A 56,514-nucleotide genomic window follows, 5' to 3' on the forward strand; every position below is an offset into this window, starting at 1 on the left:
CAACCCGAAAGCACTGGCGAAACCCGCCTGCTGCTGGACGTCGCCCTGCAAAAAGGCTGGAAAACCTACTGGCGCTCGCCGGGCGAAGGGGGCGTCGCACCCGCGATTAAATGGCATCAGCCCGTCGAGGCGAACTGGCGCTGGCCTGTGCCGCAGCGTTTCGACGTCGCGGGCATCACCACGCAGGGCTACCACGGCGATGTCAGCTTTCCCATCACTCTGCGGGGCGACGTCCCGAAGATCCTGAGCGGCGTACTGACGCTCTCCACCTGTAGCAACGTCTGTATTCTTACCGACTACCCGTTTTCGCTGAACATGACCGCATCCGCAGGCGCCGGTTTTGATTACGATTTTAGTCGGGCCATGGGCACCCTTCCGCTCAGCGGCGGGTTGACCTCAACGCTTAACGCCACCTATGCCCCAGGCAAGCTGACCGTAACGGCGCAGCGTGACGCAGGCTGGCAGGCGCCGTCCCTGTTTATCGACGGTATGGATGATGTTGATTTCGGCAAACCGGCCCTCACCGTGCGCGGTGATTCGCTGGTCGCCACCGTGCCCGTGACGGACAGCTGGGGCGAGGCAGCGCCCAACCTCAGCGGCAAAACCCTGTCGCTGGTTCTGGCCGATAGCGGGCAGGCGCAGGAGTCCAGCCTGAGCATTCAGCCGGGGAACGCCGCGCCGACGCTCTCGTTAGGCTGGGTGCTGCTGATGGCGCTGGCTGGCGGTCTGATCCTTAACGTCATGCCCTGCGTACTGCCCGTGCTGGCCATGAAGCTGGGCACGCTGATGCAAACCGAACGGCAGGCGCGGGGTCAGGTACGCCGACAGTTTCTTGCATCGGTAGCCGGGATCGTGATCTCGTTCCTCGCGCTGGCGCTGATGATGACGGTTTTACGCTTAGGCAATCAGGCACTCGGCTGGGGGATCCAGTTCCAGAACCCGTGGTTTATTGGTGCGATGGCGATGGTGATGGTGCTTTTCAGCGCCAGCCTGCTGGGGTTATTTGAAATCCGTCTCCCTTCCGTCGCCAGCACCTTCCTCGCCACGCGCGGCGGTAACGGGCTTGCGGGTCATTTCTGGCAAGGCGCGTTTGCCACGCTGCTTGCAACGCCCTGCACCGCGCCGTTCCTGGGTACGGCGGTCTCGGTCGCGCTGGCGGCGCCGCTTCCCCTGCTGTGGGGGATCTTCCTGGCGATGGGTATCGGCATGAGCCTGCCGTGGCTGCTGGTGGCGGTCTGGCCGGGGCTGGCCCAGCGCTTGCCGCGTCCGGGACGCTGGATGAACGTCGTACGCGTAGTGCTGGGGATGATGATGCTCGGCTCATCGCTGTGGCTGCTGAGCCTGCTGACGGTGCACATTGGCAGCCTGCCCGTCATCACGCTGGGCGTGCTCCTGATCCTTACGCTGCTGCTGGTCACCGCCTGGCGCTACCGCTGGCAAACGGCACTGCGCGCCGGGGTATTAGCTGTAGTGGTGGCCGGAGCAGTCGCGTTTGTATCCGGCTCCGGCGGCGAGGGTTCCCGCCGCGATCGTATCCACTGGCAACCGCTCAGCGAGCAGGCCATTGCCCGCGCGCTGGCGGAGAACAAACGGGTGTTCGTCGACGTGACCGCCGACTGGTGCGTGACCTGTAAAGCCAATAAATACAACGTGCTGCTGCGCGACGACGTGCAGGATGCACTCTCCGCCCCGGACGTTGTCGCCCTGCGCGGCGACTGGAGCCGCCCCTCAGATACCATCAGCCAGTTCTTAACCACGCGCGGCAGCGCCGCCGTGCCGTTTAACCAGATCTACGGACCGGGATTACCGCAGGGCCACGTGCTGCCTGCGTTGTTAAGCCGCGAAGCGGTGCTGAGCACCCTGTCCGATGCAAAAGGAAAATAACATGAGAGCCTTAATAGCCTTACTTCTGCTGTCGTTATCAACGTTCGGTTTCGCCGCACCGTCAGATGACGCTTCCAGCGACCAGCTGGCAAAACTGTTGTTTAACGACCCCAACAGCCCGCGAACCGGCGCGGCATCGCCGAAGCTCACCATCGTCTCCTTTACGGACTACAACTGCCCGTATTGCAAGCAGTTCGACCCAATGCTGGAGAAAATCGTGCAGGAAAATCCCGACGTGCAGCTCATCGTCAAACTGCTGCCGTTTAAGGGACAAAGCTCGGTAAATGCCGCGAAAGCGGCGCTCTCGACGTGGCAGCAGGCGCCGGATAAATTCTGGGCGCTGCATCAGCGGCTGATGATGAAAAAGGGCTATCACGATGACGCCAGCATCGCCGCCGCGAAGGTCAAGACCGGAACGGACGGCATTAAAACGGATGATAAAACCATGGACAGCCTAAAGATGAACCTCATCCTGGCGCAGGTGCTGAATATTCAGGGTACCCCGGCGACCATTATCGGCGACCAGATGGTGGCGGGCGCAATTCCGTATGACGACCTGGAGGGGCTGGTCAAAGAACAGCTGGCAAACGTCCGTGGCAAGTAAGCTTCCGCGCCTGCTGCGCGAGCTGGGCGTGTGGCTGCTGATTGGCGTAGCCGTGAGCCTGGCGGTGGACTATTTCCGCCAGCCCGCGCTGCCGCAGAATTTCTCCGCGACGGCACTGCACACCCTCGACGGTCAGCCCGTCGATCTTATCGCCATGAGTAAGGAGCGACCGCTGCTGGTCTACGTCTGGGCGACATGGTGCGGCGTTTGCCGCTACACCACGCCGTCGGTGGCGGCGCTTGCCGCGGACGGGGGTAACGTGATGTCGGTTGCGCTGCGCTCGGGCGATAACGCGACGCTCGAAACATGGATGAGGAAGAAGAAGGTGATGATGCCCACGGTCAACGACGCCAGCGGAGAACTGGCGCGTGAGTGGGACGTTAAGGTGACGCCAACGCTGGTGGTGATCTCTCACGGTGAGGTGAAGTCGATCACCACCGGCTGGACCAGCGGCTGGGGAATGCGCCTGCGGCTGTGGCTGGCGTCTTAGCGTTACTTCCCGCCAGCCAGCTCCAGGAAGCTACCGGTAACATAGGAGGCTTTGTCGCTCAGCAGCCAGGCAATGGCCTGGGCGACCTCCTCCGGCTGACCGCCACGCTGCATCGGTAACATCGACTTCACCCGATCCACACGCCCCGGCTCGCCGCCGGAGGCGTGAATATCGGTATAAATCAGGCCTGGCCGCACGCCGTTAACGCGAATGCCCTGTGCCGCCACCTCCAGCGCGAGGCCGGTAGTCAGGGAATCCACCGCCCCTTTGGAGGCGGCATAATCCACATATTCCCCCGGCGCTCCCAGCCGTGATGCCGCCGAGGAGACATTCACAATCGCGCCGCCCTTGCCGCCGTGTTTATGCGACATGCGCTTCACCGCTTCACGGCAGCAGAGAAAATAGCCGGTGACGTTGGTAGCCAGCACGCGGTTAATACGTTCAGCGGAGAGGTTTTCAATGGTGGATTGTTCAAACAAAATTCCGGCGTTGTTCACCAGTGCGGCGAGCGGCTCACCTTCGCGATCGAGGCTGGCGAACATCGCCATCACCTGCGCTTCATCGCTGATGTCCGCGCGCATGGCAAAGGCTTTACCGCCCGCGTCCACGATCTGATTAATGACCTCTGTCGCGGCTTTGATGTTGTGATGAAAATTCACCGCAACGGTGTAGCCTTCGCTTGCCAGCTGTAGCGCGGTGGCTTTACCAATACCCCGGCTGGCGCCGGTGACCAGTGCAATTGCCATTCTTTTCTCCCAATAAAAAAGCCGGGTAGCGGCTTCGCTTTACCCGGCCTACGTTACTACAGGAACAACGTTACTGGTATTCGCTCATCGGTACGCAGGAGCAGAACAGGTTACGGTCGCCGTAAACATCATCAAGACGTTTCACGGTTGGCCAGTATTTGTTTACCACACCTGCCGGGAAGACAGCCAGTTCGCGGGTATAACCGTGGTTCCACTCTGCCACCAGTTCGTTCTGGGTATGCGGCGCGTTAACCAGCGGGTTATCTTCCAGCGTCCACTCCCCGCCTTTCACGCGGTCGATTTCGCTGCGGATCGCCAGCATGGCGTTGATAAAGCGATCCAGTTCCACCTTGCTTTCAGACTCGGTCGGCTCAACCATCAGCGTTCCCGCAACCGGGAAGGACATGGTTGGCGCATGGAATCCGTAGTCGATCAGGCGCTTGGCAATATCCAGCTCGCTGATGCCCGTCTCTTCTTTCAGAGGACGAATATCGAGGATGCATTCGTGCGCCACGCGACCGTCGCGGCCGGTATAGAGCACCGGATAGGCGTCCTTCAGACGCGTTGCGATGTAGTTGGCGTTGAGGATCGCCACCTGGCTGGCCTGCTTCAGCCCTTCCGCGCCCATCATGCGGATATACATCCAGCTGATTGGCAGGATAGAGGCGCTGCCGAACGGTGCCGCGGAGACCGCGCCCTGACGGGTCAGCATGCCTTCAATCTGCACCACGCTGTGGCCCGGCACAAACGGTGCCAGGTGCGCTTTCACGCCGATTGGGCCCATCCCCGGGCCGCCACCGCCGTGCGGAATGCAGAAGGTTTTGTGCAGGTTCAGGTGCGACACATCCGCGCCAATAAAGCCCGGAGAGGTGATGCCCACCTGGGCGTTCATGTTTGCGCCGTCGAGGTAAACCTGGCCGCCGAACTGATGCACCACTTCACACACTTCACGGATAGTTTCTTCGTACACGCCATGGGTGGATGGGTAGGTCACCATGATGCAGGAGAGTTTATCGCCCGCCTGCTCGGCTTTGGCGCGCAGGTCGGCCAGATCGATGTTGCCGTTTTTGTCGCACGCCACAACCACCACTTCCATTCCTGCCATCTGGGCAGAAGCCGGGTTGGTACCGTGGGCAGAGCTTGGGATCAGGCAGATATCACGGTGGCCTTCGTTGCGGCTTTCGTGATAGTGACGGATTGCCAGCAGACCGGCGTATTCACCCTGCGCGCCGGAGTTCGGCTGCATGCAGAGCGCGTCATAACCGGTCAGCTTCACCAGCCAGTCGGAGAGCTGGTTGATCATCATGTGATACCCTTCCGCCTGCTCAGCCGGGCAGAACGGGTGCAGCTCAGAGAATTCAGGCCAGGTAATTGGGATCATCTCAGCCGCGGCGTTCAGCTTCATGGTGCAGGAGCCCAGCGGGATCATCGCCTGGTTCAGCGCCAGATCTTTACGTTCCAGCGAGTGCATGTAACGCATCATCTCGGTTTCGCTGTGATAGCGGTTGAACACCGGATGAGTCAGGATCGCGTCGTCGCGCAGCATGCTTTCCTGAATGGAGCGGCTGTCGAGCGCAACCTCTTTGTCGAGCGTATCAACGTCCAGACCGTGTGCGTCACCCAGCAATACGTTGAACAGGGTCAGGATATCGTCACGGGTGGTGCTTTCGTCCAGCGTAATGCCGACCGCATTGTGAATGTCGCTGCGCAGGTTGATTTGCGCTGCCTCGGCGCGCGCCAGCACGGCCGCTTTGTCTGTCACCTCGACGCACAGGGTGTCGAAATAGTGTTCATGACGCAGTCTGAGACCTTTCTGTTGCAGACCGCAGGCCAGGATATCGGCCAGACGGTGGATGCGGCTGGCAATGCGCTTCAGGCCAGCCGGACCGTGGAACACCGCGTACAGGCTGGCAATGTTAGCCAGCAGTACCTGCGAGGTACAGATGTTGGAGTTCGCTTTCTCGCGGCGGATATGCTGCTCGCGGGTCTGCATCGCCATGCGCAGCGCGGTGTTACCGGCGGCATCTTTCGATACGCCGATAATACGGCCTGGCATGGAGCGTTTAAATTCATCTTTCGCGCCAAAGAACGCCGCGTGCGGGCCGCCGTAGCCCATCGGCACGCCGAAACGCTGGGCTGAGCCGAAGACAATATCCGCGCCCTGTTTACCTGGCGCCGTCAGCAGCACCAGCGCCATAAAATCAGCGGCGACGCTAACAATAATCTTACGGGATTTCAGCTCGGCGATCAGTGCGCCGTAGTCGTGTACTTCCCCGGTGGTGCCCACCTGCTGCAACAGCACGCCGAAGACGTCCTGGTGATCCAGCACTTTTTCAGCGTCGTCGACAATCACCTCAAAGCCGAAGGTTTCCGCACGGGTGCGCACCACGTCCAGCGTCTGGGGATGCACGTCCGCCGCGACGAAGAAGCGGTTGGCGTTTTTCAGTTTGCTCACGCGCTTCGCCATCGCCATCGCTTCGGCGGCGGCGGTGGCTTCATCCAGCAGCGAGGCAGAGGCGATATCCATACCGGTCAGATCCAGCGTCACCTGCTGGAAGTTCAGCAGCGCTTCCAGACGGCCCTGGGAGACTTCTGGCTGATATGGGGTATAAGCGGTGTACCAGCCCGGGTTTTCCAGCATGTTACGCAGGATCACCGGCGGTAACTGCACGTTGGTGTAGCCCATGCCAATGTAAGACTTATAGCGCTTGTTAAGGCTGGCGATGGCCTTAAGCTCCGCCAGCGCGGCGAACTCCGTCGTGGACTCGCCTACCTGCGGCGGCGTGGCAAGCTGGATGTCCTTTGGCACGATCTGGCCGATCAGTGCGTTTAATGAATCCGCGCCAACTGTCTTCAGCATCTCCTGCTGTTGCTGAGCATCCGGCCCAATGTGACGTTCAATGAAGGCGCCACGGTTTTCAAGCTGGCTTAAAGTCTGTGTCATGAGCGATGGTTCCTGAAACGTGCAGTGAATGTGTTTTCTCCCTCTCCCTAAGGGAGAGGGCTGGGGTGAGGGTATCGTCTGTTCCCCTCACCCTACCCTCTCCCCAAGGGGAGAGGGAAATGGCTTATTCGTCTTCCAGTAGTGCTTCGTACGCGGTCGCATCCAGCAGCGCGGCAACCTGCGCTTCGTCGCTGGCTTTGATCTTGAAGATCCAGCCGCCTTCATACGGTTCGCTGTTCACCAGCTCCGGGGAGTCGCTGAGCGCGTCGTTCACGGCAACAATTTCACCGCTTACCGGGGCGTAGATGTCAGAGGCCGCTTTAACGGATTCCGCCACCGCACAGTCATCGCCTGCGCTCACGGTTGCGCCCACTTCCGGCAGGTCAACAAACACCATGTCGCCCAGCAGCTCCTGCGCGTGCTCGGTGATCCCAACGGTGTAAGTGCCGTCCGCCTCTTTGCGCAGCCACTCGTGTTCTTTGCTGTATTTCAGTTCTGCTGGCACATTGCTCATTGAAGTTCTCCTGATAAAAATAGTTAGGCGACCGGCTTACCGGCGCGAACAAAAATCGGTTTGGTCACGTTGACCGGCATTTCGCGGTTGCGGATCTGCACCACCGCCGTTTCGCCAATCCCCGCCGGCACGCGTGCCAGGGCAATACTGTAGCCGAGCGTCGGGGAGAACGTTCCGCTGGTAATCACGCCTTCGCGATGATTGCCATCGGCATCGGTGAAGCGCACCGGCAGCTCGCCGCGCAGCACGCCTTTTTCTTTCATCACCAGGCCTACCAGCTGTTCAGTGCCCTTCTCGCGCTGCATCTCCAGCGCTTCACGACCAATAAAATCACGGTCAGCCGGTTCCCATGCGATGGTCCAGCCCATGTTGGCGGCCAGCGGAGAGACGCCTTCGTCCATCTCCTGACCGTAGAGGTTCATCCCCGCTTCCAGACGCAGCGTATCGCGCGCGCCCAGGCCCGCAGGCTTCACACCTGCCTCCACCAGCGCACGCCAGAAATCAGCGGCCTTCTCGTTTGGCATGGCAATTTCATAGCCCGCTTCACCGGTGTAGCCGGTGGTGGCGATAAACAGATCCCCCGCCTGCACGCCGAAGAATGGCTTCATGCCTTCGGTGGCTTTGCGCTGCTCGTCGCTGAACAGAGACGCGGCTTTCGCCTGGGCGTTTGGCCCCTGTACGGCAATCAGCGACAGATCGTCACGGACAGTGATGTCAATGGCGTAAGGTTCAGCGTGTTGGGAAATCCAGGAGAGGTCTTTTTCGCGGGTGGCGGAGTTTACAACGAGGCGGAAGAAATCTTCGGTGAAGTAGTAGACGATGAGGTCGTCAATCACGCCGCCAGAGGCATTGAGCATACCGGTATAGAGCGCTTTGCCCGGCGTCTTCAGTTTGGCGACGTCGTTTGCCAGCAGATAACGCAAAAACTCCCGGGTGCGGCTACCGCGCAGGTCGACAATCGTCATATGAGACACGTCGAACATACCGGCATCGGTGCGCACCGCGTGGTGCTCATCAATCTGCGAGCCGTAGTGCAGCGGCATCATCCAGCCGTGGAAGTCCACCATGCGGGCACCGCATAACACGTGCTGTTCGTACAAAGGAGTCTGTTGAGCCATCTTTTCCTCGTTGAAAAATTCACCGTGAAACCCGGTGTCGGCCTCGCGATCGGGGGCCGACGCAAACGTTCTCTTTTACCTGAACTTACCACCTAAACCGGCGGTTAACCATAAGGTAAAACGGGTCATCACATTAGCTTATGACCAAAAATCGCTGAAAAGCCTACAGAGTTATTCACTGGGAAAATGCGATTAAACCCGCATAAAATTAACAATGATCTAACAGGATTTAGCAGATGCTGATATTTCATGCGGAAAAATGGGCCGAATTTCCGTAACATAAAAATAGTAAGATTAGATTTTCTAATGCGAAAAATGACGTGAAATTAGATTATTTCAAACGAGGGAATTTCCCCGGCGCGCAGGCCGGGAAAATAAAGTGTGACGGGGATCGAGATTAACGTAACCAGTCGGGAAGATCGTTGAGGCCCATTGCCTGACGAAGAAGCTGCGGTTTTACTCCGGGAAGGGTGTCGGCCAGTTTGAGGCCAATATCGCGCAGCAGTTTTTTCGCCGGGTTCGCTCCGGCAAACAGCTCGCGGAAGCCCTGCATACCCGCCAGCATCATCGCCGCACTGTGTTTGCGGCTGCGCTCGTAGCGACGCAGATACAGATGCTGACCAATATCTTTGCCTTCCCGATGCAGGCGACGCAGCTCTTCAACCAGCTCAGCCGCGTCCATAAAGCCGAGGTTCACTCCCTGCCCGGCCAGCGGATGAATGGTATGCGCCGCATCCCCCACCAGCGCCAGACGGTGCGCGGCAAACTGACGCGCGTAGCGACCGGTTAACGGAAACGTCTGGCGTTCGCTTTCAAGCCCGCACAGGCCCAGACGGTTATCAAACGCCACGCATAGCGCCTGACTGAAGGCATCCGGCGTCGTCTCCTGCATCTGCTGCGCTTTCTCCGGCTCTAAGGACCAGACGATGGAGCAGAGATGCGGATCGGCAAGCGGCAGGAAGGCCAGAATGCCGTCATTATGGAAAATCTGGCGCGCCACGCCGCCGTGCGGCTCTTCGGTGCGGATTGTGGCCACCAACGCGTGATGACGGTAATCCCAGAAAGTCAGCGGAATATCCGCTTTGTTACGGAGCCAGGAATTAGCGCCGTCGGCACCCACTACCAGACGCGCAGTCAGCATATCGCCACTTTCAAGAGTGATAAACGCGTCGTTTTCGCCCCACGCCACCTGATGAAGTTTCGCCGGTGCGATCAGCGTGACGTCGCTGCACTGCTGCGCTTTCTGCCACAGCGCGTGGTGGATCACCACGTTTTCAACGATATGTCCAAGGTGGCTGTAACCCATGCTTTCATCGTCAAACGCGATACGGCCAAAGCTGTCTTTGTCCCACACTTCCATCCCGTGATAGCAACTGGCACGGAGCGCCACGATTTCAGACCAGACGCCAAGGTGCGTCAGTAGCTTTTCGCTGGCGGCATTGATCGCCGAGACGCGAAGCTCTGGCGGTGCATCCTGCGCCACAGGCTGCGGCGCTTTTTGCTCAAGCACGGCCACGCGCAGGCCGCTGCCCTGTAAACCACAAGCCAGCGCCAGTCCTACCATTCCGCCGCCCACAATGGCGACATCAACATTTTGCACGGTCAATACTCCTTAACGCGCGACCCAACCCAGGGTCCGCTGCGCCAGCACGTCACGTGCCGGAATGAACAGTTCCATCGCCATAAGCCCAAGGTTGCGACCCGCAACCAGCGGTGCCCAGCGATTGGCAAACAGGTGGACTAAACCGTCGGTGACGCCAATGGTCGCCGCTTTGTCCGCCTGGCGTCGTTTCTGGTAATGGCTCAGCACTGAGTATGCGCCACAATCCTGTTGTTCGCTCCACGTTCGGGCCAGGAGCTCGGCCAGGCTCATCACGTCACGGAGGCCAAGGTTGAAGCCTTGCCCGGCGATGGGGTGTAGCGTCTGCGCGGCGTTGCCGACCAGGGCGACGCGATGGGAGACAGTCTGCGATGCGGTCGTCAGCGCAAGCGGATAGGCCACGCGTTTTCCGGCGTGGGTGATGCGCCCAAGCCGCCAGCCGAAGGCCTTTTGCAGCTCGGAACAAAAACGTTCGTCGGACCAGGAGAGAACCTCATCGGCCCGATCCTGCGCATGGCACCATACCAGCGAGCAGCGCCCGTTCGACATCGGCAGCATGGCCAGCGGGCCGTGCTCCGTGAAGCGCTCAAATGCCCTGCCGTTATGCGCGCCAGCCGTAGAGACATTAGCGATGACCGCCGCCTGTCCATAGGGTTCAGAGCGCCATTCGACGCCGCACTGCGTGGCGATCGCGGAGCGTGAACCATCTGCCGCCACCAGCAGTTGCCCCTCCAGCGTGGTGCCGTTGTCCAGCGTCACGCTGACGGCCTCGTCACGGCGGCTGAAGCTGGCGACGCGCGCCGGACAGTGCAGCGTGACGCCAGGGGCATCCTGTAACAGACGGAACAGCCGCAGCCCCACGTCATGCAGCTCGACGACCTGCCCCAGTGCCTCAATTCGGTAATCGTGGGCATCCAGCGTCACAAACCCGGCGTGGCCGCGATCGCTGACGTGAACGGTGCCGATTGCCGTCGCGCAGTCCGCTATCGCCTGCCAGATGCCAATGCGCGCAAGCTGCTGGCAGGTTCCCTGGGCCAGCGCGATGGCGCGGGCATCGAAGCCGGGATGATCGGCCGCCTGCGGCGCAACCGCCTCAACAAGATGCACCGGAAGCTGGCCTTTGGTTAACTGCGAAATGGCCAGCGCCAGAGTAGCGCCGGTCATGCCTCCGCCAACGATGATCACGCTCATACGCGTGCCGCCGCCATCAGCGCCTCGATGTCGTCGGCTTTTTTCACCACGGTCGCGGTCAGGTTTTCGTTACCGGTTTCGGTGATGACGATGTCATCTTCAATGCGAATGCCGATCCCGCGGTACTGTTCTGGCACGTCGGCATCCGGCGCGATGTACAGCCCAGGCTCAACGGTCAGCACCATGCCTGGCTCCAGCACGCGCGAACGTTCCGGACCGTATGCCCCGACGTCATGCACATCCAGCCCCAGCCAGTGGCTCAGGCCGTGCATAAAGTACGGACGATGGGCGTTTTCGGTAATAAGGGTGTCCACATCGCCTTTCAAAATGCCGAGCTTCACCAGCCCGGTAATCATGATGCGCACCACCTCGCCCGTAACCTCCTGGATGGAGGTGCCAGGGCGGAACAGCGTCAGCGCGGTCTCCAGAGACTCAAGCACGATGTCATAGATTTCACGCTGCGCGGTGGTGAATTTACCGTTCACCGGGAAGGTACGGGTGATGTCGCCCGCGTAACCCTGATATTCACAGCCCGCGTCAATCAGCACCAGATCGCCGTCGCGCAGTTCACTTTCGTTTTCGGTGTAGTGCAGAATGCAGCCGTTTTCACCGCCGCCTACGATGGTGTTATAGGACGGGAAGCGCGCGCCGTGACGGTTAAATTCATGGTGAATTTCGCCTTCAAGCTGGTACTCGAACATACCGGGACGGCACTTTTCCATGGCGCGGGTATGCGCCAGGGCGCTGATTTCGCCCGCGCGGCGCATCACATTCAGCTCTTCTTCAGACTTAAACAGGCGCATCTCATGCACCATCGGTCGCCAGTCCGTCAGGGTGGCGGGTGCAGACAAATTCTGACGTGAGCCTTTACGCAGCTTATCCAGCGCGGTGAAGACAATGTCATCCGCATACGCGTATTCGCCCTGCGCGTGATAGAGCACGTCCAGGCCGTTCAGCAGTTGGTAAAGCTGCTGGTTGATTTCGCTGTAGGCCAGCGCACGGTCCACGCCCAGTTTTTCCGGCGCCGCCTCCTGCCCTAAGCGGCGGCCAAACCAGATTTCCGCGGTCAGATCGCGCACGCGGTTAAAAATCACGCTGTGGTTGTGGGTGTCATTGCTTTTAATCAGCACCAGTACCGCTTCCGGCTCGTTAAACCCGGTGAAGTACCAGAAATCACTGCTCTGGCGATAGGGGTATTCGCTGTCGGCGCTGCGCGTCACTTCCGGCGCGGCGAAAATCAGGGCAGCGCTTCCCGGCTGCATTTTTGCCAGCAGCGCCTGACGACGGCGAGAATACTCTTGACTGGAGATAACCATGACACCCTCCTGTGCGTTATTTTTCTTAGTGTAATGTTGGCTTGCGAACTTCCGGCGCGGTCGGCTGCGAGCGCGTAAAGTTGTCGTGGCACAGCAGAGACGCCACGCGCACGTACTCGATAATCTCTTCGAGAGACATTTCCAGCTCTTCCTGGTCTTCGTCTTCATCGTAGCCGAGCTGGGCGATATTACGCAGATCGTCGATCGCTTCACCCGCTTCGCCGGTCACTTTATCCAGTTTAGGCTGGGTTACGCCCAGGCCAAGAAGATAGTGGTTTACCCAACCCGCGAGCGCATCGGCGCGATCGAAGACGCTGACATCGTCGCCTTCAGGCAGATAAAGCTGAAAAAGAAAGCCATCGTCTTCCAGGGAATCGCTGGTTGCGGCGTGCATTTTACGCAGCGCTTCCGCCAGTTCGTGGCCAAACGCCAGCCCTTCGTTGGTGAGGTCGTGGATCAGCGGCTGCCATGAGCTGTCGCTGTTTCCGCCGCACAGTATGCCGCTGATCAGACCGTGCATTTCGGCAGGGGTCAGACCGACTCCCTGCTGGTTCAGTAACTGGTTTAAATCCTTGTAACCAGGCATTTCGTTCTGTATAGACATACGCATTCGTCATCAAAGGGAGGATATTCATGATATGCTACCACTTTGGACCCTGGTGATACCAGAAAAGGGCTTGTATCTTCACATCAGGGTAGCTATAGTGTCGCCCCTTCGCAGCCCCCGGGGCAGTAAGCGAAGGCAGCGCAGTCAATCAGCAGGAAGGTGGCATGTCTGCACAACCCGTCGATCTCCAGATTTTTGGCCGTTCACTGCGAGTGAATTGTCCGCCTGAACAAAGGGATGCCTTGAATCAGGCTGCGGACGATTTGAATCAGCGGTTGCAAGATCTAAAAGAACGCACTAGAGTCACAAATACTGAGCAGCTGGTTTTCATCGCCGCGTTGAACATCAGCTATGAACTGACTCAGGAAAAAGCGAAGACCCGCGATTACGCGGCAAGCATGGAGCAGCGCATTAAAATGCTCCAGCAGACCATAGAACAGGCATTGCTTGATCAAGGTCGCAGTCCCGAAAGACCGGGACCAAAGTTTGAATAACACTTCTCAGTTGACTATGGTAGAGTAACTGTGAAGACAAAATTTCTCTGAGATGTTCGCAAGCGGGCCAGTCCCCTGAGCCGATATTTCATACCACAAGAATGTGGCGCTCCATGGTTGGTGAGCATGCTCGGTCCGTCCGAGAAGCCTTAAAACTATGACGACACATTCACCTTGAACCAAGGGTTCAAGGGTTACAGCCTGCGGCGGCATCTCGGAGATTCCCTCTCTTTTCTTCTACCGACTACCATGACTCAATTCCCTGAAGTTTCTGCTTCACGCCAGGACATCCGTCAGCTTATTCGCCAGCGTCGTCGCGCCTTAAGCGCCGAGCAACAGGCACATTTTGCCCAGCAGGCCGCCGCCCGCATGATGGCCTATCCGCCTGTGGTGATGGCAAACACCGTCGCCCTGTTTCTCTCGTTTGATGGTGAGCTGGATACCCAACCGCTTATCGACCAGCTCTGGCGCGCCGGGAAAAAAGTTTATCTGCCGGTGCTACATCCCTTTAGCCGAGGCAATCTGCTGTTTCTGCACTACCATCCGCACAGCGAGCTGGTGGTAAATCGTCTGAAAATCACCGAACCCAAACTCGACGTGCGCGACGTGCTGCCGCTATCTGAACTGGATGTGCTGATTACGCCGCTGGTGGCGTTTGACGAGCAGGGCCAGCGATTAGGCATGGGCGGGGGGTTCTATGACAGGACGCTGCAAAACTGGCAGCAGTACGGATTGCAGCCGGTGGGGTATGCGCATGATTGCCAGGGCGTGGAGGTATTACCCGTAGAGAAATGGGATGTGCCGTTGCCGGCGGTGGTGACGCCCAGTAAAACCTGGACCTGGTAGAATAAAGCCGGGTGGCGGCTACGCCTTACCCGGCCTGCATAAATCATCGAACATTGTAGGTCGGGTAAGCGTAAGCGCCACCCGACACCACAGACCGCACCATCAGTACAGCAGACGCGCGCGAATCGTCCCCGGAATGGCCTTCATGCTCTGCAATGCTTTCTCGGCGATGTCTTCATCCGCTTCAATATCAATAACCACATAACCCATCTGCGAGTTAGTTTGCAGATACTGCGCAGCAATGTTAACGCCCTGCTCGGCAAAGATCTGGTTGATGGCGGTCAGCACGCCAGGACGGTTTTCGTGGATGTGCAGCAGACGACGCCCACCGTGCAGCGGCAGAGACACCTCCGGGAAGTTCACCGCAGAGAGCGTTGAACCGTTATCGGAATATTTGCTCAGTTTACCCGCCACTTCCAGGCCGATATTCTCCTGCGCTTCCTGAGTAGAACCGCCGATGTGCGGCGTCAGGATCACGTTGTCGAACTCGCACAACGGAGAGGTGAACGGATCGCTGTTGGTGGCCGGTTCCGTCGGGAACACGTCAATCGCCGCACCCGCCAGATGTTTACGCTTCAGCGCGTCGCACAGTGCAGGAATGTCAACCACGGTGCCACGCGCGGCGTTGATCAGCAGAGAGCCCGGCTTCATCAGCGCCAGCTCTTCTGCGCCCATCATGTTTTTGGTGGACGCATTTTCCGGCACGTGCAGGCTTACCACGTCACTCATATTCAGCAGGTCAGACAGGTGTTGAACCTGGGTGGCATTGCCTAACGGCAGCTTGCTTTCGATATCGTAAAAATAGACATGCATACCGAGAGATTCCGCCAGAATCCCCAACTGGGTACCGATGTGGCCATAGCCGATGATACCCAGTTTTTTCCCACGGGCTTCGTAGGAGCCCGCAGCCAGCTTATTCCACACGCCGCGGTGCGCTTTGGCGTTAGCCTCCGGAATGCCGCGCAGGAGCAGCAGCAGCTCGCCAATTACCAGCTCCGCCACGGAACGGGTGTTAGAGAACGGCGCGTTAAAGACCGGGATACCGCGTTTTGCGGCGGCATTCAGATCAACCTGGTTGGTGCCAATGCAGAAACAGCCAATCGCCACCAGCTTTTCCGCCGCAGCAATAACGTCTTCAGTCAGTTGGGTACGGGATCGCAGGCCAATGAAATGGGCATCACGGATGGACGCTTTCAGCTCTTCAGTGTCCAGCGCGCCTTTGTGAAATTCGATGTTGGTGTAGCCTGCTGCGCGAAGGCTATCGAGCGCTTTCTGGTGCACGCCTTCAACCAGCAGGAATTTAATCTTGTCTTTCTCCAGTGATACCTTTGCCATTTACCCGACCCTGTTTTTATCTGAACTGATGTTGTGCTGGATATAAATCCCGTGCAGCCAACATATCAAAAAAAACTATTGCAGCAATATGAACGTTTGCGTCGGCACTCTGAAGAAAAGTCATACAGGGCAAAATGGCAGAGGAAAATGCTGCGGAAAATTACGAACGTGGCAGGATCGGCAAAAGAGGCGGAAAAACGTGACACAAGTCACCGAATTTAGCTTTTCAAAATTTTTTTAGCGGGGGGAGCGTTCCCCCCGTCAGATCATTTTACGATGGTTTTTACACCGTCAGCCGTGCCGATCAGCGCCACATCCGCGCCACGGTTGGCAAATAACCCTACGGTAACAACGCCTGGAATGCCGTTGATCGCATTTTCCAGCGCAATGGCATCGAGGATCTCAAGGCCGTGAACGTCGAGGATCACGTTGCCGTTGTCGGTCACCACACCCTGACGGTATTCCGGACGACCGCCCAGCTTCACAAGTTGACGGGCAACCGCGCTGCGCGCCATCGGGATCACTTCGACCGGCAGCGGGAAATTCCCCAGAATGTCGACCTGCTTGGAGGCGTCCGCGATGCAGATGAACTTATCCGCCACGGAAGCGATGATTTTTTCGCGGGTCAGCGCCGCGCCACCGCCTTTGATCATCTGCATGTGGCCGTTGATTTCATCCGCGCCATCAACGTAAATGCCCAGACGGTCCACTTCGTTGAGGTCGAAAACGGTGATGCCGAGGCTTTTCAGCTTTTCCGTGGAAGCATCGGAGCTGGAAACCGCGCCCTCGATCTGCCCCTTCATCGTGCCCAGCGCATCGATAAAGTGCGCCGCCGTCGACCCCGTACCAACACCGACAATGGTACCCGGCTGTACGTACTGGAGAGCGGCCCATCCTACTGCTTTTTTCAGTTCATCCTGCGTCATGATCGTTTTGCCTGTGGTGTGAAAACTCAGGGCGCATTATAGAACACGTCGAATGGATTTCGTCTGCCACGAAGGGAAAATTGTGTCATAGTGCAGATTAAGCAAAATTAAGGAGTCAGCCAGAGCAATGAAACGTCCGGACTACAGAACACTACAGGCACTTGATGCAGTTATTCGTGAACGCGGTTTTGAGCGCGCGGCGCAAAAGCTGTGCATCACCCAGTCCGCCGTATCACAGCGTATCAAACAGCTTGAAAACATGTTCGGGCAGCCGCTGCTGGTGCGTACCGTACCGCCGCGTCCGACAGAGCAAGGACAAAAGCTCCTCGCCCTGCTGCGTCAGGTTGAACTGCTGGAAGATGAATGGCTGGGCGATGAACAAACCGGCTCCACGCCGCTGCTGCTGTCGCTGGCGGTGAACGCCGACAGTCTGGCAACCTGGCTGCTGCCGGCCCTTGCGCCAGTGCTGGCCGACTCCCCAATCCGCCTGAACCTTCAGGTTGAAGACGAGACCCGCACTCAGGAACGCCTGCGCCGTGGCGAAGTGGTTGGGGCGGTCAGTATTCAGCCGCAGGCGCTGCCAAGCTGTCTGGTGGATCAGCTGGGCGCGCTGGATTACCTGTTTGTCGGTTCAAAAGCCTTTGCAGAGCGCTACTTCCCGAACGGCGTGACTCGCGCCGCGCTGCTGAAAGCCCCTGCCGTCGCGTTCGACCATCTGGACGATATGCATCAGGCCTTCCTGCAACAAAACTTCGATTTGCCGCCGGGCAGCGTGCCGTGTCATATCGTTAACTCGTCCGAAGCCTTCGTACAGCTCGCGCGTCAGGGCACGACCTGCTGCATGATCCCGCATTTGCAGATTGAGAAAGAGTTGAAAAGTGGTGAGCTGATTGATTTAACCCCGGGGCTGTATCAGCGCCGGATGCTCTACTGGCACCGTTTTGCCCCGGAAAGCCGCATGATGCGCAACGTCACCGACGCGCTACTGGCGTTTGGGCATAAGGTGTTGAGACAGGATTAATCGCTTGAATTCCCTCTCCCTGTGGGAGAGGGTTAGGGTGAGGGCAAACTACTGCGCCTTAGCCGCCTCAGTTTGCTGAGTTTGAGTTGGCTCCAGCTGGAACACCACATCAACCTGATCGTCGAACTGAATGGTTGGCTGCTCGTAGGTTTCCTGAGCAGAAACCGGCGCGGCGTCCGCCTTCATCATCCGCACCATCGGGCTTGGCTGGTAGTTTGAAACGTGGTATCGCACGCTGTAAACCGGACCGAGCTTGCTTTTAAAGCCGGATGCCAGCTGCTGCGCCTGATGAATGGCATCATCAATAGCCGCTTTACGCGCTTCGTCTTTATATTTCTCCGGTTGCGCAACGCCCAGCGAGACGGAACGAATTTCGTTCAGCCCTGCCTTCAGCGCACCATCCAGCAATCCGTTGAGCTTATCAAGCTGGCGCACGGTCACTTCTACAGTACGCACGGCGCGATAGCCTTTCAGGATGCTTTTGCCGTTCTGGTAGTCGTAATCCGGTTGGGTACGCAGGTTCGCAGAGCTGATGTCTTTTTTCGCGACACCGTTCTGTTCCAGGAAAGAGAGGTATTGCGCAACACGATCGTCTGCCTGTTTCTTAGCGGAAGCAGCATCTTTCGCCGCCACGTTCACTTCAATTGCCAGGGTTGCAACATCCGGTACCGCATCCACGCTTGCCGTACCTGAAGTGACAATGTGCGGGCCGTTTGGCAGTTCATTCGCCTGCACCGACACCGCACCTAAACTTACTAATGCCGCCAGGGCCATCACCTTAAACTTCACTGTCATTCCTCCATGTTGCGAAGAGTGCCCTGTTAACAGGGCTCATGCCAGCAAGCTTAGCGGGTCTTGTCCAGATGTCCATAAGACAACGCTTAGTTGAACAATCCCTGTACGTGATGAATGCCCTCTTTCGCCAGCTGGAAGGCAATAAACCACATCACCAGCCCCACCAGGGTATTGATAATGCGCTGTGCTTTGGCGGTACGCAGTCGTGGCGCCAGCCACGCCGCCAGGATCGCAAGACCGAAGAACCAGAGGAAGGAGGCGCTGACCGTACCGAGCGCAAACCAGCGTTTCGGCTCAACGTCCAGCTGTCCGCCCAGGCTGCCCAGCACCACAAAGGTATCAAGGTAGACGTGCGGGTTAAGCCACGTTACGGCGAGCATGGTGACGATAATCTTCCAGCGCCCCTGCTTCATCACTTCGGCGCTCGCCAGCTCAAGATTGCTGCTCATGGCCGTTTTCAGGGCACCAAACCCGTACCACAGCAGAAACGCTACGCCGCCCCAGGTAACCAGCGCCAGCAGCCACGGCGACTGCATCAACAGGGCGCTGCCGCCAAAAATCCCGGCGCAAATCAGCAGCAGATCGCTCACCGCACACAGCAGGGCAATCATCAGATGATACTGGCGGCGAATGCCCTGGTTCATCACGAACGCATTTTGTGGACCAAGGGGAAGGATCATGGCCGCACCTAACACAAGCCCCTGAAAATAATAAGATAACATGACGTAATTCTCGCAGAGTTGTCCTGGAGGCAGACTATACTGCGGGAACGTCATTAGAGGAAATGGATAATATTAATTGGGGATTAGCTGGGCTAATAAAAGAAAAGCCCGGTGTCGCTGACGCTTACCGGGCCTACGGGAGACGTTACTCTGCTTCTTTGACTTTTTTGACGTTTACGTCCATCTGCGGGTACGGGAAGCTGATGCCGTTGGCATCGAAATCACGCTTGATGCGCTCCAGCACATCCCAGTAAACGTTTTGAAGATCGCTGCTTTTGCTCCAGATGCGCACCACAAAATTAATAGATGACGCGCCCAGCTCATTCAGACGAACGGTCTGCTCGCGGTCCTTCAGAATACGGTCATCTGAAGCAATGATGTTGGTAATCAGAGACTTAACCTGATCGATATCGGAGTCGTACGCCACGCTGATGATCAGCTCGTTACGACGCACCGGCTCGCGGGAGAAGTTAATGATATTGCCCGCAATGATTTTCCCGTTCGGGACTACCACAATGCGACCATCCACGGTACGCAGGGTCGTGGAGAAAATCTGAACCTGCAACACGGTACCGGCAATACCGCCCAGATCCACATACTCACCGGAACGGAACGGACGGAAGGTCACCAGCAATACGCCCGCCGCCAGGTTAGACAGCGAACCCTGCAATGCCAGACCAATGGCCAGACCGGCAGCACCGAGCACAGCGATGACGGATGCCGTCTGCACGCCGACACGCCCCAGCGCCGCAATCAGCGTAAAGGCGATAATGCCGTAACGGACCAGCGCGGAGAGGAAATCGGCGACTGTGGCATCAATGTGTCGTGCGACCATCACCCGGTTGACAGCGTTCGAAACGATACGCGCCACGATCATCCCGACAATGATGATGGCAATAGCGGCAACAATATTCACGGCGTAGCTCAGCAGTAGCGCCTGGTTGCGCACCAGCCAGTTACCCGCGTTATTGATGCTGTCTACAACATCAAGTTGTTCCATTTATTCTTCCTTTTGTTAAACCAAAACACAAAATCCATCCCCCATGGAGACAGGCAGGTCAGTAAAGGGTAAACAAAAAGCACCGGCTTTGCCAAACAGATCACAAAATCAGGTATTGCAGGATATTGAAAAAGCATAAAAAAAGGCCCGCATATGCGGACCTTCTTGACGCTATGAACAGCTCAAATTACAGAACGTCAACCGCGTTCAGTTCTTTGAATGCCTGCTCCAGACGAGTAATCATAGAAGTCTGGGCAGCGCGCAGCCATACGCGTGGATCGTAGTATTTCTTGTTCGGCTGGTCTTCGCCTTTCGGGTTGCCCAGCTGACCTTGCAGGTAAGCTTCGTTGGTTTTGTAGTATTGCAGGATACCGTCCCAGGTTGCCCATTGGGTGTCGGTATCGATATTCATTTTCACTACGCCGTAGCTTACGGAATCTTTGATTTCCTGAGCAGAAGAACCGGAACCGCCGTGGAAGACGAAGTTCAGGCTGTTGTGCGGCAGGTTGTGTTTTTTGGACACGTATTCCTGAGAATCACGCAGGATGGTCGGGGTCAGAACCACGTTACCTGGTTTGTATACGCCGTGTACGTTACCGAAGGACGCTGCGATAGTGAAGCGTGGGCTGATTTTGCTCAGCTCGGTGTAAGCGTAATCAACGTCTTCTGGCTGAGTGTACAGTGCAGAAGCGTCCATGTGGCTGTTGTCCACACCGTCTTCTTCACCGCCGGTGCAACCCAGTTCGATTTCCAGGGTCATGCCCATTTTGGACATACGCGCCAGGTACTTAGAGCAGATCTCGATGTTTTCTTCCAGAGACTCTTCGGACAGGTCGATCATGTGAGAAGAGAACAGTGGCTTACCGGTTGCTGCGAAGTGTTTTTCACCTGCGTCCAGCAGACCGTCGATCCATGGCAGCAGTTTTTTCGCGCAGTGGTCAGTGTGCAGGATAACCGGAACACCGTAGTGCTCAGCCATCTGGTGAACGTGATGTGCGCCAGAGATAGCGCCCAGGATTGCAGCACCCTGAGGAATGTCAGTTTTCACGCCTTTACCTGCGATGAACGCAGCGCCGCCGTTAGAGAACTGAACGATAACTGGAGCTTTAACTTTAGCAGCAGTTTCCAGTACGGCGTTGATGGAGTCGGTACCCACGCAGTTAACTGCTGGCAGAGCGAAGTTGTTTTCTTTAGCTACCTGGAACACTTTCTGTACGTCATCACCAGTGATAACGCCAGGTTTTACGAAATCAAAAATTTTAGACATGTTGCTTAGTCCTGTATCTTCGGCCGTTAGAAATGGTGCGAGCTCTGATAAGCGCGCTGAAAATTGGGCAGGTTTCCCTGCCCCTGAATGGCTTACTTCTTAGCGCGCTCTTCGAGCATTGCTACTGCTGGCAGAACTTTGCCTTCCACGAATTCGAGGAATGCGCCGCCACCAGTGGAGATGTAGGAGATCTTGTCAGCGATACCGAACAGGTCGATTGCTGCCAGGGTGTCACCACCGCCTGCGATAGAGAACGCTTCGCTGTCTGCGATTGCGTTAGCCACGATCTCAGTCCCTTTGCGGAAGTTCGGGAATTCGAACACGCCGACAGGACCGTTCCACAGGATAGTTTTTGCGTTTTTCAGGATTTCAGCCAGTTTCTGTGCAGAAACGTCGCCCAGGTCCAGAATCTGCTCTTCATCTTTGATGTCGTTAACAGATTTCAGGGTTGCGGTAGCAGTTTCGGAGAACTCGGTTGCCACGCGAACGTCAGTTGGAACCGGGATATCACAGGTACCCAGCAGACGTTTGGCTTCGTCAACCAGATCCGCTTCGTACAGGGATTTACCCACGTTGTGGCCTTGCGCAGCAACGAAGGTGTTCGCGATACCACCGCCAACGATCAGCTGGTCAGCGATTTTGGACAGAGAATCCAGTACGGTCAGTTTGGTAGAAACTTTAGAACCACCAACGATAGCGACCATTGGACGAGCAGGTTCTTTCAGTGCTTTACCCAGCGCTTCCAGTTCGTCAGCCAGCAGCGGACCTGCACAGGCGACGTCTGCGAATTTACCGATACCGTGGGTAGATGCCTGCGCACGGTGAGCCGTACCGAATGCATCCATCACGAATACGTCGCACAGCGCAGCGTATTTTTTGGACAGGGTTTCGTCGTCTTTCTTTTCGCCTTTGTTGAAGCGAACGTTTTCCAGAACAACCAGCTCACCTTCGGCAACTTCCACGCCGTCCAGGTAATCTTTCACCAGGCGAACCGGGCTGGACAGTTTGTCTTTCAGGTAATTAACAACCGGCAGCAGAGAGAACTCTTCGTTGTACTCGCCTTCAGTTGGACGGCCCAGGTGGGAGGTGACCATCACTTTAGCGCCCTGCTTCAGAGCCAGTTCAATGGTTGGCAGAGATGCACGGATACGCGCGTCGCTGGTCACTTTGCCATCTTTAACCGGTACGTTCAGATCGGCACGGATGAAAACGCGTTTACCTGCCAGATCCAGATCGGTCATCTTAATTACAGACATGGTGAATCCTCTCGTTGATTCTTAAAGTTTTGCAAGCGCAAGGTGCGCTCTACCTGAAACCTTTCGCGGCCATGGCTAACGTGGTGTCGAGCATTCGGTTAGCAAAGCCCCATTCGTTATCACACCAGACCAGCGTCTTGATGAGGTGCGCACCACTGACTCGCGTCTGCGTGCCATCCACGATGGCGCTATGCGGGTCGTGGTTAAAATCTACTGAGACCAACGGTAATTCCGTATAGTCAACTATACCATGAAATGCTCCCTGTGCCGCTTTTTGCAGCAACAGGTTGACTTCACAGGCTTTTACCGGTTTTTTCACCGTCACGCTAAGATCGATTGCGGTGACGTTTATCGTCGGAACGCGCACGGCAATCGCTTCAAAACGGTCGTTAAACTGCGGGAAAATACGGGTGATCCCGGCAGCCAGTTTCGTATCCACCGGAATGATTGACTGGCTCGCCGCGCGAGTGCGTCGTAAATCCGGATGGTAGGCGTCGATTACCTGCTGATCGTGCATGGCGGAGTGAATCGTGGTCACGGTGCCGGATTCAATGCCATAAGCATCGTCTAACAGTTTAATGACCGGAATAATGCAGTTGGTGGTGCAGGAGGCGTTGGAGACAATGCGGTGTTCAGCGTGCAGCTCGTGCTGGTTAACACCAAACACGACGGTGGCGTCGAGGTCGTTACTGCCGGGATGGGAGAACAGCACTTTTTTCGCGCCAGCATTCAGATGCGCTTCGCCATGTTCACGGTTACCGTACACGCCGGTACAGTCCAGCACCACATCCACACCCAGTTCGCGCCAGGGCAGCCCTTCAATACTGTTCTCATGCAGCACGCGGATGGCATCGTCACCGACGAACAGCTGTTCCCTTTCCTGGCGAACATCCCAGGCAAAGCGACCGTGGCTGGTGTCATATTTCAACAAATGTGCCATGCCCGCAGCATCCGCCAGTTCATTGATTGCCACCACGGTGATTTCCGCACGACGCCCGGATTCATATAAAGCACGAACCACGTTGCGCCCGATGCGACCGAAGCCATTAATCGCTACGCGTACGGTCATAGATCTCCTGCAAAGCTATCCCTGAGTTTGAGGTGGCTGAAAGAGTAATCCAGCGACGCCCGAAGGGGAATCCTTGCTGTCACAAACTGCGATTGATTGGTCAATTGTCGAACATTTAATCGACTGAAACGCTTCAGCAAGAATAAGCGAATCGGGGAATAAAAGGAATGTCTGTCCAGATGAATAAGCGAGCTATATGACTTGCGTCACATTTTGGGTGGAATAATGCTTACAAAAAAGCCGGGTGGCGCGTTAGCGCTTACCCGGCCTACTTTATTCTCCCTCTCCCCGTGGGAGAGAGCCAGGGTGAGGGCATCAGCCCGCACCGGACAAACAATTACAGCAGTTCTTTCGCCTTAGCGACAACGTTTTCAACGGTGAAGCCGAACTCTTCAAACAGCTGTTCAGCTGGCGCAGACTCACCAAACGTGGTCATCCCGACGATAGCGCCGTTCAGACCCACGTATTTGAACCAGTAGTCTGCGATACCCGCTTCCACTGCCACGCGAGCGGAGACCGCTTTAGGCAGTACGGATTCGCGGTACGCGGCATCCTGCTTGTCGAACGCATCGGTAGACGGCATGGAAACCACACGCGCCTTCACGCCTTCGGCAGTCAGTTTTTCCCATGCTGCTACAGCCAGTTCAACTTCTGAACCGGTGGCGATGAAGATCAGCTCAGGCTGGCCCGCGCAATCTTTCAGCACGTAACCACCGCGTGCGATGTTCGCCAGCTGCTCTGGAGTACGCTCCTGCTGCGCCAGGTTCTGACGGGAGAGGATCAGCGCGGTTGGACCGTCCTGACGCTCAACGCCGTATTTCCACGCCACCGCAGATTCAACCTGGTCACATGGACGCCATGTGCTCATGTTCGGGGTCACGCGCAGGGAAGCCACCTGCTCTACTGGCTGGTGAGTTGGACCATCTTCGCCCAGACCGATGGAGTCGTGGGTGTAGACCATCACCTGACGCTGTTTCATCAGCGCAGCCATACGCACGGCGTTACGTGCATATTCCACAAACATCAGGAAGGTAGAAGTGTACGGCAGGAAACCACCGTGCAGAGCGATACCGTTGGCAATCGCAGTCATACCGAACTCACGTACACCGTAATGGATGTAGTTACCGGCAGTATCTTCGTTGATTGGCTTAGATCCGGACCACAGGGTCAGGTTTGATGGCGCCAGGTCAGCGGAGCCGCCGAGGAATTCTGGAAGCAGAGGGCCAAACGCTTCGATCGCATTCTGAGATGCTTTACGGCTGGCGATCTTGGCTGGGTTCGCCTGCAACTTCGCGATGAACTCGTTCGCTTTGGCGTCGAAGTCAGACGGCATGTCACCTTTCATACGACGGGTGAACTCAGCCGCTTCCTGTGGGAAGGCTTTCGCGTAAGCCGCGAACTTCTCGTTCCAGGCCGCTTCTTTCGCCTGACCCACTTCTTTCGCATCCCACTGAGCGTAGATTTCAGACGGGATTTCGAAGGCAGGGTGTTTCCAGCCCAGCGCTTCACGGGTCAGTGCAATTTCCGCGTCGCCCAGCGGTGCGCCGTGGGAGTCGTGAGTGCCCGCTTTGTTCGGAGAACCGAAGCCGATGATGGTTTTGCACATCAGCAGGGACGGTTTGTCGGTCACGGCGCGCGCTTCTTCTACGGCACGTTTAATCGAGTCAGCATCGTGGCCATCAACGCCGCGCACAACATGCCAGCCGTAGGCTTCGAAACGTGCGGCGGTGTCGTCAGTGAACCAGCCTTCAACGTGGCCGTCGATGGAAATGCCGTTGTCGTCGTAGAACGCAACCAGTTTACCCAGCTTCAGGGTGCCTGCCAGGGAGCACACTTCGTGAGAAATGCCTTCCATCATGCAGCCGTCGCCCAGGAAGGCGTAGGTGAAGTGGTCAACGATGTCGTGGCCAGGACGGTTAAACTGCGCCGCCAGGGTCTTCTCTGCAATCGCCATACCTACGGCGTTAGCGATGCCCTGACCCAGCGGACCGGTAGTGGTTTCAACGCCAGCGGTGTAGCCTACTTCCGGATGACCTGGAGTTTTGGAGTGCAGCTGACGGAAGTTTTTCAGCTCTTCGATTGGCAGATCGTAGCCAGTGAGGTGCAGCAGGCTGTAGATCAGCATAGAGCCGTGGCCGTTAGACAGCACGAAACGGTCGCGGTCTGCCCATGCCGGGTTCTGCGGGTTGTGGTTAAGGAAATCACGCCACAGGACTTCGGCGATGTCAGCCATGCCCATAGGGGCACCCGGGTGGCCGGATTTGGCTTTCTGTACTGCGTCCATGCTCAGCGCACGAATAGCATTAGCAAGCTCTTTACGTGAGGACATTTTAACTCCAGATCGGACTGTTAAAGGCCATGCCCTTGACGACAGCGCGTTTTGGGCTACGCCGGAAAAAAGTGCCAACAATGTAACCCAAGCCGCAGGGCATGTACATGGACCATTCTTTGGCAGCTTAAGAAATCTCTGGATCATGCTCGCATGTTGCGCAATCTGCTCGCCCGCCCCTGTAGATATTCCTTATACTTAGCCCGACACCGGCTTCGTTGACGGTGCATTTTTCGGAATTAATTCAGATTAACGAGTACGGAAGCAACATCATGAAAATGCGTGCAATCGGGCTGGCTGTGGGAACAACGCTCCTGCTAAGCGGCTGTCAGAATATGGATTCTAACGGCCTGATGACCTCAGGCGCAGAAGCTTTTCAGGCCTACTCACTGAGCGATGCGCAGGTGAAAGCGCTGAGCGACGAGGCCTGTAAGGATATGGATGGAAAAGCTACGCTTGCCCCGGCAAACAGCACCTACACGCAGCGTCTGAACAAGATTGCTTCCGCGCTGGGCGACAACATTAACGGTCAGCCGGTGAACTACAAGGTGTATATGGCGAAAGACGTCAACGCCTTCGCGATGGCTAACGGCTGTATCCGCGTATACAGCGGCCTGATGGACATGATGACCGACAACGAAGTGGAAGCGGTGATCGGCCATGAAATGGGTCACGTTGCTCTGGGTCACGTGAAGAAAGGGATGCAGGTTGCGCTGGGCACCAATGCCGTGCGTGCAGCGGCGGCCTCTGCGGGCGGCATTGTCGGCAGCCTGTCCCAGTCGCAGCTGGGCGACGTGGGTGAGAAACTGGTTAACTCCCAGTTCTCCCAGCGTCAGGAGTCGGAAGCGGATGACTATTCTTACGATCTGTTGCGCAAGCGCGGCATCAACCCATCAGGTTTAGCCACCAGCTTCGAAAAACTGGCGAAACTGGAGGAAGGCCGTCAAAGCTCCATGTTTGACGATCACCCGGCCTCCGTTGAACGCGCGCAGCATATCCGTGACCGCATGGCGGCAGACGGTATTAAATAATACTCCGGCCCGGTGCGCGCCGCGCTACCGGGCAACAAGACTCAATCAGTACAGCGTTTTCTGTGGAGGCCCGGCAAACTTAAGGGCGCCAATCTGCCCCATCCGCACCTCTACCACCGACGGCCCCGGCATCGCCAGCGCTTCCATCATCACCGCGTCAAAATCCTCGGCCTGCTCAACGCTCCAGGCCTGTAGACCAATCGCCTGCGCCAGCAGGGTAAAATCCGGCGTATGCAGCGCGTTATAATACTGACGCCCGCCAAAATATTTATCCTGAATACCACGCATTACGCCGTAGCCCCCGTCGTTCATGATCAGCAGCGTCACGTTGGCTTTCTCCTGCGCCAGCGTCGCCAGTTCGCCTAAATTAAGGCTCAGGCCGCCGTCGCCCACCAGCCCCACCACCTTGCGCTGTGGGTTGGCAATCGCGGTGCCGATAGCCATCGGCAGGCCCATGCCAATCGCCCCGGCGAGGGAGTGAATATTCATCAGCGGACCGTTAGCCCTGAACAGGCGGCTACCCCACAGGCTGCCGGACACGGTGATATCGCGCACCAGCAGGCCGTCTTTCGGCAGGGCTTTCTCAATGGCGTCGTTAAGCTTCGCATAGGCGCCGCACTGCTCGCGCAGCCCCTGCTCAGCTTGCCCGACAGCCTGCTGTACCTGCGTATCCCACTGGGCGTTGCCCCACTCGCGGCCCTGCACTTTTTCAGCCAGCGCGCCAAGCAGCGCTGAACAATCGGCTATCAACGTGCTATCCATCAGGTAGTTACGGCTTGCTGCCGCCGGGTCGATATCGAGCTGCACCCGCGGGGAAGGCAGCTCAAGCGTCCAGGATCGGGTTTCGTTGCTGCGCAGGCGAGAACCGGCCACCAACGTAAAATCACACTGCGCAATGAGCGCCTCCACCGACGGCGAGTTGTGGAACGCCCGCAGGCTGGCGCGGTGGTTGTCCGGCAGCACGCCGCGCGCGTGGGTGCTGGAAATCACGGTGATGCCCGCATCCGCCAGTTTTTTCACCGCCTCAGCGCTTCCCAGCGCCCCGCCGCCCAGCCAAAGCAGCGGCTGTTTCGCCTGTTTGAGCTGCGCCCACAGCGCGTCAACCATTCCGGTATCCACGGCCGGAGCCGATACCGGTTTGATCGGAGCGGTTACCAGCGACAGCGGAATTTTGGCGCTCTGAATATCAATCGGGATTTCCACCGAGACCGGTCCGCACGGCGGGGTCTGCGCGTCCTGGATGGCTTTATGCAGAATCGCTATCGCCTGATTCGCATTGCTGATGCGGTACGCCCGTTTTGAGCTGGCCTTCAGGAAGGTCAGCTGGTCACGGGTTTCATGGATAAACCCGGTGTCGGCGTCCAGCCAGGCTTTCTCAACCTGCCCGGTTAAATGCAGCAGCGGCGTGCAGGCATTCATGGCTTCCACCAGCGCGCCTACCGCGTTCCCGGCCCCCGCGCCGGTGCTGGTCAGCGCCACGCCGAGGCCGGAAAAGCGCCCGTGAGCATCGGCCATGGTGACGGAACCGGCTTCACCGCGCGCGGGCACAAAGCGGATATTGCCCCGCTGCCCAACCGCATCCGCGATCGGCAGGTTGTGAATGGAGATGACGCCGTAGATGGCCTCAACCTGATACTGCTCCAGCGTTCTGGCGATGGCGTCGCCGACGGTTATCATTTCGCTCATTGCTCACCCTTTCTCAGTCGCACCAGTGGTTGACGCTGTTACCCGTCGCCAGATAAATGCTCTTTTGTTGCATCCAGGCTTTCAGCCCCTGGATACCCTTCTCGCGGCCCAGACCGCTCTCTTTAAAGCCCCCGAACGGGGTCGAAATCGCAAAAACCTTGTAGGTGTTGATCCACACCGTGCCTGCCTCCAGCTGCTCGCTGAGACGCAGGGCGCGACCGGTATCGCGCGTCCAGATCCCCGCCGCCAGGCCGTACACCGAGTCGTTCGCCTCGTGGATAAGCGTGGCTTCATCGCCAAACGGCATCGCCACCAGCACCGGGCCGAAGATCTCTTCCTGACAGGCGCGGGCGCTGTTGCTCAGCCCTTCGATAATGGTTGGCAGAAAGAAGCTGCCGTTTACCAGAGCGGGATCGGCGGGGATCTCGCCGCCGCACAGCACGCGGCCCCCTTCACGCTTCGCCAGTTCGACGTACTGGATCACGCTCTGGCGATGTTTTTCGTTGATCAGCGGTCCTACATGGACGCCGTCGGTAAACGGATGTCCGACGCGCAGCCCGCGTGTTAATTCCAGCAGCCTCGCCATCAGCGGGGCGTAAATACTCTCGTGGATAAACAGCCGCGACCCGGCGATACACGCCTGCCCCGCCGAGCTGAAAATGCCGTAGCAGATCCCGCGCGCGGCCTGTTCAATATCGGCATCCTCCAGCACGATGGTCGGCGATTTGCCGCCCAGTTCCAGCGAGGCCGGGATCAGTTTTTCCGCCGCCACGTGCGCCAGATGACGGCCCGTGGTGGTGCCGCCGGTAAAGGAAATTTTCCGCACGCGAGGATGACGCGCCAGCGCATCGCCAATCACCGAGCCTTTGCCCGGCAGGACACTCAGCAGCCCGGCGGGCAGCCCGGCCTGTTTAAAAATCCGCGCCAGCTCCAGCGCCATCAGCGGCGTGGCTTCGGCGGGCTTGAGGATCACCGCGTTCCCGACGGCAATCGCCGGTGCGACCTTCTGCATTTCGCTGGCAATCGGCGAGTTCCACGGCGTGATGGCCGCCACCACGCCAAGGGGCTCGTAGCAGCTCAGCGTCAGCAGATCCGGCTGGCGCGGCGTCGGAAGTTCCCCTTCCAGCAGCTCGCAGGCGGCGGCAAAGTAGCGCGCCGTTCCCGCCGCGCTCATCACCAGCCCGCGCGCTTCCGCCAGCGGCTTGCCGTTATCACGGCTCTGCATCTGCGCCAGCGCATCGACGCGGGATTCAATAAGATCGGCAACTTTATGCAGGATCTTCGCGCGCATGTGCGGCAGACTGTTACGCCATGCGGGATCGCGCCAGGCGCGCTCTCCGGCGGCTACCGCCTCCTCCAGGTCATCCAGACTGGCGGCATTCAGCGTCGCGTTGAGCGACCCGTCTGCCGGAAAGTGGCTCTGCATCGGGTTGCCGCCGCCGCGTCGCCACTGGCCGCCGATAAAAATCTTCAGATCGTCCATCGTCACTCCTCAGCTCAGGGCCAGCTCGCGGCAGGCGCGCACCGCGCTCAGTGCCGCCAGGGTGGAGGTTTTAGGATTAGAAGCCAGCGGCAGTCCGCTCAGTTCCAGATGGAACTCGCCGAATAATCCTTCGACATGCAGCGTGTGGGTGTTACGTTTCGTTGCCGGGTCAACCATCAGTTGCACGCGGGTGTCGTCCATCCCGACGCCGCCGAGCGCCACGGTCGCCGCCACGTTGGCGTTCGCCGGGAACAGGCGCGCCGCCTCGCGGGCGCTGCCCTCGAAGAAAACCTTTGCCTCTGACACCGCATTCAGATCGATAAGCTGCTCGGCATAGCTGCCGCGCCAGCTGGCCGGGCTTTTGCGCGACTGATAGGTGACGCGCTCAAGCCCGCCCTCTTTCGCCGCCGCCAGCCCGTCGATACCGGCCACCGCACCGGAAAGCAGGGTCAGTTTTCCGCCCGCGGCGAGCAGACGCTGCTCCAGCGCGCTGTCCGCCAGCGCGCCGGTGGAAATGATGGCCAGATGCCAGCCGCGACGCAGGATCTCTTCCCCGTACTGGGCCACCGCCTCCTGGCTGGCGCATTCCAGCACCAGATCCGGCGTTTGTGCGCACGCCATCGGCGACGTCAGCGCCTCAACCGCATCGCCAAACTGGTCGTGAATGGCGGGATGGTGAGACGCGCGCGCCACGATCCAGCCGATAGCCACACCGGCGGGCAGGCGCTCAATCACCGCCTGCGCCATGGCGCCTAAACCAATCAACATTACCTTTTTCATGATGTGTCCTTACAGATGGCGGCAGAAGCCGCCGGAAACGTCCAGCGCCGCGCCGGTGGTAAACGAGGCCAGCGGCGAGGCGAGGAACAGCAGCGCCTGCGCGGGCTCCTGCGGCTTGCCGAGGCGCGCCATTGGAATGCCACGCTTGCGCGCGATATCCGCCGTCCACTCCGGCCAGCTTTGGCTTTTGTCCGCCCGGCGTTCAAAGCGGCGCTGCCACTGACCGGATTCCACCATGCCGAGCAGTATGGAATTGACGCGAATGCCCTTGCCCACCAGCTCTTTCGAGAGCGTCAGCGTCATGTTCAGCAGCGCGGCACGAGCGGCGGAGGTGGCGATCATGTGCTCCTCCGGCTGTAGCGCCAGCAGGGAGTTGACGCAGGTAACAGAGGCAATGTCCGATTGCTCCAGCAGAGGCTGAAACGCCTGCACCGGGTTAATCACCCCGAACAGTTTGAGTTCGGCTTCGTGCAGCCACGCCTCGCGCGGCGTGTCATGGAAGTGCGCCACGTAGCCCTGCCCGGCGTTGTTGATCAGCATATCCGCCGCGCCAAAACGCGCCTGCACCGCATCCGCGAAGGCCTGAACTTCGTCGGCATTCAGCACGTCGCAGCGGAAAGCGAAAATCTCCCCGTGGGGAAATTCGTTTTGCAGCGTCGCATGGGCGCTGGCGAGCCGGTCCTCGTCACGGCCGCAGAAGGCGACTTTCGCCCCTTCCCCCAGCAGCAGGCGCAGCGTTTCAAAGCCAATGCCGGAAGAACCGCCGGTGACTACCGCTACGCGCCCGTCAATTTGTGCATTCATCGCGCACCTCTTCGTTAATGCGTAAAAGCTGTTGGTTGAAAAACGCGTCGTTATCGAGATAGCTGGCGTGCCCGGCCTGCGGAATGGCGATAAACGGCATGCCGTAGCGCAGCGCCAGACCCTGAACCAGCTCCGGCTGGGTGATGGCATCCTGCTCGCCGCACCAGACTTCAAAACTGCCGGAATAACGCTTCAGCCAGCCGTGGATGTCGTCATGCGCCAGCATCCACGAGGCGGCAAGGTAGCCTTCCGGGCGCAGCACCCGCATGCCCGCCGCGACGGTGGCGATATCTTCCGCGCGCGCGCCGGGGCGCAGCAGCTTCGGGGCGCGGGTCTGGGCGAGGATTTCGCCCCCCAGCGCCATCTGCTGCTCTCGGTTGCGCCAGACCTGCTCCCGCTGCTCCGGCGCGGCATTGCCGTACCCCTGCGCCGCGTCGGCCAGCACCAGATGAATGACGCGATCCGGGAACTTTGCCGCAAAGGCGCTGGCCACCAGCGCCCCCAGGGAATGGCCGACCAGCACTGCCTGCCAGACACCGGCGCGATCCAGCATGGCCGCCAGCGCGTCGGCGTAATCCCCCGCGTTTGCCCGCGCTACGGCCAGCATCGGGCTTTCGCCATAGCCCGGCATGTCCCACGCCAGCACGCGAAAACCGTTCAGCGCCATCTGCTTGTGCCAGGAGGCGGCGCCGGAGCTGATCCCGTGCAGCAGCATCAGCGGAATGCCGCTTCCCTGTTCACGAAAACCCGTCATCATGCCCCCTTAGTTCCGCTTCACTTTGGAAAGCGGATGGTCGGACGGATAGGTGGGGATTTCCGGCTTATTGGTCCCCAGCATGACGCACATCAGCGCCTCTTCTTCACCGTGGTTAAACAGGCCGCGATAGATGCCCGGCGGAACGGAGATCAGGTCACGCTCGCGCAGCACGGTTTCGGTGTAGTTGTCGCCGTCCTGGATCATCAGCGTGATCTGCCCCTTGAGCATGAAGAACACCTCTTCCACGTCGTCGTGCAGGTGCAGCGGCCCTTCGCACTTCGACGGCAGCACCATGGTGGAGAAGGTAAAATGGTCCGCCTGCACGGTGTTGGTGTCGTTCGCCACGCCGGTTGCGCCGGTGCCGATGTAGCGCATCTGCGCCCGGCGATATTTCGGATCAAAATCGGCCTGGAACTTCAGCGCGTTCCAGTCGTATTTACGGCCTTCGAAGCGCGCGATGCGCGACTCGACCCACTCTTCCATCGTCAGATGGTCAGGTTTGATGCCTGTTTTGTTGGTTACGATTGAATCAGTCATGACACTCTCCTCAGTAACGTCTCAGCAGCGGCAGTAACAGGACGCAGCCCACCGCCGCCATCACCGCCAGAAAAATCAGCCCGGAATCCATGCTGTGGGTAAAGGCGATCAGCGCGCCCATCACCGCCGGCGACAGCGCGCCCGCAAAGTTTCCCAGCCCGTTGAAGATACCGCCCGCCGTGGCGCTCACCCGGGGATGGGTGGCCTTCGCCAGCAGGGCGAAAATGTTGGGTGCGCCGGTGCCCCACATAAAGGTGCTGAAGCTCATCGCCGCAATGATGGCAAGCGGGGTGTCGAGGTGCATCACCGCCGCCAGGCCTACCGCCGCCCCCGCCATCGAGATAAAGCAGGCCGCCGCGCGCTTATCGACCCGGTCAGAGAGCCACGCGCCAATCACTTCCCCTGCCAGCATGGCGATGAACGGCATCGACGACAGCCAGCCCGCATGCTCCAGGTGGATGCCTTTGCCCTTAATTAAGTAGCCAGGCAACCAGCCGTTGATGCCCCACAGGTAGGTCAGGAAAGCGATGTTAAAGATGCAGATGATCCAGAAGTGCGGGCTGACAAACAGCTCGCGCCGTGCGGCGCGCCGCTCGTCCTGTGATGCCTGCGAGGTACCGGGTTTTGCCTCCAGGCGGATACCGCGCAGACCAATGCGCACAAAGATAAGCACCGGCACGGTAAGCATGGCCATCACAAAGAAAGTGCTCTGCCAGCCAAAGGTGTTCAGCAGCCAGAGGGAGAGCGGGAAACCAATCGCCGCGCCCACCGGGGTGCCCAGCAGCCACAGCATGGTGGCGCGCGCCTGCAAATACTGCGGGAAGTTGTGGCGTACAATGGCGAAGGCCAGCGGGAACAGCGGTCCTTCCGCCACGCCCAGCAGAATACGCAGGACGATCATCAGCGTGTAGTTATGGGTAAAGCCCATCGCCACCATCAGCACGCACCACACTGCCATCATCCCGGTGAGCAGGCGCAGCGGCGCGATTTTGTCGCCTAAACCGCTTAAAAACACCGATGAGAAGCCATAGCTCAGCAGGAAAGCGCTCATCAGAATGCCGAGACGCGTGGTGTCGAAATCAATGCCCATCGCCTGCTGGAAATGGGTATCCGAAAAGAGCGCCGCGATGCTGATTTTGTCGAAAAAGGCCAGCAGCACGCAGGCCAGCAGCGACAGCGGGATGGCCCAGCGCACCGCTTTTTCGGGCGTGCGGGTCCCCTCACCGCTCGCCTCAACCGGCGCGGTGTTAGTCTCTAGTGTGGTCATTTCTCCCCCTACGGGTGCGGGTTAGCTATCGCAGTGACATCAGTGAAAATGTCGGGTCGGCAAGCGGTACGTCCGACAGATCCCGCCCTGCCGCCATCCAGCGCTTCGCCAGCTTGACGGTGCGCGCATCGTTGAACGCCACAAGCTGCGTTAGCCGCCCGTTGTCGTCCAGCGAGAAGTACAGCGCCTCTTCACGCAATATCGTTCGGCAGCCTGCCTGCGGAATGCCGAGGATCTGAATGTTGTGCTGGTATTGATCCGACCACAGCCACGGCGCGTCGTCGTAGCCTGGCGCATCGGGGTTGAGCATCGCTTTTGCCGTCGCCACCGCCTGATTCTGTGCAAAGGCCCAGGACTGGATGCACAGGCCGTAGTGATGGTGCTGGGCGACATCTCCTGCGGCAAAGATGAACGGATCCGAGGTGCGTCCCTGGGCATCCACCACGATCCCGCGCCCGGTTTTCAGCCCCGCATCAAGCGCCAGCTCCAGATTGAGATCGACGCCGATCCCGACCACGACCGTATCAAAGGTTTCACGCTGGCCGTCGCAGTGGACGACCGGCAGGCCGTTATCGTCCTCCAGCTCCAGCGCGCCGCAGCCGGTACGGATCTCCACCCCCTGCTCGCGGTGGATGGCCTCCAGGCGCTGGGACACCTCGCCGCTCACCGAGCGCATGCAGAGCGCAGGCTGCTGCTCGAACAGGGTGACCGCCACGCCGCTTTTCCGCGCGGAAGCGGCAATCTCAAGGCCAATCCAGCCGCCGCCGATAATCGCGAGTTTGTGACTTTCCATCAGGCGACTTTTCAGGCGCTGCGCGTCCTGCCAGTGGCGCAGGGTATAGACCTGCGGATGGCTGGCCCACGCCTGCGAAGGCAGGCGCGCCCGACCGCCGGTAGCGATTAAAAGGATGTTGTAACTAAGCTGCTCGCCGTTGCTAAGAAGGACTTTTTTTTCAACGCGATCGACAGATTCTGCGCGCAGCGGTCGGTACCAGGTCAGGTTCAGCGCCTGCTGCACCTCGTCGGTAAACAGCCTTGGGAGCGCCGCGTCCGGTTCCAGCAGAGACGCTTTTGACAGCGGCGGGCGCTCATAGAAATCCCATTCCTCTTCCGCTACCACGCAAATCTCGCCGTCGAAGCCCTCGTCACGCAGGGTTTTCGCCGCCCAGCCGCCCGCCTGGCCGCCGCCGATAATGACAATGCGCGATGTCATACCGCCTCCGGCTTTTTCTGCTGGCGGCGTGTGTCGTGGTCAATCCCGCCTTCCACCGCCCACTCGGTGAAGGAGACCAGGGAATGCTCCAGCTCACGCGGCTGCCAGTTTTCCGTCAGGTAATCATCGTTGGTGTAATACTCAAACGCGCCGCCGGTCGGGCTGTTGACGTACCAGAAGTACGCCGACGACACCGGATGACGGCCCGGCCCGATAAAGGTACTCCAGTCATGTTTATTCATCGCGATACCGCCGCCGATCACCTCGTGGATGTCGCGCACGGTGAAGGCCACGTGGTTAAGGCCGCGCTTGCGGTTCGGCAGTTGCAGCAGGAACAGGTTGTGATGGCCGCCACGCACGCCGCAGCGCAGGAACACGGCGCGGTTGATATAGCGATCCGAGACCTGGAAGCCGAGCACCTCGCGGTAGAATTTTTCCACCGCCGCCAGCTCCTCCACGAAGAACACCACATGCCCCACGTTGATCGGCTGGGCGCGATCGTAAACCGGGCTGGGGGTGTCGATACGGCGGGCATCGCCCCACTGGTTTATTGGCTCGACGTTAAGCTCCACGTCGGTCTGCTGGGTCACCTGCACGCGCAGCGTCATGCCGTTCGGATCGAGGCATTCCAGCACGTCGCCCACTTCGCGAAAGCCGGGCTGCTGCGCCAGCTTCGGGCGCAGCGCGTCGAGATCGGACTGTGCGGCAACCGCCCAGGTCATGCGGCGCAGGGTGTTGCCCGCTTCAAACGCGGGCGGCAGGTCGGGGCTGTCGATCGGGTTAAGCTCCACGCGCGCGCCGCTCAGGGTGGTGAAACGCTGGCCGCTGGCATCGCCCGTCAGGCCAAAATCACGCATAAATTTGGCGCAGTGCGTCAGGTCTTCCACACCAAATTCCAGCTTTTCAATTCCGGTTACACTCATCGTTCGTTGCCTCATCTGGCCCAGATTGGGCGTAAAACATGCCCGACGCAGTCAAGCGCCTGACGTTAACTCACTGATTTAACTGGCCTGTGATAGATACCCTAAGAAGCCAGAAATTTTATCCGCCGCAAGGCGAACCTCGTTTTGCAGGCGCTCGCGGTCGCTCTGCGGGATCTCCTCCGACGGCACCAGAATGCTGACTACCGCCGCCACGCGGCCGCTTCGGTCATACACCGGGTAGACGATGGAAGAGATGCCGTGGCGGAAGAAGGATTCGCCGATGACATACCCGCGGGCTTTGTCCTGCTGCACCATCTGCCACAGGGCTTCACGGTCGTGAAGCTGCCCCGGCGTGTTGCCCGGCAGACGCTCATGCGGGAACAGCTGTTCGAAATCAGCGCGGGAAATATCGGTCAACAGCATGCGGCCCAGCGAGGTACAGTGCACCGGCAGACGGGTACCAATGCTGACCTGGTTGATACGCGACCCGGCGGCGCTGACGCGGGCGATGTAGATAATGTCGCGCCCGTCGCGGATCGCCAGATGGCTGCTGCACTGGCTCACGTCGCGCAGTTGCTCGATCACCGGCTGGCCGACCTGCGCCACGTCCAGCGAGGCGATGTACTCAAAGCCAAGACGCAGCACGTTCATGCCCAGCGAAAAGGTATTGGTGCGCGTGTTGCGCTCCAGAAAGCCCATGTACTCCAGCGTCTGCACCACGCGATAGGCGGTCGCCTTCGGCATATCCACCAGCCGGTGCAACTCGGCAAAAGTCAGATCGCGATGCTGCTCGCCAAAGGCCAACAGCAGCTGTAAACCGCGCTCCAGCCCCGGCACCAGATACTTCACTTCCTGATCGTTTGCCATCATCGCCCTACCTTAGTTAAAGACAAAACCGCCGTTGACCGGGATCAGCTGTCCGGTGATGAACCGAGACAGATCGCTTAGCAGCCAGACCACGCTGCCGGTGACATCTTCCGGCTGCTGCGCGCCGGTTAACGCGCGTCCGTTTTCGTAGAGCTGATGCCGTTCGGCGGGGACATATTCCGTCGCCTCGACGCGGGTTAACCCCGGCGCGATGGCATTAATGCGTATACGCTTTTCACCCAGTTCGCGCGCCATTGATCGGGTCATGGCAATGACGGCCCCCTTGCTGGCGACGTAGGCCATCAGGCGCGGCGCGCCCCACAGCGCGGTGTCGGACGCCACGTTCACAATGCCCGCCCCTTCACGCAGCAGCGGCACGGCGGCGCGCGTCACCAGCCAGGTGCCTTTGACATTGACGCTCATCACCCGATCCCAGAGATCCGGATCGTAATCGAGCATGTTTTTGCCGCCGACGCCCGTCGCCATCGCCGCGTTGTTCACCAGGCCATCGATCTGACCCTGCTCGCCAATGGCGCTGAACACCTGCTCAATGGACTGTGGATCGGCCAGATCGATAACGTGCGGTTCGATCGCATAGCCCCGCTCGCTCAGGGCGTGGGCGCTTTCGGCCAGCTCGCCCTTCAGGATGTCGCACATCACCACCGCCGCGCCCTGCTCCGCGCAGGCTTTGGCAAAGTGAAAGCCCAGCCCGCGCGCGGCGCCGGTTATGACGATGCGCTTGCCGCTCAGCAGCCCGTTCATCAGGCGGCTCCCTGCTGTGCTTCACGCATCGCCAGCTGCTCTTTGGCGGCCTTTTGCATCATGCGGCGCAGGCGCGAAAGACCGACGTCGTGCTGATACAGGTACTCATGATCGCGCGCGTTTGGCGCCAGGCTTTCCAGCACCACGCGGTCCTGCTCCAGCACTTCCCAGTGCAGTTTTTCCAGACGGTTGCGGTACATGAAACGCCACATATCGCGCTGCCAGCCCTGCACCCGGCGAATGCGCCAGAAGAAGACGCGGCAGTTGTCGTTATCTTCCGGCACCACCATGCCGACGATAAAGAAGTGGCCGCCCGGCCCGAAGCGCTTCTTGTACGGAATGGAGAGGCGCATCCAGCAGGTGCCGCTGTTGCCCAGCTCCACCCAGTCAAAATTGACGCCGCTCTGCCCTTTCTTCTCGAAAATAAAACCGGTTTTGGTCGGCTGGAGCACCATGTCGGCCTTGCGATCCCCTTCCGCCATCGAGTGCGACGAGGAGTGCAGATAGGTGCCGTGCATCGGGTCCATCACGTTTTCCAGCGCGTACTGGTAATTGCATTTCCACGCGGCGGTGCAGAGGAAGTTGCTGAAGCTGTCCGTATCGGCGAGCTCGTCCGGGAAGGTCAGCTCGTCCGGCTGCTGGTCCGCGGTGACGCCAAACCAGAGGAAGATGGCGCCGTGCGCCTCCTGCACGTTATAGCTGCGTACGCACTGCTGGCCGACCAGCGGACATTTATCTACGGCGGGCACGTCTTTCACTTCGCCGTTGCCCGCCACCTCTACGCCGTGATACCAGCAGGCAATGCGGTCCCCGAGGTTCCAGCCCATCGACAGGCGCGCGCCGCGGTGCGGGCAGCGGTCCTCCAGCGCCTGCACCTGGCCATCTTTATTGCGCCAGACCACAATCTGCTCGCCCAGGCGGGTGATGCCCACCGGCGCAGACTGCACTTCCCAGCTCGCCAGCACCGGATACCAGAGGCCACGCAGGCCTTTATCCAGATAATGTTGTACGGTCGTCGTCATCGCGTTGCCCTCAGTAGCCGTTAACCTGTAAGAATGCCTGGAAGCTGGCGTCGCTCCACGGCTCGCCCTGCTGGTCGTGCATGCGCACCGCGTTCAGCCCGCTTACCAGCTCCGGCAAGGTTTCAACGCCCTGCTCGAAGAGATCTTCCAGCGTCGCAATCAGCTTCACTTCCCAGCTTTCCGGCTCGCGGCTGCGGGTTTGCCAGATCAGGTTGGTGTAATCACCCGGCTTATGAATGGCGCCATTACCGCCCTCTGCCGGTGGGGTAAACTGGCGGCTTTCCGGCAGCGCCGGGTTGAAGTTCAGGGTGTCGCTCATGCCACGGTCTCCTCGACGAAGGTAATCTGAATCTGGTTTTCAAAGACCCGAACCGGGTAGCGGTTGAGGTTGCGCCCGCCGGGGCCGTGCAGGCACTGACCGGTTTTGACGTCGAATACCGCCTCGTGCAGCGGGCATTCCACCTTGCCGTCTTCCACGAAGCCCTGACTCAGCAGGGCATAGGCGTGCGGGCATACGTCCTCCAGCGCGTAATATTCACCGTCAATCAAATACACGCCGATCTCTTTACCGTCGACGTTGCCGCTAAAAGGGAAATCTTCCTGTACTTGCTCTGCGTCACATACGCCTATCCAGCTCATCACGATCCTCCAGGCTTTTGTTTCATATATGAAACTCTGTTTCTTATTTAATACGGTCAATATAAAAGCGATGAATGTTTCGTCAAGCGACAATGTGACGAATTTGTTAATTGATCAGCAATTAATTAACTAAGTGTGCAAGGGATCACGAAAAAATGCAGCGATATGAAACTTTCATTATTGCAGCGTGAGAAATACGTTTTTTTAATGGCCTCTTATTTTGAATAAAAGATATTGACTTCCTTTCTTTTTACTCTTTAAAAATAAATGAACGTCACCTCTTTCGCGTTTCACCTGTGAAACTAATTTTTAATTTATCTTTACTAAACAAAGAGTTTCACAGGTGAACCATTTTAGATCCGTGACAATCACATTGATGAAAAATATAAGTTACAAAAAACGTAAGGCGGACATGATGACGGCAAGATGGCAAGGCACGATTGCGCTTTTATTACTCATTATTATTTCGTACGTCGATCGGGTAAATATCTCGGTAATGATTTTAAACCCGGAATTTGCCGAACATTTTCAGTTAAATGAAAACAGAATGTTACAGGGCCTGCTCATGACCTGCTTTCTTCTGGGTTATGGTTTTTCCGCTCTATTATTAACGCCGGTTATTGAAAGCAAACTTCATTATCGGCAGGGATTATTAAGCAGCATTGCGATTTGGGCCGCGGTCTGCGCGGCTTCACCTTTGCTCGGCTCGCTGACGGGAATGCTCATCGCCCGCGTGATTCTGGGGATCGCGGAGGGTCCGCTATTTTCGCTGAAAACGCGCTTTATCAGCGATAACTTTAGCGCGCAAGAGATCGGTAAACCCAACGCCGTGACCGCGCTGGGCGTCTCGCTCGGGCTGGCCGTGGGCTTTCCGCTGGTGACCTGGCTGATGTCGCATCTGGGCTGGGCCGGATCGTTTTATGCACTGGCGGCAATCAACCTTCTCCTCGGGGGCAGCTTAATCTGGCGTTTTCTGCCCGCGCCGCGCAAGCTCCCGACCGCGAAAAAACCGGGGTTTGTCCACACCTTCACGCTGGCCTGGCAGACGCCGCTGCTGGGCTGGATTATGGTGGTTGAAATCGCCACCCTGAGCTATCTCTGGGGAAGCAGCGCCTGGCTGCCCGCGTGGCTGCGCGACGAGCATCATTTCTCGCTGCATGCCACGGGCTGGCTTGCGGCGATCCCCTTCCTGCTCAGCCTGGGGTCAAAGTTTCTGGGCGGCGTGCTGCTCGACAAAATGCGTCCGGAACAGGCACCGATGCTGTTTGTGGTGGGCGGGGCGATGACGGCGCTGTCCGTGGTCGCGCTGATGCTCAGCCATCAGCCTGCCTGGCTGGCGCTGTTTATGCTTTCGGCTAATGTCTTCTGGGGGCTACAGGGGGCGGCTATTCCGGCGGTGATCCAGCATCACGCCGCGCGGGAAGCGGTGGGCAGCGCTTACGGCATAATCAATGGGATCGGCAATATCTGCGCGGCGTTTATTCCGCTGCTGATGGGGATGGTGATGAGATCGGTGGGGTCGGTCAGTTCAGGCTTTTCGGTGCTGGTCGTCTCGCAGGTTGTCACCCTGCTTGCCGGGGGAATGTTGCTGCTGCGCATGCGGCGCGCAGCAGCAATCAGCGCGTAAGGCTTATTCGCCTTTTTTCGCCGCCTGGATGTAGAGCATTTCCAGCGCCAGGGTCGCCGCGGCCAGCGCGGTGATCTCGGACTGGTCATAGGCCGGAGCCACTTCCACCACGTCCATCCCGACGATGTTCAGATCCTTCAGGCCGCGCACCAGCTTGATGGCGCGATCTGACGTCAGGCCGCCGATCACCGGCGTACCGGTCCCCGGTGCGAATGCCGGATCAAGGCAGTCAATGTCGAAGGTCAGGTAGACAGGCATATCGCCGACGATCTGCTTAACCTGAGACAGAATATCGTCCACGCCGCGATCGTTCACCTGGCCCGCGTCGAGTACGGTGAAGCCGTTGTCTTTGTCGAACTCGGTGCGGATGCCGATCTGCACGGAGTGGTTTGGATCGATCAGGCCTTCCTTCGGCGCGGTGTAGAACATGGTGCCGTGGTCGAACTCGCAGCCGTTCGCGTAGGTGTCGGTGTGCGCATCGAAGTGCACCAGCGCCATTTTACCGAAGTGCTTCGCGTGGGCGCGCAGCAGCGGCAGGGTCACGAAGTGGTCACCGCCGAAGGAGAGCATGCGTTTACCGGCCGCCAGCAGCTTCTCGGCGTGCGCCTGCAATTTTTCGCTCATTTCACGCGCGTCGCCGAAGGCGTACACCAGATCGCCGCAGTCCACCACGTTCAGGCGCTCGCGCATGTCGAAGTTCCACGGGAAGCGGTTGTGCTCCCAGGCCAGGTTAGTGGAAACCTGACGGATCGCCGCCGGACCATGACGACCACCCGCGCGACCGGACGTTGCCATGTCGAACGGTACGCCGGTGATCACCCAGTCCGCATCGCTGTCGTACGGCTGGAAGTTCATCGGAAGGCGTAAAAAACCAAACGCGTTAGATACCAGAGAGTTATCGTACTGATGACCTAAAGTGCTCATGTCCTGACCTCTTATAAAGTCGATACATTAAAAACAGATGAAAAAAAATCCCCTCCGCGTCGTTAAACCCGACGAGGAAGGGATTGATTCGTAAATCGCTAATTGGGGCGAATTATCGCCGTTAATTCATACGGGTTCAAGTGAGTATAGGGCATTGTGCGGTCTGTTGCCCTCACTCCGCCCCTCTCCCACCGGGAGAGGGAGTTTACCTACTCATCTTCCAGGTAGGTGTACCCGTACAGACCCGCTTCAAACTCTTCCAGGAACTGCTGCTGTAACGCGTCGTCCAGACCGGTGTTTTTCACCTGATCGCGGAACTGGGTGAGCAGTTTTTTCGGATCCAGCTGAACGTATTCGAGCATGTCCGCCACGGTGTCCCCTTCGTCGGACAGCTCAACCTCCACGCTGCCGTCAGGGAAGACAAACACGTCAACCGCTTCGGTATCACCGAACAGGTTGTGCATGTTGCCGAGGATCTCCTGATACGCCCCCACCATAAAGAAGCCCAGCATTGGCGGGTTCTCCGGATCGTACTCCGGCATTGGCATCGTCGTTGCGATACCGTCACCGTCAACGTAATGGTCAATCGCGCCGTCAGAGTCACAGGTGATGTCCAGCAGCACGGCGCGGCGTTCCGGGGCGTGGTTCAGCCCTTCCAGCGGCAGAACCGGGAACAGCTGGTCGATACCCCAGGCATCCGGCATCGACTGGAACAGGGAGAAGTTGACGTACATTTTGTCCGCCATACGCTCCTGCAACTCGTCGATAATCGGACGGTGCGCGCGGTTGCTCGGGTCGAGCTGTTTCTGCACTTCGTGGCACATATTCAGGTAGAGCTGCTCGGCCCACGCGCGCTCTTGCAGGCTGAATGTGCCTGACGAGTAGCCGACGTGAATATCGTGCAGGTCCATCTGGCTGTCGTGCAGCCATTCGCGCAGGGAACGACGCGTGCCCGGCTCGTGCATCTCCTGCCAGGTTTCCCACATGCTTTGCAGGGAACGTGGGGCATCGTCTGCCGGAGGCGTGGCTTCGGTGATTTCGCTACGCTCAACGCCAATGATGTTAGAGACCAGTACCGTATGGTGCGCCGTGACCGCGCGGCCGGATTCGGTGATCACCGTCGGGTGCGGCAGGCCGTGCTCTTCGCAGGCATCGCCAATCGCCCAGATGATGTTGTTGGCATATTCGTTCAGGCCATAGTTTACCGAACAGTCAGACTGCGAGCGGGTCCCTTCGTAGTCCACGCCCAGGCCGCCGCCCACGTCAAAGCACTGAATATTCACGCCGAGCTTATGCAGCTCAACGTAGAAACGTGCCGATTCACGCACGCCGGTGGCGATGTCGCGAATGTTGGCCATCTGCGAGCCGAGGTGGAAGTGCAGCAGCTGAATGCTGTCCAGACGACCGCGCTCGCGCAGAATTTCCACCAGCTGAAGCACCTGGTTCGCCGCGAGGCCGAACTTGGATTTTTCACCGCCGGAAGACTGCCATTTACCGGAACCCTGCGACGCCAGTCGCGCACGCACGCCAAGGCGCGGGATCACGTTCAGACGCTCGGCCTCTTCCAGCACGATCGCGATTTCGGTCATCTTCTCGATCACCAGATAGACCTTGTGGCCCATCTTCTCGCCAATCAGCGCCAGACGAATGTATTCGCGATCTTTATAGCCGTTACAGACGATCACCGACCGGGTCATGCCCGCGTGCGCCAGAACCGCCATCAGCTCCGCTTTAGAGCCTGCTTCCAGGCCCAGCGGCTCGCCGGAGTGGATCAGGGACTCAATCACGCGACGGTGCTGGTTGACCTTGATCGGGTAAACGAGGAAATAGTCGCCGTTATAACCATACGATTCCCGCGCGCGTTTGAACGCGGCGTTAATAGAACGCAGGCGATGTTGCAGGATCTGCGGGAAGCAGAACAGTGCAGGCAAGCGCTGACCCTGCGCTTCACGGGTTTTCACCAGTTTAGCGAGATCCACGCGCGCTTCCGGGACGTCCGGATCCGGGCAGACACTGATGTGGCCCAGCTCGTTAACGTCGTAGTAGTTATTGCCCCACCAGGCAATATTGTAAGTGCGCAGCATCTTGCTGGCTTCCTCGGAGCTCATCGCAACCTCCTGCATAGAACGTAGTACACCCTGTTCGCCCGCTGACGAAGGCGAAAAAGAAGACATGTCGTCAGACATAGCGAACCTCAACTCTTTGTATTAAGTGTAAAACAGTTGACTACTATCGCAGCGTTATACGGCGATAACAACCCATTAACGGCTCCATTTCCCAGCAGAGTATGCTGAAATCCAGACCGTGCGACCGGTTTCTTATTCATATCATTGTAAAACACGTATCCGAACTCTGTATGACAAGGTTCGGCGAAACCACGAGAAAACTCCTGTATTAACAAGAGCGCCCTTGTTCAGTTTTCACAAAGCGTGACCGGCTCTGGAATCCTGAGAAGCACCGAGATGGGTATAACATCGGCAGGTGTTTAGACCAGAAGTGCGGGTGGGAATCAAATGCGCGCCAGAACGGCTGCGCTGAATGAGCGGAAAACGATGGTTCATTATCTGGTATCACCTCCACGGCCGCCTCTGCTGAAACGGACCACAAGCCAAAGCTAAAAGTTCACTGCTTAACCCGGCTGGAAGTGGCGACACGATGTGTTCATCGAGCGCTTATTTTATATGAGCCGCGCGCCGCGTTTTATACCGAGAAGGTCGCTAAAAAGCAAAACAAAAATGCGCAGGTTGCCAGCGTCGTCAGGAAAAATTTCCAGCCGTGTTTTCAACGCAATGAGAGGTGAGTCAAAAAAAACTGGAAATCGGGTGAAGAAGTGACCTAAAATAGACGTCCAGATGTTAATCCATCCATACCGATTAACACTCAGACTGCCAGTGTCAAAATCCTGTAGGCCTTGGTAGAATTATCTCCTATGGCTATTCCACACAGCAGCTTGAGCTAACCAAATTCCTCTTAGGTGAAATAAAACATGGCAAAACACCTGTTTACGTCCGAGTCCGTATCAGAAGGACATCCTGATAAAATTGCTGACCAAATCTCCGATGCGGTGCTGGATGCGATCCTCGCGCAGGATCCAAAGGCGCGCGTAGCGTGTGAAACCTATGTCAAAACCGGCATGGTTCTGGTTGGCGGTGAGATCACCACCAGCGCATGGGTTGATATCGAAGAGATCACCCGTAACACGGTGCGTGAGATCGGCTATGTACATTCTGATATGGGCTTTGATGCCAACTCCTGCGCCGTACTGAGCGCGATTGGCAAACAGTCTCCGGACATCAACCAGGGCGTTGACCGTGCCGATCCGCTGGAACAGGGCGCGGGCGACCAGGGCCTGATGTTCGGCTACGCAACCAACGAAACCGACGTACTGATGCCAGCGCCGGTGACCTACGCACACCGTCTGGTGCAGCGTCAGGCTGAAGTGCGTAAAAACGGCACTCTGCCGTGGCTGCGTCCGGATGCAAAAAGCCAGGTGACCTTCCAGTATGACGACGGGAAAATCGTCGGTATTGATGCCGTGGTTCTTTCCACGCAGCATGCTGAAGAGATTGACCAGAAATCCCTGCAAGAAGCGGTGATGGAAGAGATCATCAAGCCGGTTCTGCCAACTGAATGGCTGAGCTCTGCGACCAAATTCTTCATCAACCCAACCGGACGCTTTGTTATCGGCGGCCCAATGGGTGACTGCGGTCTGACCGGTCGTAAAATCATCGTAGATACCTACGGCGGCATGGCACGTCACGGCGGCGGCGCATTCTCCGGTAAAGATCCGTCTAAAGTTGACCGTTCTGCCGCGTACGCTGCACGTTATGTGGCGAAAAACATCGTTGCTGCCGGTCTGGCTGACCGCTGTGAAATTCAGGTTTCCTACGCCATCGGCGTGGCTGAGCCAACCTCCATCATGGTGGAAACCTTCGGTACTGAAAAAGTGCCTTCTGAACAGCTGACCCTGCTGGTGCGTGAGTTCTTCGACCTGCGTCCATACGGTCTGATTCAGATGCTGGATCTGCTGCACCCAATCTACCAGGAAACTGCAGCGTACGGTCACTTTGGTCGCGAACATTTCCCATGGGAAAAAACCGACAAAGCCGCCCTGCTGCGTGATGCTGCCGGTCTGAAATAATCGACTGCCAGCAGCTTAAACAGGCCAGCCTTTGTGCTGGCCTTTTTTATGTCGGGTGGCGGCTATGCCTTACCCGACCTACGGGTAGTGAGTTTTTGTAGGCCGGGTAAGGCGCAGCAGCCACCCGACAATGTTTGGAACCGTTTACACCTCACTCTCTATACCCCGCTTTCAGAATATTCTCTTTGCATGATCGCATTTCTTCTGCTGTTACATTCCCTTTCAGTTAAGTCTGAAATTTGTGCAAACGCGATGCACATCAATTAATTTACCTCTATATTTTCAAAGCTTTAATTATTTTTACGGTTACAAGCCAGTGTAACCGATTACACCGTTGTGATTTGACTCACATATTTTTATGAGCCGCTCACCTACTCTTAATATCGTAAAAACTGATAACCCAACTGGAGGGCATAATGCCTGACAATAATAAACAGGGGCGTACGTCCAATAAGGCAATGACGTTCTTCGTCTGCTTCCTCGCCGCTCTGGCAGGATTACTCTTTGGCCTGGATATTGGCGTAATTGCCGGTGCATTACCTTTCATCACCGATGAGTTCCAGATTAGCGCACATACTCAGGAATGGGTGGTTAGCTCCATGATGTTCGGTGCCGCCGTCGGCGCGGTCGGCAGCGGCTGGCTCTCCTTTAAGCTCGGGCGTAAAAAGAGCCTGATGATTGGCGCGATCCTGTTCGTTGCCGGCTCACTGTTCTCTGCCGCTGCGCCTAATGTTGAAGTGCTGATCATCTCCCGCGTGCTGCTCGGTCTGGCAGTGGGCGTGGCGTCTTATACTGCCCCGCTGTACCTGTCTGAAATCGCTCCGGAAAAAATCCGCGGCAGCATGATTTCCATGTATCAGCTGATGATCACCATCGGTATTCTGGGGGCTTATCTCTCCGATACCGCCTTCAGCTACAGCGGCGCATGGCGCTGGATGCTGGGCGTCATCATCATTCCTGCCATCCTGCTGCTGATTGGCGTCTTCTTCCTGCCGGACAGTCCGCGCTGGTTTGCCGCCAAACGCCGCTTCCATGATGCCGAACGCGTGCTCTTACGCCTGCGTGATACCAGCGCCGAAGCCAAAAACGAGCTGGAAGAGATCCGCGAAAGCCTGAAGGTCAAACAGTCCGGCTGGGCGCTGTTCAAAGAGAACAGCAACTTCCGCCGCGCGGTGTTCCTCGGCGTGCTGTTACAGATCATGCAACAGTTCACCGGGATGAACGTCATCATGTATTACGCGCCGAAAATCTTCGAACTGGCGGGCTACACCAACACCACCGAGCAGATGTGGGGCACCGTGATCGTCGGCCTGACCAACGTGCTGGCGACCTTTATCGCTATCGGCCTGGTGGACCGCTGGGGACGTAAGCCAACCCTGACGCTGGGCTTCCTGGTGATGGCCGTCGGGATGGGCGTGCTGGGTACCATGATGCACATGGGCATTCACTCCCCAACGGCACAGTACTTCGCCGTGGCGATGCTGCTGATGTTTATCATTGGGTTTGCGATGAGCGCCGGTCCGCTGATTTGGGTGCTGTGCTCTGAGATCCAGCCGCTGAAAGGACGTGATTTTGGCATCACCTGCTCTACCGCGACCAACTGGATTGCCAACATGATCGTCGGCGCAACGTTCCTGACCATGCTTAATACTCTGGGTAATGCCAACACCTTCTGGGTCTACGCCGGTCTGAACCTGTTCTTTATTGTTCTCACTATCTGGCTGGTTCCTGAAACCAAACATGTTTCACTGGAACACATTGAACGTAACCTGATGAAAGGTCGTCCTCTGCGCGAAATCGGCGCACACGACTGATCCTCCTGCGGGAGGCGCCTCTTGCGCCTCCCCGCTTCCCGCTTTATGCTCTGCCCCTATGAAAGCACCCCGTCTCCCCATCGCCATTCAGCAAGCCGTTATGCGCAGCCTGCGGGAAAAACTCGCCCAGGCCAACCTGAAGCTCGGCCGCAATTATCCTGAACCGAAGCTGGTCTATCAGCAGCGTGGCACCGCGGCAGGTACCGCCTGGCTGGAATCGTATGAGATCCGCCTCAACCCGGTGTTGATGATGGAAAATCAGCAGGCGTTTATCGAAGAAGTGGTGCCGCACGAGCTGGCGCATCTGCTGGTGTGGAAGCACTTTGGCCGCGTCGCGCCGCACGGCAAAGAGTGGAAGTGGATGATGGAGGCGGTGCTCGGCGTTCCGGCCCGTCGCACCCATCAGTTCGAGCTGGAATCGGTACGCCGCAATACCTTCCCCTACCGCTGCCAGTGCCAGCAGCACCAGCTTACCGTCCGCCGCCATAACCGCGTAGTGCGGGGCGAGGCGACCTACCGCTGCGTTAAATGCGGCGAACCGCTGGTTGCGGAATAATCACGCGAACTTTCAGGAACTTTCCTGATCTGACTGATTGCATACGGGAACAACATTCGTTACGTTGCGGGCTCGTTTTGACACGGAGTGTAAGATGTCCCGTAATGTTTCTCTCGCGGTCGCTTTTCTGGCGACAGCGCTCTCCGGCCATGCTCTGGCCGACGGTATTCACAGTTTCTCTCAGGCAAAAACCGCAGGCGTAAAGATTAACGCCGACGTACCGGGTGATTTCTACTGCGGCTGTAAAATTAACTGGCAGGGTAAGAAAGGGGTCGTGGATCTGGGATCCTGCGGCTATAAGGTGCGCAAGAACGAGAACCGCGCCAGCCGAATCGAATGGGAACACGTCGTTCCGGCCTGGCAGTTTGGCCACCAGCGCCAGTGCTGGCAGGACGGTGGACGTAAAAATTGCGCAAAAGATCCGGTCTACCGCCAGATGGAAAGCGATATGCACAACCTGCAACCCGCCGTGGGTGAGGTCAATGGCGACCGCGGAAACTTCATGTACAGCCAGTGGAACGGTGGCGAAGGCCAGTACGGTCAGTGCGCCATGAAGGTCGATTTCAAAGAGAAAGTCGCCGAACCGCCTGCCCGCGCGCGCGGTAGCATCGCCCGCACTTATTTCTATATGCGCGACCGCTACGATCTCAATCTTTCCCGCCAGCAGACGCAGCTCTTCAATGCCTGGGACAAGCTCTACCCGGTGACGGACTGGGAATGCCAGCGCGACGAACGTATCGCCAAAGTCCAGGGGAATCACAACCCTTACGTCCAGCGGGCTTGCCAGGCGCAAAAGAGCTAACCTACACTACGGCAATTCGCTTATATCACATGACACATGGAATTTCTGACTATGCGCATCCCTCGCATCTATCACCCTGAACTGATTACCCCAGGCGGCGAAATCGCCCTGTCTGATGATGCCGCAAACCATGTAGGCCGCGTGCTGCGCATGGGTGCAGGCCAGGCGATTCAGCTCTTTGACGGCTCTAATCAGATTTTCGACGCTGAAATTACGCGCGCCGATAAAAAAAGCGTGCACGTGAAGGTGCTGCGTGGCGACGTGGATGACCGGGAATCGCCGCTGCACATTCACCTGGGCCAGGTGATGTCGCGTGGGGAAAAGATGGAGTTCACCATTCAGAAATCCATTGAACTGGGTGTAAGCCTCATTACGCCACTTTTTTCTGAGCGCTGCGGCGTTAAACTGGATGCGGAACGTCTGAACAAAAAGATCCAGCAGTGGCAAAAAATTGCCATTGCGGCCTGCGAACAGAGCGGCCGCAACCGTATCCCGGAGATCCGCCCGGCGATGGATCTGGAGGACTGGTGTGCAGAAGAGGAAAGCGGGCTTAAGCTCAATCTTCATCCGCGCGCCAGCGCCAGCATCAATACGCTGCCGCTGCCCGTTGAGCGTGTACGCCTGCTGATTGGCCCGGAAGGCGGCCTGTCGGCTGACGAAATTGCCATGACGGCGCGTTACCAGTTTACTGATATTCTGTTGGGACCTCGCGTTCTGCGCACTGAGACAACGGCACTCACCGCCATTACCGCGCTACAGGTGCGATTTGGCGATCTGGGTTGAAGCAAAGCCTGACCCATAACCGGAGAAGAAGATGATTAAGCTCGGCATCGTGATGGACCCCATCGCAAACATTAACATCAAGAAAGACTCCAGCTTCGCTATGCTGCTGGAAGCGCAGCGTCGCGGCTATGAACTCCACTACATGGAGATGAACGATCTTTACCTGATCAACGGTGAAGCCCGCGCACGCACCCGCATCGTTAACGTCGAGCAGAACTACGAAAAATGGTACGAATTCGGTACCGAGCAGGATATTGCCCTGGCCGACCTCAACGTCATCCTGATGCGTAAAGATCCGCCGTTCGACACCGAATACATTTATTCCACCTATATCCTTGAGCGTGCCGAAGAGAAAGGCACGCTGATCGTCAACAAGCCGCAGAGCCTGCGCGACTGCAACGAGAAGCTCTATACCGCATGGTTCTCTGACCTGACGCCGGAAACGCTCGTCACCCGCAGCAAAACGCAGCTGAAAGAATTCTGGCAGAAGCACGGCGACATCATCATGAAACCGCTGGACGGCATGGGCGGCGCGTCGATCTTCCGGGTGAAAGAGGGCGATCCGAACATTGGCGTGATTGCCGAAACGCTGACCGAGCTGGGAACCCGCTACTGTATGGCACAGAACTATCTGCCGGCCATTAAAGACGGCGACAAGCGTGTGCTGGTCGTAGACGGCGAGCCGGTGCCTTACTGCCTGGCGCGTATTCCGCAGGGAGGGGAAACCCGTGGCAACCTGGCGGCTGGCGGCCGTGGCGAACCGCGTCCGTTAAGCGAAAGCGACTGGGAAATTGCCCGCCGCGTCGGCCCTACGCTTAAAGCCAAAGGCCTGATCTTCGTTGGCCTCGATATCATCGGCGATCGTCTGACCGAAGTGAACGTCACCAGCCCAACCTGCATTCGTGAAATCGAAGCGGAATTCCCGATCTCGGTCACCGGAATGCTGATGGACGCTATCGAAAAACGTTTACAGAAATAACCTGTGACAGCGCCTGTGTTTATCCCCATACTGGGCGCTGTCGCTTTTTAAACCAGGAAACAGTACCTCTGACAATGAATTTACAGCATCACTTTCTTATTGCCATGCCTGCTCTCCAGGATCCGATTTTCCGCCGCGCCGTGGTCTATATTTGTGAATACAACGAAGACGGCGCGATGGGGATTATCATCAATAAGCCGCTGGAAAACCTTCAGGTTGAAGGGATTCTGGACAAGCTGAAAATCCCTGCTGAAGCGCGGCTGCCGGAAATCCGTCTCGATAAACCGGTGATGCTCGGCGGCCCGCTTGCAGAAGATCGTGGTTTTATCCTGCATACCCCGCCGGTTTTCTCGTCCAGCATTCGTATCTCCGATAACACCGTCGTCACCACCTCTCGCGATGTGCTTGAAACGCTGGGCACTGCCAGTCAGCCTTCTGAGGTGCTGGTTGCGCTCGGTTACGCCTCCTGGGAAAAAGGGCAGCTGGAACAAGAAATTCTGGATAACGCCTGGCTGACGGCCCCTGCGGATATGAATATCCTGTTTAAAACCCCTATCGCCGATCGCTGGCGTGACGCGGCAAAACTGATTGGCATTGATATTCTGACCATGCCTGGCGTTGCGGGGCACGCGTAATGAGCGGCACCCTTCTCGCCTTCGACTTCGGCACCAAAAGCATCGGCGTCGCTGTGGGTCAACGGATCACCGGCACCGCCCGCCCGCTCACGGCGCTGAAAGCTAACGACGGCACGCCGGACTGGAACCTTATTGAGCGCTTGCTCAAAGAGTGGCAGCCGGACGACGTGATTGTCGGCCTGCCGCTGAACATGGACGGCACCGAGCAGCCGCTTACCGCCCGCGCGCGCAAGTTCGCGAACAAAATCCATGGCCGCTTTGGTGTCTCCGTTAAGCTGCACGATGAACGTTTGAGCACCGTCGAGGCACGCGCTGGCCTGTTCGAGCACGGTGGCTTCCGGGCGTTGAACAAAGGCAGCGTGGATTCAGCTTCAGCCGTCATTATCCTCGAAAGCTATTTCGACCAGGGTTACTGAGCGCCGGGGTCTACAGCCGCCCCTGCGCCCGTCGCTCCGCCAGACTCTGCTCAAAGTTCTGCATCCCCGCCTGCTGCCCCGTTTGAATAATGCCCGGCAGTTGCCAGGTTTTGCCTTCGCGGATCAGGTTTGCCGCCGCCGAGGTATTCACCAGCAGCTCATACAGCGCCACGCGCCCGCCCTGGACATCCTGACGCAGCTTCTGCGCCAGAACCGCACGCAGGCTTCCCGCCAGCTGATTACGCACCGGATCTTTCTCCTGCGCCGGAAAGGTGTCGACCAGGCGCTCGATCGCCTGCGCCGCACCGCGCGTGTGCAGCGTGGCCAACACCAGATGGCCGGTTTCCGCCGCCGTCAGCGCCAGGCGTATCGTCTCGCTGTCGCGCAGCTCACCAAGCAGAATCACATCCGGATCTTCACGCAGAGCGCTGCGCAGGGCCTCGGCAAAGGACGGGCTGTGCAGGCCTATCTCCCGCTGCTGGATCAGGCAACGTTCACTCTGGTACATAAACTCCACCGGATCTTCCAGGGTCAGAATATGCCCGTCCGTCTGGTGATTGAGGAAATCGACCATCGCGGCCAGGGTGGTCGATTTCCCACTGCCGGTGGCGCCGGTGACCAGAATCAGGCCATTGTCATTGGACAAAAGCTCCGGGATCGCTCGCGGCACACCTAACGCAGAGAGCTGCGGGCACGTCAGCGGCAACAGGCGCAGCGCGATCGAAACGCCGTGCATATGCTTAAACGCACTGCCGCGCAGCCGCTGACGGTCTGCGAGGGTAACGGCAAAATCAACCTGCCCATTTGCCCACCAGGCGCCCTGCTGTTCATCGTTGAGCCACGCTTTTAATAACGCCTCCACATCCGGGGGCGGAAACGGCGCAGGTTCAAGACGGCCTGACCTGCGCCAGCGCGGAGGTGAATCACTGCACAGGTGTAGATCGGAGACGTTATGCTTTACACTAAGGGCCACAATTTCTTCCACATCCATAGACTACTCCTCGGAAAATGAACGACATTGCGCATAACCTGGCACAGGTCCGGGACAAAATCTCAGCCGCGGCAACACGTTGCGGCCGTGCTCCAGAAGAAATTACGTTGCTTGCAGTCAGCAAAACCAAGCCTGCGAGCGCCATCGCAGAAGCGATAGCCGCCGGTCATCGTGCCTTTGGTGAAAACTATGTGCAGGAAGGCGTAGATAAGATTCTCGCTTTCCGGGACCGGGGAAATGCAGACCTGCAATGGCACTTTATCGGTCCGCTACAGTCGAACAAAAGCCGTCTGGTAGCAGAGCACTTCGACTGGTGTCACACCATCGATCGTCTGCGTATCGCTACCCGTTTGAGCGACCAGCGCCCTATTGAGATGCCAGCGCTTAACGTGCTAATTCAAATCAACATCAGCGATGAAAACAGCAAGTCCGGCATTACGCTGAGCGAACTGGATGCGCTGGCGGCGGACGTGGCGGCGCTGCCGCGCTTAACCCTGCGCGGGCTGATGGCTATCCCGGCGCCAGAGTCAAGTTATGAAAGGCAGTTTGCCGTAGCACAGCAAATGGCTGTAGCATTTGAGGCGCTTAAAGCGCGCTATGACACGGTAGACACGCTTTCTCTGGGCATGTCGGATGATATGGAAGCCGCCATCGCGGCAGGCAGCACCATGGTGCGCATCGGCACAGCAATTTTCGGTGCGCGCGATTACCCCCAATAATAAGGAAACCTGAGGAACGCCATGAAGACGTTGACTTTCCTGCTTTCAACGGTCATTGAACTGTATACGATGGCGCTGCTGTTGCGCGTCTGGATGCAGTGGGCCCGTTGTGATTTTTACAATCCATTCTCACAATTTATCGTGAAAATCACGCAGCCCATTGTGGGGCCGCTTCGCCGCATCATTCCGGCAATGGGGCCGATTGACAGTTCATCTCTGCTGATGGCGTTTATTCTGAGCGTTATCAAAGCGATCGTGCTGTTTATGGTCATCACTTTCCAGCCGATTATCTGGATTTCAGCCGTTCTGATCCTGGTTAAAACCGTCGGCTCGCTGATCTTCTGGGTCCTGCTGGTGATGGCGATCATGAGCTGGGTAAGCCGGGGCCGTAGCCCGGTGGAGTACGCGTTGATTCAGCTGACAGAACCGTTGCTGCGTCCAATTCGTAGCCTGCTGCCTGCGATGGGCGGAATCGACTTCTCACCGATGCTTCTCGTTCTGCTGCTGTACGTGCTGAATATGGGTATCGCGGAACTGTTACAGGCGACGGGTAATATGCTGCTGCCGGGGCTGTGGATGGCGTTATGAGTGCAGTTAGCCCCTGCGCCGACGGGCTGGTTTTACGGCTGTACATTCAGCCGAAAGCCAGCCGCGACAGTATTGTTGGGCTGCATGGCGACGAGCTAAAAGTCGCCATCACGGCCCCGCCGGTTGACGGCCAGGCGAATGCGCATCTGACCAAATATCTGGCTAAACAGTTTCGCGTCGCTAAAAGCCAGGTCATCATTGAGAAAGGTGAACTTGGCCGGCATAAACAGGTAAAAATCCTTAACCCGCAATCTATCCCGACGGAAGTCGCGGCTCTGACAGAACAGGACTAAACCATGCAGAAAGTTGTTCTCGCCACCGGTAACGCCGGTAAAGTGCGCGAGCTGGCCTCGCTATTAAATGATTTTGGGCTGGACGTGGTGGCTCAGACCGAGCTGGGCGTGGACTCCGCCGAAGAGACCGGCCTGACGTTTATCGAAAACGCCATTCTGAAAGCGCGCCATGCGGCGCAGGTAACCGGACTGCCCGCGATTGCCGATGATTCCGGTCTGGCCGTGGATTTTCTGGGCGGTGCGCCGGGGATTTACTCCGCCCGCTATTCCGGGCCGGACGCCACCGACCAGCAGAACCTGGAAAAGCTGCTTGTGGCCCTGAAAGACGTTCCTGACGAACAGCGTACCGCGCAGTTCCACTGCGTGTTGGTCTACATGCGTCACGCGGAAGATCCCACGCCGATTGTCTGTCACGGCAGCTGGCCGGGCGTGATCACCCGTGAAGCGGCGGGCAACGGCGGCTTTGGTTACGACCCGATTTTCTTTGTCCCGACCGAGGGCAAAACCGCTGCGGAACTCACCCGCGAAGAGAAAAGCGCGATCTCCCACCGTGGACGCGCCCTGAAACTGTTACTGGAAGCACTGCGTAATGGCTAATTTGCCGCCTCTGAGTCTTTATATTCACATCCCATGGTGCGTGCAGAAATGTCCGTACTGTGATTTCAACTCGCACGCGCTGAAGGGTGAAGTGCCGCACGATGATTACGTCGCGCATCTGCTGGCCGATCTGGATGCCGATGTACCGTACGCACAGGGACGTGAAGTGAAGACCATTTTTATTGGTGGCGGTACGCCGAGCCTGCTTTCAGGCCCGGCGATGCAGACGCTGCTGGACGGTGTGCGCGCACGCCTGAACCTGGCAGCGGATGCTGAAATTACGATGGAAGCCAACCCCGGCACCGTTGAGGCCGACCGTTTTGTCGAGTACCAGCGTGCGGGCGTGAACCGTATCTCTATCGGCGTGCAGAGCTTTAGCGAGCCAAAGCTGAAGCGTCTGGGGCGCATTCACGGCCCGGAAGAGGCAAAGCGCGCGGCAAACCTGGCAACGGGGCTTGGGCTGCGCAGCTTTAACCTCGACCTGATGCACGGCCTGCCGGATCAGTCGCTCGAAGAAGCGCTTGACGATTTGCGTCAGGCGATTGAACTGAACCCGCCGCATCTGTCGTGGTATCAGTTGACCATTGAACCGAACACCCTGTTTGGTTCGCGCCCGCCGGTGCTGCCGGACGACGACGCGCTGTGGGATATCTTCGAGCAGGGCCACCAGCTTTTGACCGCGGCGGGATATCAGCAATACGAAACGTCGGCGTATGCGAAGCCGGGCTATCAGTGTCAGCACAATCTGAACTACTGGCGTTTTGGCGACTATCTCGGAATTGGCTGCGGTGCGCACGGCAAGGT

Annotated in this window: 56 protein-coding genes and 1 other RNA gene (2 of these 57 cut by a window edge); 22 read left to right on the plus strand and 35 right to left on the minus strand. The window is 58.1% G+C overall.

What is annotated here, in order from left to right; all coding sequences use genetic code 11:
* The 3 genes in view from SK53_RS13015 to SK53_RS13025 are tightly spaced (at most 1 nt apart) and all read left to right on the plus strand, a layout consistent with a single transcriptional unit that may run on beyond the window.
* Positions 1-1,884: the 3' portion of a protein-disulfide reductase DsbD family protein gene (locus SK53_RS13015; RefSeq protein ID WP_003863425.1), read on the plus strand. The gene continues 126 nt to the left of window position 1, outside the view; only the last 1,884 of its 2,010 coding nucleotides appear in the window; the start codon falls outside the window, past its left edge; its stop codon occupies positions 1,882-1,884.
* Between the two features lies 1 nt (position 1,885).
* Positions 1,886-2,488 carry a DsbA family protein gene (locus tag SK53_RS13020; protein ID WP_032610083.1) on the plus strand — a complete coding sequence of 201 codons (603 nt, stop codon included), beginning with the start codon at positions 1,886-1,888 and terminating at the stop codon, positions 2,486-2,488.
* Positions 2,478-2,978 carry a protein disulfide oxidoreductase gene (locus SK53_RS13025; RefSeq protein ID WP_032610084.1) on the plus strand — a complete coding sequence of 167 codons (501 nt, stop codon included), beginning with the start codon at positions 2,478-2,480 and terminating at the stop codon, positions 2,976-2,978. The genes SK53_RS13020 and SK53_RS13025 overlap by 11 nt, the downstream gene beginning before the upstream one ends.
* A gap of 2 nt (positions 2,979-2,980) precedes the next feature.
* Here the strand turns inward: SK53_RS13025 and SK53_RS13030 are convergent, their stop codons facing one another.
* The 8 genes from SK53_RS13030 to SK53_RS13065 form a co-directional block, all read right to left on the minus strand.
* Complete coding sequence (locus SK53_RS13030) at positions 2,981-3,724, minus strand: SDR family oxidoreductase (protein ID WP_032610085.1); 744 nt, start codon at positions 3,722-3,724, stop codon at positions 2,981-2,983.
* Between the two features lie 70 nt (positions 3,725-3,794).
* Positions 3,795-6,668: an aminomethyl-transferring glycine dehydrogenase gene (gene gcvP, locus SK53_RS13035; protein WP_048209577.1), complete on the minus strand. Its 2,874-nt coding sequence runs from the start codon at positions 6,666-6,668 to the stop codon at positions 3,795-3,797.
* A 124-nt stretch (positions 6,669-6,792) separates the two neighbouring features.
* Positions 6,793-7,182, minus strand: coding sequence for a glycine cleavage system protein GcvH (gene gcvH, locus SK53_RS13040; protein ID WP_006811885.1), 390 nt, complete (start codon positions 7,180-7,182; stop codon positions 6,793-6,795).
* Between the two features lie 23 nt (positions 7,183-7,205).
* A complete protein-coding gene (gene gcvT / locus SK53_RS13045; RefSeq protein WP_003860107.1) occupies positions 7,206-8,300 on the minus strand; it encodes a glycine cleavage system aminomethyltransferase GcvT in 1,095 nt (364 codons plus the stop codon).
* Between the two features lie 397 nt (positions 8,301-8,697).
* Positions 8,698-9,900 (minus strand): FAD-dependent 2-octaprenylphenol hydroxylase, encoded by a 1,203-nt coding sequence (gene ubiI / locus SK53_RS13050; protein ID WP_048209578.1) that lies wholly within the window; start codon positions 9,898-9,900, stop codon positions 8,698-8,700.
* Between the two features lie 12 nt (positions 9,901-9,912).
* Entirely contained in the window at positions 9,913-11,091 is a 1,179-nt protein-coding gene (gene ubiH / locus SK53_RS13055) for a 2-octaprenyl-6-methoxyphenyl hydroxylase (protein WP_003860103.1), read from the minus strand.
* Positions 11,088-12,401, minus strand: a complete 1,314-nt coding sequence (gene pepP, locus SK53_RS13060) for a Xaa-Pro aminopeptidase (RefSeq protein ID WP_086527952.1) — start codon at positions 12,399-12,401, stop codon at positions 11,088-11,090. Before pepP ends, ubiH begins: the two co-directional genes overlap by 4 nt.
* A gap of 31 nt (positions 12,402-12,432) precedes the next feature.
* Positions 12,433-13,011 (minus strand): YecA/YgfB family protein, encoded by a 579-nt coding sequence (locus SK53_RS13065; RefSeq protein ID WP_003860099.1) that lies wholly within the window; start codon positions 13,009-13,011, stop codon positions 12,433-12,435.
* A gap of 167 nt (positions 13,012-13,178) precedes the next feature.
* On the opposite strand from SK53_RS13065, the gene zapA reads away from it, so the two are divergent.
* The 3 genes from zapA to SK53_RS13075 all read left to right on the plus strand — a co-directional run bounded on the left by zapA (position 13,179) and on the right by SK53_RS13075 (position 14,354).
* Positions 13,179-13,508, plus strand: coding sequence for a cell division protein ZapA (gene zapA / locus SK53_RS13070; protein ID WP_003860096.1), 330 nt, complete (start codon positions 13,179-13,181; stop codon positions 13,506-13,508).
* Positions 13,509-13,549: 41 nt separating this feature from the next.
* Positions 13,550-13,733: non-coding RNA, 6S RNA (gene ssrS / locus SK53_RS22815), on the plus strand.
* Between the two features lie 24 nt (positions 13,734-13,757).
* Complete coding sequence (locus SK53_RS13075; protein ID WP_003860095.1) at positions 13,758-14,354, plus strand: 5-formyltetrahydrofolate cyclo-ligase; 597 nt, start codon at positions 13,758-13,760, stop codon at positions 14,352-14,354.
* Positions 14,355-14,456: 102 nt separating this feature from the next.
* Here the strand turns inward: SK53_RS13075 and serA are convergent, their stop codons facing one another.
* Both serA and rpiA read right to left on the minus strand, forming a co-directional pair.
* Positions 14,457-15,689, minus strand: a complete 1,233-nt coding sequence (gene serA / locus SK53_RS13080; protein WP_023314806.1) for a phosphoglycerate dehydrogenase — start codon at positions 15,687-15,689, stop codon at positions 14,457-14,459.
* 266 nt (positions 15,690-15,955) lie between these two features.
* Positions 15,956-16,615, minus strand: a complete 660-nt coding sequence (gene rpiA / locus SK53_RS13085) for a ribose-5-phosphate isomerase RpiA (RefSeq protein ID WP_003860091.1) — start codon at positions 16,613-16,615, stop codon at positions 15,956-15,958.
* A gap of 127 nt (positions 16,616-16,742) precedes the next feature.
* Between rpiA and argP the strand changes: the two genes are divergently transcribed.
* The gene (argP, locus tag SK53_RS13090) at positions 16,743-17,636 is read left to right on the plus strand and encodes a DNA-binding transcriptional regulator ArgP (RefSeq protein WP_003860089.1); all 894 of its coding nucleotides are present in this window, start codon (positions 16,743-16,745) and stop codon (positions 17,634-17,636) included.
* A 48-nt stretch (positions 17,637-17,684) separates the two neighbouring features.
* On the opposite strand, the gene SK53_RS13095 is transcribed toward argP, so the two are convergent.
* The 7 genes from SK53_RS13095 to tkt form a co-directional block, all read right to left on the minus strand.
* Positions 17,685-18,425 carry an oxidative stress defense protein gene (locus SK53_RS13095; protein WP_003860087.1) on the minus strand — a complete coding sequence of 247 codons (741 nt, stop codon included), beginning with the start codon at positions 18,423-18,425 and terminating at the stop codon, positions 17,685-17,687.
* A gap of 92 nt (positions 18,426-18,517) precedes the next feature.
* Positions 18,518-19,153, minus strand: coding sequence for an arginine exporter ArgO (gene argO / locus SK53_RS13100; protein ID WP_039269094.1), 636 nt, complete (start codon positions 19,151-19,153; stop codon positions 18,518-18,520).
* Between the two features lie 145 nt (positions 19,154-19,298).
* Complete coding sequence (locus SK53_RS13105) at positions 19,299-20,153, minus strand: small-conductance mechanosensitive channel MscS (RefSeq protein ID WP_022651818.1); 855 nt, start codon at positions 20,151-20,153, stop codon at positions 19,299-19,301.
* 187 nt (positions 20,154-20,340) lie between these two features.
* A complete protein-coding gene (fbaA, locus tag SK53_RS13110; RefSeq protein ID WP_003860079.1) occupies positions 20,341-21,420 on the minus strand; it encodes a class II fructose-bisphosphate aldolase in 1,080 nt (359 codons plus the stop codon).
* Between the two features lie 92 nt (positions 21,421-21,512).
* Entirely contained in the window at positions 21,513-22,676 is a 1,164-nt protein-coding gene (gene pgk, locus SK53_RS13115; protein WP_003860077.1) for a phosphoglycerate kinase, read from the minus strand.
* 49 nt (positions 22,677-22,725) lie between these two features.
* Entirely contained in the window at positions 22,726-23,745 is a 1,020-nt protein-coding gene (epd, locus tag SK53_RS13120) for an erythrose-4-phosphate dehydrogenase (protein ID WP_003860076.1), read from the minus strand.
* A gap of 337 nt (positions 23,746-24,082) precedes the next feature.
* Positions 24,083-26,074: a transketolase gene (gene tkt / locus SK53_RS13125; protein WP_003860074.1), complete on the minus strand. Its 1,992-nt coding sequence runs from the start codon at positions 26,072-26,074 to the stop codon at positions 24,083-24,085.
* Between the two features lie 272 nt (positions 26,075-26,346).
* On the opposite strand from tkt, the gene SK53_RS13130 reads away from it, so the two are divergent.
* The gene (locus SK53_RS13130; RefSeq protein WP_003860073.1) at positions 26,347-27,105 is read left to right on the plus strand and encodes a metalloprotease LoiP; all 759 of its coding nucleotides are present in this window, start codon (positions 26,347-26,349) and stop codon (positions 27,103-27,105) included.
* 45 nt (positions 27,106-27,150) lie between these two features.
* Here the strand turns inward: SK53_RS13130 and SK53_RS13135 are convergent, their stop codons facing one another.
* The 14 genes from SK53_RS13135 to SK53_RS13200 all read right to left on the minus strand — a co-directional run bounded on the left by SK53_RS13135 (position 27,151) and on the right by SK53_RS13200 (position 39,845).
* On the minus strand, positions 27,151-28,791 hold the full coding sequence (locus SK53_RS13135) for a thiamine pyrophosphate-binding protein (RefSeq protein ID WP_022651819.1): 1,641 nt from the start codon (positions 28,789-28,791) through the stop codon (positions 27,151-27,153).
* Positions 28,792-28,804: 13 nt separating this feature from the next.
* Positions 28,805-30,274, minus strand: coding sequence for an aldehyde dehydrogenase (locus SK53_RS13140; RefSeq protein WP_048209580.1), 1,470 nt, complete (start codon positions 30,272-30,274; stop codon positions 28,805-28,807).
* A gap of 9 nt (positions 30,275-30,283) precedes the next feature.
* The gene (locus tag SK53_RS13145; protein WP_003860067.1) at positions 30,284-31,054 is read right to left on the minus strand and encodes an aspartate dehydrogenase; all 771 of its coding nucleotides are present in this window, start codon (positions 31,052-31,054) and stop codon (positions 30,284-30,286) included.
* Between the two features lie 9 nt (positions 31,055-31,063).
* Entirely contained in the window at positions 31,064-31,858 is a 795-nt protein-coding gene (locus SK53_RS13150; RefSeq protein WP_022651822.1) for an SDR family oxidoreductase, read from the minus strand.
* Complete coding sequence (locus tag SK53_RS13155; RefSeq protein ID WP_022651823.1) at positions 31,842-32,612, minus strand: alpha/beta fold hydrolase; 771 nt, start codon at positions 32,610-32,612, stop codon at positions 31,842-31,844. Before SK53_RS13155 ends, SK53_RS13150 begins: the two co-directional genes overlap by 17 nt.
* Positions 32,613-32,621: 9 nt before the next feature.
* Positions 32,622-33,152: a cupin domain-containing protein gene (locus SK53_RS13160; RefSeq protein ID WP_003860061.1), complete on the minus strand. Its 531-nt coding sequence runs from the start codon at positions 33,150-33,152 to the stop codon at positions 32,622-32,624.
* Between the two features lie 10 nt (positions 33,153-33,162).
* Positions 33,163-34,419: an MFS transporter gene (locus SK53_RS13165; RefSeq protein WP_048209582.1), complete on the minus strand. Its 1,257-nt coding sequence runs from the start codon at positions 34,417-34,419 to the stop codon at positions 33,163-33,165.
* A gap of 25 nt (positions 34,420-34,444) precedes the next feature.
* Complete coding sequence (locus SK53_RS13170; RefSeq protein WP_048209583.1) at positions 34,445-35,632, minus strand: NAD(P)/FAD-dependent oxidoreductase; 1,188 nt, start codon at positions 35,630-35,632, stop codon at positions 34,445-34,447.
* Entirely contained in the window at positions 35,629-36,555 is a 927-nt protein-coding gene (locus SK53_RS13175) for a VOC family protein (RefSeq protein ID WP_048209585.1), read from the minus strand. Before SK53_RS13175 ends, SK53_RS13170 begins: the two co-directional genes overlap by 4 nt.
* A 78-nt stretch (positions 36,556-36,633) precedes the next feature.
* The gene (locus SK53_RS13180) at positions 36,634-37,422 is read right to left on the minus strand and encodes an IclR family transcriptional regulator (RefSeq protein WP_003860053.1); all 789 of its coding nucleotides are present in this window, start codon (positions 37,420-37,422) and stop codon (positions 36,634-36,636) included.
* A gap of 12 nt (positions 37,423-37,434) precedes the next feature.
* Positions 37,435-38,184 (minus strand): SDR family oxidoreductase, encoded by a 750-nt coding sequence (locus tag SK53_RS13185; RefSeq protein WP_003860050.1) that lies wholly within the window; start codon positions 38,182-38,184, stop codon positions 37,435-37,437.
* A complete protein-coding gene (locus SK53_RS13190) occupies positions 38,184-39,206 on the minus strand; it encodes an aromatic ring-hydroxylating oxygenase subunit alpha (RefSeq protein WP_003860047.1) in 1,023 nt (340 codons plus the stop codon). Before SK53_RS13190 ends, SK53_RS13185 begins: the two co-directional genes overlap by 1 nt.
* Positions 39,207-39,216: 10 nt before the next feature.
* Positions 39,217-39,525, minus strand: coding sequence for a recombinase-like helix-turn-helix domain-containing protein (locus SK53_RS13195; RefSeq protein WP_022651826.1), 309 nt, complete (start codon positions 39,523-39,525; stop codon positions 39,217-39,219).
* Positions 39,522-39,845: a Rieske (2Fe-2S) protein gene (locus SK53_RS13200; protein ID WP_003860044.1), complete on the minus strand. Its 324-nt coding sequence runs from the start codon at positions 39,843-39,845 to the stop codon at positions 39,522-39,524. Before SK53_RS13200 ends, SK53_RS13195 begins: the two co-directional genes overlap by 4 nt.
* Before the next feature lie 415 nt (positions 39,846-40,260).
* Here SK53_RS13200 and SK53_RS13205 point away from each other — a divergent pair, with 415 nt between their 5' ends.
* Complete coding sequence (locus SK53_RS13205) at positions 40,261-41,472, plus strand: MFS transporter (RefSeq protein WP_048209713.1); 1,212 nt, start codon at positions 40,261-40,263, stop codon at positions 41,470-41,472.
* Between the two features lie 3 nt (positions 41,473-41,475).
* Here SK53_RS13205 and speB read toward each other — a convergent pair whose 3' ends face one another.
* The 3 genes from speB to yqgB form a co-directional block, all read right to left on the minus strand.
* Positions 41,476-42,396: an agmatinase gene (speB, locus tag SK53_RS13210; RefSeq protein WP_003860040.1), complete on the minus strand. Its 921-nt coding sequence runs from the start codon at positions 42,394-42,396 to the stop codon at positions 41,476-41,478.
* Positions 42,397-42,605: 209 nt separating this feature from the next.
* Positions 42,606-44,582, minus strand: a complete 1,977-nt coding sequence (speA, locus tag SK53_RS13215) for a biosynthetic arginine decarboxylase (protein ID WP_003860039.1) — start codon at positions 44,580-44,582, stop codon at positions 42,606-42,608.
* A gap of 8 nt (positions 44,583-44,590) precedes the next feature.
* Positions 44,591-44,722 (minus strand): acid stress response protein YqgB, encoded by a 132-nt coding sequence (gene yqgB, locus SK53_RS22825; RefSeq protein WP_057979949.1) that lies wholly within the window; start codon positions 44,720-44,722, stop codon positions 44,591-44,593.
* A 660-nt stretch (positions 44,723-45,382) separates the two neighbouring features.
* Here yqgB and metK point away from each other — a divergent pair.
* The 8 genes from metK to ruvX all read left to right on the plus strand — a co-directional run bounded on the left by metK (position 45,383) and on the right by ruvX (position 52,522).
* On the plus strand, positions 45,383-46,537 hold the full coding sequence (gene metK / locus SK53_RS13225) for a methionine adenosyltransferase (RefSeq protein ID WP_003860037.1): 1,155 nt from the start codon (positions 45,383-45,385) through the stop codon (positions 46,535-46,537).
* Positions 46,538-46,953: 416 nt separating this feature from the next.
* Positions 46,954-48,351: a galactose/proton symporter gene (gene galP, locus SK53_RS13230; RefSeq protein ID WP_015571832.1), complete on the plus strand. Its 1,398-nt coding sequence runs from the start codon at positions 46,954-46,956 to the stop codon at positions 48,349-48,351.
* Between the two features lie 58 nt (positions 48,352-48,409).
* Positions 48,410-48,907, plus strand: a complete 498-nt coding sequence (locus SK53_RS13235; RefSeq protein ID WP_003860035.1) for a SprT family zinc-dependent metalloprotease — start codon at positions 48,410-48,412, stop codon at positions 48,905-48,907.
* A gap of 94 nt (positions 48,908-49,001) precedes the next feature.
* Positions 49,002-49,709, plus strand: a complete 708-nt coding sequence (endA, locus tag SK53_RS13240; protein WP_003860034.1) for a deoxyribonuclease I — start codon at positions 49,002-49,004, stop codon at positions 49,707-49,709.
* A gap of 51 nt (positions 49,710-49,760) precedes the next feature.
* Positions 49,761-50,492 carry a 16S rRNA (uracil(1498)-N(3))-methyltransferase gene (gene rsmE / locus SK53_RS13245; protein ID WP_003860033.1) on the plus strand — a complete coding sequence of 244 codons (732 nt, stop codon included), beginning with the start codon at positions 49,761-49,763 and terminating at the stop codon, positions 50,490-50,492.
* 31 nt (positions 50,493-50,523) lie between these two features.
* Positions 50,524-51,471, plus strand: coding sequence for a glutathione synthase (gshB, locus tag SK53_RS13250; protein WP_048209588.1), 948 nt, complete (start codon positions 50,524-50,526; stop codon positions 51,469-51,471).
* Between the two features lie 74 nt (positions 51,472-51,545).
* Entirely contained in the window at positions 51,546-52,106 is a 561-nt protein-coding gene (locus SK53_RS13255; RefSeq protein ID WP_003860031.1) for a YqgE/AlgH family protein, read from the plus strand.
* The gene (gene ruvX, locus SK53_RS13260; protein WP_003860030.1) at positions 52,106-52,522 is read left to right on the plus strand and encodes a Holliday junction resolvase RuvX; all 417 of its coding nucleotides are present in this window, start codon (positions 52,106-52,108) and stop codon (positions 52,520-52,522) included. The genes SK53_RS13255 and ruvX overlap by 1 nt, the downstream gene beginning before the upstream one ends.
* 10 nt (positions 52,523-52,532) lie before the next feature.
* Here the strand turns inward: ruvX and SK53_RS13265 are convergent, their stop codons facing one another.
* Positions 52,533-53,513, minus strand: coding sequence for a type IV pilus twitching motility protein PilT (locus SK53_RS13265; protein ID WP_045332866.1), 981 nt, complete (start codon positions 53,511-53,513; stop codon positions 52,533-52,535).
* Positions 53,514-53,530: 17 nt separating this feature from the next.
* On the opposite strand from SK53_RS13265, the gene SK53_RS13270 reads away from it, so the two are divergent.
* The 5 genes in view from SK53_RS13270 to hemW are tightly spaced (at most 21 nt apart) and all read left to right on the plus strand, a layout consistent with a single transcriptional unit that may run on beyond the window.
* The gene (locus SK53_RS13270; RefSeq protein ID WP_047654196.1) at positions 53,531-54,232 is read left to right on the plus strand and encodes a YggS family pyridoxal phosphate-dependent enzyme; all 702 of its coding nucleotides are present in this window, start codon (positions 53,531-53,533) and stop codon (positions 54,230-54,232) included.
* A 21-nt stretch (positions 54,233-54,253) separates the two neighbouring features.
* Positions 54,254-54,820: a YggT family protein gene (locus SK53_RS13275; RefSeq protein WP_003860024.1), complete on the plus strand. Its 567-nt coding sequence runs from the start codon at positions 54,254-54,256 to the stop codon at positions 54,818-54,820.
* On the plus strand, positions 54,817-55,113 hold the full coding sequence (gene yggU / locus SK53_RS13280) for a DUF167 family protein YggU (protein ID WP_003860023.1): 297 nt from the start codon (positions 54,817-54,819) through the stop codon (positions 55,111-55,113). Before SK53_RS13275 ends, yggU begins: the two co-directional genes overlap by 4 nt.
* A 3-nt stretch (positions 55,114-55,116) precedes the next feature.
* Entirely contained in the window at positions 55,117-55,710 is a 594-nt protein-coding gene (locus SK53_RS13285; protein ID WP_022651831.1) for an XTP/dITP diphosphatase, read from the plus strand.
* On the plus strand, positions 55,703-56,514 hold the 5' portion of the coding sequence (gene hemW / locus SK53_RS13290) for a radical SAM family heme chaperone HemW (RefSeq protein ID WP_045332868.1). It continues 337 nt past the right edge of the window; 812 of the gene's 1,149 nt are visible here — the first part of the coding sequence; its start codon is at positions 55,703-55,705; its stop codon lies off the right edge, out of view. Before SK53_RS13285 ends, hemW begins: the two co-directional genes overlap by 8 nt.

This window comes from Enterobacter sp. MGH119 (assembly GCF_001037675.1).
Lineage (GTDB): Bacteria > Pseudomonadota > Gammaproteobacteria > Enterobacterales > Enterobacteriaceae > Enterobacter > Enterobacter hormaechei_C.

Excerpts from the sequence above, each read along its gene's own strand:
- SK53_RS13020 (WP_032610083.1), top strand. The coding sequence starts at position 1,886 with ATGAGAGCCTTAATAGCCTTACTTCTGCTGTCGTTATCAACGTTCGGT.
- SK53_RS13030 (WP_032610085.1), bottom strand. The coding sequence starts at position 3,724 with ATGGCAATTGCACTGGTCACCGGCGCCAGCCGGGGTATTGGTAAAGCC.
- gcvP (WP_048209577.1), bottom strand. The coding sequence starts at position 6,668 with ATGACACAGACTTTAAGCCAGCTTGAAAACCGTGGCGCCTTCATTGAA.
- gcvH (WP_006811885.1), bottom strand. The coding sequence starts at position 7,182 with ATGAGCAATGTGCCAGCAGAACTGAAATACAGCAAAGAACACGAGTGG.
- gcvT (WP_003860107.1), bottom strand. The coding sequence starts at position 8,300 with ATGGCTCAACAGACTCCTTTGTACGAACAGCACGTGTTATGCGGTGCC.
- ubiH (WP_003860103.1), bottom strand. The coding sequence starts at position 11,091 with ATGAGCGTGATCATCGTTGGCGGAGGCATGACCGGCGCTACTCTGGCG.
- SK53_RS13065 (WP_003860099.1), bottom strand. The coding sequence starts at position 13,011 with ATGTCTATACAGAACGAAATGCCTGGTTACAAGGATTTAAACCAGTTA.
- zapA (WP_003860096.1), top strand. The coding sequence starts at position 13,179 with ATGTCTGCACAACCCGTCGATCTCCAGATTTTTGGCCGTTCACTGCGA.
- SK53_RS13075 (WP_003860095.1), top strand. The coding sequence starts at position 13,758 with ATGACTCAATTCCCTGAAGTTTCTGCTTCACGCCAGGACATCCGTCAG.
- serA (WP_023314806.1), bottom strand. The coding sequence starts at position 15,689 with ATGGCAAAGGTATCACTGGAGAAAGACAAGATTAAATTCCTGCTGGTT.
- rpiA (WP_003860091.1), bottom strand. The coding sequence starts at position 16,615 with ATGACGCAGGATGAACTGAAAAAAGCAGTAGGATGGGCCGCTCTCCAG.
- argP (WP_003860089.1), top strand. The coding sequence starts at position 16,743 with ATGAAACGTCCGGACTACAGAACACTACAGGCACTTGATGCAGTTATT.
- argO (WP_039269094.1), bottom strand. The coding sequence starts at position 19,153 with ATGTTATCTTATTATTTTCAGGGGCTTGTGTTAGGTGCGGCCATGATC.
- SK53_RS13105 (WP_022651818.1), bottom strand. The coding sequence starts at position 20,153 with ATGGAACAACTTGATGTTGTAGACAGCATCAATAACGCGGGTAACTGG.
- fbaA (WP_003860079.1), bottom strand. The coding sequence starts at position 21,420 with ATGTCTAAAATTTTTGATTTCGTAAAACCTGGCGTTATCACTGGTGAT.
- pgk (WP_003860077.1), bottom strand. The coding sequence starts at position 22,676 with ATGTCTGTAATTAAGATGACCGATCTGGATCTGGCAGGTAAACGCGTT.
- epd (WP_003860076.1), bottom strand. The coding sequence starts at position 23,745 with ATGACCGTACGCGTAGCGATTAATGGCTTCGGTCGCATCGGGCGCAAC.
- tkt (WP_003860074.1), bottom strand. The coding sequence starts at position 26,074 with ATGTCCTCACGTAAAGAGCTTGCTAATGCTATTCGTGCGCTGAGCATG.
- SK53_RS13130 (WP_003860073.1), top strand. The coding sequence starts at position 26,347 with ATGAAAATGCGTGCAATCGGGCTGGCTGTGGGAACAACGCTCCTGCTA.
- SK53_RS13135 (WP_022651819.1), bottom strand. The coding sequence starts at position 28,791 with ATGAGCGAAATGATAACCGTCGGCGACGCCATCGCCAGAACGCTGGAG.
- SK53_RS13140 (WP_048209580.1), bottom strand. The coding sequence starts at position 30,274 with ATGGACGATCTGAAGATTTTTATCGGCGGCCAGTGGCGACGCGGCGGC.
- SK53_RS13145 (WP_003860067.1), bottom strand. The coding sequence starts at position 31,054 with ATGAAAAAGGTAATGTTGATTGGTTTAGGCGCCATGGCGCAGGCGGTG.
- SK53_RS13150 (WP_022651822.1), bottom strand. The coding sequence starts at position 31,858 with ATGAATGCACAAATTGACGGGCGCGTAGCGGTAGTCACCGGCGGTTCT.
- SK53_RS13155 (WP_022651823.1), bottom strand. The coding sequence starts at position 32,612 with ATGACGGGTTTTCGTGAACAGGGAAGCGGCATTCCGCTGATGCTGCTG.
- SK53_RS13160 (WP_003860061.1), bottom strand. The coding sequence starts at position 33,152 with ATGACTGATTCAATCGTAACCAACAAAACAGGCATCAAACCTGACCAT.
- SK53_RS13165 (WP_048209582.1), bottom strand. The coding sequence starts at position 34,419 with ATGACCACACTAGAGACTAACACCGCGCCGGTTGAGGCGAGCGGTGAG.
- SK53_RS13170 (WP_048209583.1), bottom strand. The coding sequence starts at position 35,632 with ATGACATCGCGCATTGTCATTATCGGCGGCGGCCAGGCGGGCGGCTGG.
- SK53_RS13175 (WP_048209585.1), bottom strand. The coding sequence starts at position 36,555 with ATGAGTGTAACCGGAATTGAAAAGCTGGAATTTGGTGTGGAAGACCTG.
- SK53_RS13180 (WP_003860053.1), bottom strand. The coding sequence starts at position 37,422 with ATGGCAAACGATCAGGAAGTGAAGTATCTGGTGCCGGGGCTGGAGCGC.
- SK53_RS13185 (WP_003860050.1), bottom strand. The coding sequence starts at position 38,184 with ATGAACGGGCTGCTGAGCGGCAAGCGCATCGTCATAACCGGCGCCGCG.
- SK53_RS13190 (WP_003860047.1), bottom strand. The coding sequence starts at position 39,206 with ATGACGACGACCGTACAACATTATCTGGATAAAGGCCTGCGTGGCCTC.
- SK53_RS13195 (WP_022651826.1), bottom strand. The coding sequence starts at position 39,525 with ATGAGCGACACCCTGAACTTCAACCCGGCGCTGCCGGAAAGCCGCCAG.
- SK53_RS13200 (WP_003860044.1), bottom strand. The coding sequence starts at position 39,845 with ATGAGCTGGATAGGCGTATGTGACGCAGAGCAAGTACAGGAAGATTTC.
- SK53_RS13205 (WP_048209713.1), top strand. The coding sequence starts at position 40,261 with ATGACGGCAAGATGGCAAGGCACGATTGCGCTTTTATTACTCATTATT.
- speB (WP_003860040.1), bottom strand. The coding sequence starts at position 42,396 with ATGAGCACTTTAGGTCATCAGTACGATAACTCTCTGGTATCTAACGCG.
- speA (WP_003860039.1), bottom strand. The coding sequence starts at position 44,582 with ATGTCTGACGACATGTCTTCTTTTTCGCCTTCGTCAGCGGGCGAACAG.
- yqgB (WP_057979949.1), bottom strand. The coding sequence starts at position 44,722 with ATGAATAAGAAACCGGTCGCACGGTCTGGATTTCAGCATACTCTGCTG.
- metK (WP_003860037.1), top strand. The coding sequence starts at position 45,383 with ATGGCAAAACACCTGTTTACGTCCGAGTCCGTATCAGAAGGACATCCT.
- galP (WP_015571832.1), top strand. The coding sequence starts at position 46,954 with ATGCCTGACAATAATAAACAGGGGCGTACGTCCAATAAGGCAATGACG.
- SK53_RS13235 (WP_003860035.1), top strand. The coding sequence starts at position 48,410 with ATGAAAGCACCCCGTCTCCCCATCGCCATTCAGCAAGCCGTTATGCGC.
- endA (WP_003860034.1), top strand. The coding sequence starts at position 49,002 with ATGTCCCGTAATGTTTCTCTCGCGGTCGCTTTTCTGGCGACAGCGCTC.
- rsmE (WP_003860033.1), top strand. The coding sequence starts at position 49,761 with ATGCGCATCCCTCGCATCTATCACCCTGAACTGATTACCCCAGGCGGC.
- gshB (WP_048209588.1), top strand. The coding sequence starts at position 50,524 with ATGATTAAGCTCGGCATCGTGATGGACCCCATCGCAAACATTAACATC.
- SK53_RS13255 (WP_003860031.1), top strand. The coding sequence starts at position 51,546 with ATGAATTTACAGCATCACTTTCTTATTGCCATGCCTGCTCTCCAGGAT.
- ruvX (WP_003860030.1), top strand. The coding sequence starts at position 52,106 with ATGAGCGGCACCCTTCTCGCCTTCGACTTCGGCACCAAAAGCATCGGC.
- SK53_RS13265 (WP_045332866.1), bottom strand. The coding sequence starts at position 53,513 with ATGGATGTGGAAGAAATTGTGGCCCTTAGTGTAAAGCATAACGTCTCC.
- SK53_RS13270 (WP_047654196.1), top strand. The coding sequence starts at position 53,531 with ATGAACGACATTGCGCATAACCTGGCACAGGTCCGGGACAAAATCTCA.
- SK53_RS13275 (WP_003860024.1), top strand. The coding sequence starts at position 54,254 with ATGAAGACGTTGACTTTCCTGCTTTCAACGGTCATTGAACTGTATACG.
- yggU (WP_003860023.1), top strand. The coding sequence starts at position 54,817 with ATGAGTGCAGTTAGCCCCTGCGCCGACGGGCTGGTTTTACGGCTGTAC.
- SK53_RS13285 (WP_022651831.1), top strand. The coding sequence starts at position 55,117 with ATGCAGAAAGTTGTTCTCGCCACCGGTAACGCCGGTAAAGTGCGCGAG.